Source organism: Nocardia sp. NPDC059195 (assembly GCF_042754695.1).
In the GTDB taxonomy this organism is placed as follows: domain Bacteria; phylum Actinomycetota; class Actinomycetes; order Mycobacteriales; family Mycobacteriaceae; genus Nocardia.
Window position 1 is genome coordinate 57,672 of record NZ_JBHZBG010000018.1, and the last position, 54,657, is coordinate 112,328.

Consider the following 54,657-nt stretch of genomic DNA (forward strand, 5'->3'; position numbering starts at 1 on the left):
AAGACGAGCTTGGCTCGCTCCTCCGGGTCGTCGGCGTCGACGGGCACATAGGCGGCGCCGCAGTAGAGCACGGCCAGAATCGTCACGTACAGCGCGGCGGAGCCCGACGGCATCCGTACGCCGACCCGGTCGCCCGGTCGCACGCCCGCCTCGACGAGCTCGGCCATCCTGGCCTCGATCGCGGCGATCAGTTCCATGTAGCCGAGCACGACGGTGCCGTCGTCGATGGCCGGTGCGTCCGGATGCGCGAGGGCGGTGCTGGTCAGGATGTCGACCAGGGTGCGCGGCGGCGCGGCGAGATCAGCGCGCAGCAGTGGGTCGCGAAGGACCGCCGGTACCTCAGTGTGTGGCTCGAGCATCGTGCTCAGTCCACCTCTCATCGGTTGACCCCCATCGGTGGTGTCTGTTGTTTCATGAGCGGGTTACCGGAGGGCAAACAGGATGGTCACCAGATGCCAACGGTACTCGGTGCGGGTGTTGCCGAGCGGCAGCGCGGGGCGTGCCGTCGGCGCTGTTCACGACGGCGATTCCGGCAATTCACCGAGGGCGATGACCGCCAGCCGGTGCAGCGTCCGTTGTTCGTCTTCGTCGAGGCGCCCGAGCACGCGCGCGGTGGCTTCGGCGATCAGCTTGTCGGTGCGCTTGCACTGCTTGCGGCCTGCCTCGGTGATCCGCAGCCGGTATTTGCGGCGATCCTTGCCGTCGCGGGTGCGTTCGACCAGGTCGGCGCGCTCCAGCGCGTCGATCAGGCGGACGACTTCACTGCGGTCGATGCCGAGCGCGTCGCCCACTTTCTTCTGCGTCAGGTCGGCGTTTTCGGAGATGAAGGTGAGCACCCAGTGATCACGCAACGGGACGTCGATCTCGGCGTGTAGCGCCTTGGTGAGCCGGCCGAGCGCGTACACCGGATAGCGCGGCAGGCCGCGGACGGAGTTCGTGTTCGTGGACATGAGCGGGAACTATAGCAAATAGTGGAGGAGCCCAATCATTTGGATGCTCCATCATGGGGTGCATAGATGGTTGAGGAATGGGCGTGACCGGGCAACTCGCGGCAATCTTGTCAGGGTAAATCGCACGCGGACAGCCGATTTCCCGCTGCGGTCGAAACGGCCCGGCCGTCGTGCTGAACCGGGAGATGTCGTGCGGCGTCGGCGCGGACTCGGGGCGCAGTCGGTGGTGGGTGGTTGACAGGTCCGGCTGCCGTCTGTCACTCTCGTTGCAGGTCACGAGTACCAGCGTTCAGCCCCGGCTTGCTGGTCGGCAACCCTCCTCCGCGGTGGGGTGCTCCGGGTGACGACCAGGCCGACGTCCGAATTGGACGCGGCAAGCGCGGACCTCACCTCTTCTGGAGCGGGTCCCTGAGCCGACGGGATTTCGTCATGACCGCTGTAATCGACCCCACCTGTGCCATCGCCGCCGTTTCCGGTGCTGACCTGCGGGTTCCGCTCGTTCAAGGCGGCACCAGCTCCTACGCGAACTTCGACTACGCGGCGAGTGCGCCGGCGTTGAAGCAGGTTACCGACCGGATTTCGCAGTTGCTGCCGTTCTACGCCAGCGTGCATCGGGGCGCGGGGTACGCCTCGCGGATCTCGACCGAGTGCTACGAGGCTTCTCGTGGCGCGGTCGCCCGGTTCCTCGACGCCGACGCCGACCAGGTCGTCGTGTTCACCCGCAACACCACCGATTCGCTGAACCTGCTGGCCGGGTGCGTGCCGGGGGAGACCGTGGTCCTCGATATCGAGCACCACGCCAACTTCCTGCCGTGGACCGCGCACGGTCGCCGGGTCGTGCGGGCCGCCGACACCGTCGAGGAGACGATTCAGCGGATCGTCGCCGAGCTGTGCAGCAAGCCTGCCGCGTTGCTCGCGGTGACCGGGGCATCCAATGTCACCGGTGAGGTGCTGCCGCTGGAACGGCTCGCGACCATCGCCCACCTGTGTGGTGCCCGCATCCTCGTCGATGCGGCGCAGTTGGCGCCGCATCGGCGGATCTCCTTGCGCGAGAGCGGGATCGACTACCTCGCGTTCTCCGGGCACAAGCTGTACGCGCCGTTCGGTTCGGGCGTGCTCGTTGGCAGGCGGGACTGGCTGGACCAGGGCGAGCCGTACCTGGCAGGCGGCGGTGCGGTGCGCAATGTCGGTGTGTCAGAGGTCGAATGGGCTTGCGCGCCGCAGCGGCACGAGGCCGGTTCGCCGAACGTGCTCGGCGCGGCCGCTATCGCCGCCGCCTGCGACGCGCTCGCCGCGATCGACCCCACCGAACTCGTTGCCCACGAACGCTTCCTGGCCGACCGTCTCCGCGATGGCCTGTCCGCGGTCCCCGGCGTGAACCTGGTCAATATCTGGTCCGACAGCCCCGACTGTGTCGGCATCGTCGCCTTCACCATCGCCGACTACGCCCCCGGCAAGGTCGCCGCCTACCTCTCCGCCGAACACGCCATCGGCATCCGCGACGGCCGTTTCTGCGCCCACCCGCTGCTCACCAGCCTCGGCCTCGACGCCGCGCTCCGAGCCAGCATCGGCCTCGGCACCACCGCCGCCGACGTAGACCGCCTGATCGAAGCGGTCTCCACTTTGGTCACCAACGGCCCCACCTGGACCTACGCCGCCACCGACGGCCACTGGAACCCCACCCCCGAAACCCGCCCCCTCACCGCCTCTTCCCCCGAAGGCGCGGCCCCCTGTTTGATCGGGTAGGGGCGAACTACTCGTCGTAGTGGCCGCCGACACCGATGACGACTATTTCGGAATCGGTGACGTAGTAGACCATTCGGTGTTCTCTGGTAATTCGACGGGACCAGTTCCCCGCAAGATGATGCTTCAGTGGTTCGGGCTTGCCGATGCCCTCGAAAGGGTTCGCCAGAGCCGCGGCGATGACCTTATTGGCAGCCTTGAGGACGGTGCGATCTCTCATGAGCCACGAGGTGTACGTCTCCCACCCGAAGGCGCTGAACGCTAGCTTGCGGTCAGGCATCTGGATCAATCAGCTCATGGGCCTCGAACTTCCCATCGCGCGCGTCTCGTGCCGACTCGAGGAGTCGGACGCCGCCGTGTGTGGCAAGGACGTACAGAGTCTCTTGGATGGAGTTCCAATCGGCCTCGGAGACCAGCACGGCGTTCTCGCCTGACTTGGTTACGACAGTGACTGTGTCGTGGTCGTCATTGACCTGCTGAACGAGCTTGAACAAGTTCTGGCGGGCGGTCGAGATCGGTAGTGCAGTCATCGAAGCCTCACTCTGTAGTCGTACGAAATATAGTACGACTATGAGGTTGGTCTGTCGAACGCGATCACGGCGGGGCGTCTCAGGTGTCGAGGGCGGTGGGGCGGTGGTATTTGCCCTTGTAGTAGAGCAGCGGGGCCGCTGAGGGGGATTCTTCGGTTTGGTCGTGGACTCGGGTTACCAGGCCTACCGCGAGGGTGTGGTCGCCCAGGTCGATGAGTTTGTGGACGGTGGTGCGGAGCCAGATGGGGGTGCCGTGCAGGACCGGTTCGCCGGTGTCGAGGGTGGTCCAGAGGGCGCGGTCGGTGAAGCGGTCGGCGGCGGTGCGGGAGAAGCGGTGGGCCAGGTGTTGTTGGTGTTCGCCCAGGAAATGGATCACCACCGAGTCCGCGGCTCGCAGCGCGTCGATGCTCGATGAGGTGTGCGCGATATTGAACGACACCAGGGGTGGTTCCAGGGACAGGGAGGCGAACGAGGTCGCGGTGAAGCCCACCGGGCCGGTCGCCGAACCGATCGTCACCACGGTGACTCCGGCGGGATAGTGCCGCATCGAGCCCCGGTACTGCTCGGCCGTGATCGGACTCAGATCATCGGGAACCGTGAAGCCGGTCCGGGAAGGTTGCGCATCGCCCACCGCCCCAAACTACGCCCGGGTTTCGCTGGGGTCGCAGCCTTATCCGGTCGGGTTGTTTCAAATCACGGTAATAAAGATTGATTTAATCATGGCGTCATGACATCATTTCGTCATGATCTATCCGACCCCCACTCTGTCTTCTATCGACCTCGAAGTGCTGGCTGAGGTCGATCAGATGCGCGCGGACTTGCGGTTCGAGCTTCGGAGCCTGCCCGCGGTTTGGGTGGGCGGGCTTCGCAAGTTCCTCACCGCAGACGCCGTGTCGGCCTCGAACTCGATCGAAGGATTCAAGGTCTCGACCGTTGATGTGGAAGATGTGCTCGCGGGCGAGCGTGACGTCGACGTGTCGGAGGAGAACCGCGCCGAGACGGCCGCCTATGCGCGGATGATGACCTACATCCAGACGCTGCACGATGTCGAGGGCTTCGCCTACAGCGCGGGCTTTCTCAATGCGCTGCACTGGATGCTGCAAGGGCATCGACATTCGATGCGCAAACCGGCTGGGCAGTGGCGCCGCGGACCGGTGTACGTGACCAGTGCTCGAAATCCGCAGGTCGCCGCGTATACCGCGCCGCCCGCCGAAGAGGTTCCCGCGCTGATCGCGGAGCTGATCGACTGGCTCAACGAACCGGCGACGTCCCATCCGCTTGTGCGTGCAGCAATGGCGCACCTGCACTTGGTATCTATTCACCCGTGGGCGGACGGCAACGGGCGTATGTCTCGGTCACTGCAGACGCTGATGATTGCGCGCGAGGGGGTGCTCGCGCCGGAGTTCTCCTCGATCGAGGCATGGTTGGGAGAGCCCGGAAACACCTGGGAGTACTACCAGGTTCTGAATCGTCGAGGTAGCGAATTCCGGCCGAACCAGGATGTTGGCGAATGGCTTCGGTTCAATCTGACCGCGTACCACCAGCAGGCGCAGACGGTACGGATCCGAGCTGAGAGCTCGCGTCGGGTGTGGGACGTGGCTTCGGACTACCTGCGCGAGACCAACTCGGAAGAGCGGATCGTTTCGGCTCTGCATGACGTGGCCATGGCGGGCCGTGTTCGCCGCACCCGCTACGAGCAGGCGGAGGGGTTGAGTATGCAGCAAGCGCAACGCGACCTTCGTGATCTGGTGAAGCGGGAGGTTCTGGCCCCCGTCGGTCGCACGAGGGCTCGCTACTACGTTGCAGGTGAACGGTTTCCGGGGCGGATGCTCGAAATAGCGCGAACGCCTACCGCGCTGATCGACCCGTATCGTGACCGCGACTGACTCAGTCGATCTCGATCGGTAAGCCCGCGGTGATGCGGACCAGTTCGCGGAAGTTGGTGCGGAACACCGTGTTCGGGTGACCTCCCGCTGCCCAGACTTCGGGGTGGGCAGCCAGGGCGGTATCTACCCAGGTGGGGAGGTTGGTGGGGTGGCCGAGGGGGGCCGTGCCGTCGATGGGCTGGCCGGTGACGCGTTCGGCCAGGGCGGTGGGGGCGTGGGTGAGGGTGCCGTCGAGGCGTTTGCCGGTGCGGGCGAGGTCCACGTGGTGGTGGTCGGCGACCAGGAGCAGGACCGGGTCGTTGTCGAGAAGGAAGACCTGGGCGGTGAGGATCGCGGTGGGCTGGGCGCCCATGGCGCGGGCCGCATCGGCCGCGGTGGGGGCAGGCGTGTCGGGGCAGACGATGACGCCGTGGTGCCCTCGGGCGATCAGAGTTTCCGCGACCCGGCATGCGACCGGCGGTAATGACGACCTGCGCATGTCATCCAGAGTAGGTCGATTGCGGGAAATATGCTGTGTAACTGGAGCACTGGCGTGCTCGAGTTCGCGGCCCCGACGGTCGGTGCCGCCGCCCCCTCCTCGAGGTCGGGGGTGCGGGGCCCAGTGGTTGGCACGGTGGCAATAATCAGGGCATGAGCGAATGGAAAGCCTTTACCGTCGAGATCGCCGACAACGTTGCCCAGGTCACGCTGACCGGGCCGGGCAAGGGCAATGCGATGGGACCCGATTTCTGGCGCGAGCTGCCGGAAGTCTTCGCCGAGCTCGACGCGGACCCGCAGGTGCGGGCCGTGGTCCTCACCGGGTCGGGCAAGCACTTCTCGTTCGGCCTCGACCTGCCCGCGACCGGGGAATTGCTGGCTCCGGTGCTGGCCGACGACGCCAAGGCGGCGCCGCGCACGGAGTTCCTCAAGGAGATCCGCCGGATGCAGGACTCGATCACGGCGCTGGCCGAGTGCACCAAGCCGGTGATCGCGGCGGTGTCGGGCTGGTGCATCGGCGGTGGCCTCGACCTGATCACGGCTGCCGATATCCGTCTGGCCAGCGCGGACGCCAAGTTCAGCCTGCGCGAGGCGAAGGTCGCGATCGTTGCCGACATGGGTTCGCTGCAGCGGCTGCCCGGCATCATCGGCGAGGGCAATCTGCGTGAGCTGGCCTTCACCGCCAAGGACATCGACGCGGTGCGCGCCGAGCGGATGGGTCTGGTGAACGAGGTGTTCGCCGATCAGGAGGCCGTGCTGGCCGCAGCGCACGCGATGGCGCGCGAGATCGCGGCCAACCCGCCGCTGGTGGTGCAGGGCATCAAGGACGTGCTCGAGCAGCGGACCAGCCCGGCGGTGGCCGACGGCCTGCGTTATGTGTCGACGTGGAACGCGGCGTTCCTGCCGTCGAAGGATCTGCCCGAGGCGATCGCGGCGGTGTTCCAGAAGCGCGCGCCGGAGTTCAAGGGCGAGTAAAGGCAGGTCAAACGGTTGCCCCGGTGACCGTTCTGTCTACATACTTGCATCACACAACTAATTGTATGATGCAAGCAAAGGGGAGAGATGAGCGAGCCCGACCAGGCGATCGAGACGATCGCCTCCCAGCTCGTCCGGCTGCACCGCCTCCGCGACCGATCATTGGCCCAGATAAAAGACCGCTCGGGTGTCGACCCGGCCGGATTCGTCGTGCTGTTCCGGCTGGTGTGTGACGGCGCGATGCGCTCGGGGGCACTGGCCGACGCGGTGCATTCGGACGCGTCGACGGTGAGCAGGCAGGTCGCGCAGCTGGTCGAACGAGGACTGGTGGTGCGCACCGCCGACCCCGACGACGGCCGCGCGACCGTGCTACTCGCCACCGACGAAGGCCACGAAGTCGCCGCGCGCATCCGGGCGCGCAGTCAAGACAACATCGCGTTCATCACCGACGACTGGTCATCCGCCGACCGCGCGAGTTTCGCCGGCCTGCTCACCCGCTTCGTGAACGACTACGACCACGCCCGCGCGACCCTGCTCGCCCGGCCACATGCCATGAGCATCACCCCGACGGAGAACGATTCGTGACAACCACAGCCGCGCCAACGGTGGACTCGCCCGCCGGCTTCACCCATCGCCAGATCCTCACCATCCTGTCCGGCTTGATGCTCGGCATGCTGCTGGCATCACTCGATCAGACGATCGTGTCGACCTCCATCCGCACCATCGCCGACGACCTGGACGGCTACTCGCTGCAGGCCTGGGCAACCACGGCCTACCTGATCACGGCGACGATCAGTACCCCGCTCTACGGCAAACTCTCGGATATGTTCGGCCGAAAGCCGTTCTTCCTGGCGGCGATCGGCCTGTTCATCGTCGGTTCGCTGCTGTGTACGTTGGCTACTTCGATGTATCAGCTGGCCGCGTTCCGCGCGTTCCAAGGGCTGGGTGCGGGCGGACTGATGTCGCTGGCGCTGGCCATCATGGGCGACATCATCGGACCCCGCGAACGCGCCCGCTATCAGGGCTATTTCCTCGCCGTGTTCGGCATTTCGAGTGTGCTCGGGCCGGTGCTCGGTGGCCTGCTGGCCGGGCAGGACACCATTCTCGGTATCACCGGCTGGCGCTGGGTGTTTCTGGTGAACGTGCCGCTGGGGCTGCTCGCGCTGGTGGTGGTGACCCGGGTGCTGAACCTGCCGCGCAAGCCGCACGCCACCCACCGCATCGACTTCGCGGGTGCGATCGTGCTCGCGGTCGGCCTGGTTCCGCTGCTGATCGTGGCCGAACAAGGACGCGAATGGGGCTGGAGCAGTATCTCTTCGTTGATCTGCTACGCGATCGGCGCGATCGGCCTCGTCGGCTTCGTCGCGATCGAGAAGTTCATGGGCGACGCGGCGTTGATCCCGTTGCGGATCTTCAGCAACGTGACCTTCGCGCTCGGCGTGGTGATCTCGTTCGTCGTCGGTGCGGCGATGTTCGGCGGCATGCTGCTGCTGCCGCAGTACCTGCAGGTGGTGCGCGGTGCCGGGCCGACCGAGGCCGGTCTGCAGATGCTTCCGATGGTGCTCGGGTTGATGACCGGTTCGATCCTCTCGGGTCGGCTGATCTCGAAAACCGGCCGCTACCGGGCCTTCCCGCTGATCGGCGCGATCATGCTGACGCTCGGGTTGTTCCTGCTGCATCTGCTCGGCGCCGACAGCCCGCTGTGGCTGGCGATGGTGTTCATGGCGGTCACCGGCTTCGGCCTCGGCAACCTCATGCAGCCGCTGACCCTGGCACTGCAGAACGCGTTGCCGCCCAAGGACATGGGTGTGTCCACCGCGTCGGCGACCTTCTTCCGCCAGATCGGTGGCACCCTCGGTGCGGCGGTGTTCCTGTCGATCCTGTTCTCGCTGCTCACGCCGAATATCACCGCCGAAATGCAGCAGGCGGCGGCGGATCCCGCCTACCAGCAGGCCGTGATCGAAGGTGCGCGGAGCACCAATCCGGCCGATGCCGCGCTGGCCAAGGGCCTGCTCGCACACGACACTTCGGCCGCGGGCAAGGTGCTGCAGGACAGCTCGATCATCCAGCAGCTCGACCCCGACCTGGCCAAGCCGTTCCAGGTGGGCTTCGCCGACTCGATGTCGACGGTGTTCCTCGTCGCGGCCGCCGTCGCGCTGATCGCGCTGTTGCTCGTGTTGTTCTGGAAGGAAGTCCCGCTGCGGATGTCGGGCGGGATCCAGGCCGCGGGCAACGCGAAGCCCGCCGAAGGGGTGGGCAAGGAAGTGACCTAGGGGATACGAAAGCGGGAAGTCCGAAAACTCTTCGGACTTCCCGCTTTTCGTAGGTCTATCGGCTCAGTGGCCGGATTCCTTCAGCCGGGCGAAGGACTCGTCGATGATCTTCTCGGCCTCGGCGCGGCCCAGCCACTCCGAACCCTCGACGTACTTGCCGGGCTCGAGATCCTTGTAGCGCTCGAAGAAGTGCTTGATCGCCGACAGTTCGAACTCCGAGACGTCGCCCAGGTCCTGGATGTGGTCCCAGCGCGGGTCGCCCGCGGGGACACACAGCACCTTGTCGTCGCCACCGGCCTCGTCGGTCATGCGGTAGACGCCGACCGGGCGGGCCTCGACGATCACGCCAGGGAACACCGACTCGGGCAGCAGCACCAGCGCGTCGAGCGGGTCGCCGTCCTCGCCGAGGGTGTTCTCGATGAAGCCGTAATCGGCCGGGTAGCCCATGGAGGTGTACAGGTACCGGTCGAGCTTGACCCGGCCGCTCTCGTGATCGACCTCGTACTTGTTCCGAGAACCCTTGGGAATCTCGATGGTGACGTCGAACTCCACGCCATCTCCTTGCTCGTTCGAGTGCTGGTCTGTGCCGAATCGCCAGATCGTTCTGGGGAACCGTTGCGCAACGAGGATAGTGTGGTGTGCTGGTACACCGGTGCGGCAGGCGGCTGTAGTCGCGCAGTCGAGGCGTGTCGGACGGCGTTGAGGGAGACACGAGTCGTGGTCGATACAGGCGGCAGCAATCCGGGATCACCGGTGCAGGGGCGCCGCGGGTCCCGCTGGATCTGGTTGTCGGCGGTGGTCGTCGCGCTACTGGTGATCGCGGGCGGTTTCGCGGCGATCGCCCAGCCCTGGACGCCGGAATTCCGGCACGGCGGGCTCACCGTGGCGCCGCCGCCGGATACGGGCCAGGTGTTTCCCGAGGTGGCGCCTGCCCGCTCGGACGCGCCAGCGCCGACGATGGCGGGGATCGCCGCGGCACTCGCTCCGGTGGTCGGTAACCCTGATCTCGGTGCGTTCGCCGGGCAGGTCACCGATCCGAGCAGTGGGGCGGTGTTGTGGGGTCAGGATCAGGCCAAGGCCATGATTCCGTCGTCGACGGCGAAGATCATGCTGGTCGCGGCCGCATTGCTGACCTTGCCCGATGATCAGCGGGTGGTCACGAAGGTGCTCGCCGGTGCGCCCGGCGAGCTGGTGCTGGTCGCGGGCGGGGATCCGACGCTGACCACGCAGGCCGCAGGCGGCTACTACACCGACGGCGCGCGGATCTCGGATCTGGCCGCGCAGGTGCGGGCCGCGGGCAGGCAGGCGAACGCGATCGTGGTCGACACATCCGCCTACTCCGGGCCGACCATGGCTTCGGGCTGGGATCCGATCGACATTCCGGAAGGGTCGATCGCGCCGATCGAACCGATCATGCTCGATGGGGGCCGGTTCGATCCGTCGGCCGACTATTCCCCGCGCACCGCGAACCCAGCGCTCGACGCGGGTCGGGCGCTGGCTGCCGAGCTGGGTATCGACCCGGCCGCCGTGCGGGTCGGTCCGGCCGCGCAGAACGGAGCTCAGATCGCGAAGGTCGAGTCGGCACCTCTGCGAGTTCGCCTGCACGACATGATGATTCATTCCGACAATGTGCTGGCCGAGACCATCGGACGTGAGCTGGCGGTAGCGTCGGGACAGCCTGCCTCCTTCGCCGGAGCGGTCGCGGCTACCTCGGCGGCCCTGTCGGCGGCCGGATTCGATATCACCGGCCTGCATCTGGCCGACAGCAGCGGGCTTTCCGTCGATGACCGGGTGTCGCCGAAGCTGCTCGATTCGATCGTCGCGACCGCGGCCGAGCCGACCGGCACCGCGGCAGTGGTGCCCGCCGGAACCCAGGCCAGGCCCGAAAACGACCCGCGCGCAGCGGCTCTCGCGCCGATGCTGGATTACCTGCCCGTCGCGGGCGGCACCGGCACGCTCGCGCCGCGCTTCGTCACACAGAACCGGCAGGGCGCGGGATGGGTGCGGGCCAAGACCGGAACTCTGAGCGTGGCCAGCGCGTTGGTCGGATATGTACTCGACCGCGATGGGCGGGTGCTCACCTTCGCGCTCATGTCGAACGACCGGTTGCCGGAGCAGAGCAGGCCGGCGCTCGACGCGGTGGCGGGTGCCCTGCGCAACTGCGGATGCTCGTAGAGAACAGGTGGCGATGACCGACAAGACCGAACGCAAGAGTTCCGGATTCAGCGGAACGGTGGATTGGCGGCTGGCCGCGCGGACCGGGGCGCTGCTGGCGCCCTCCGGGCCGCGCGTGTCCAGGGCGACGGCGGAGCAGGTCGTCGCCGAGTTGGCGTCGGCCTCGGTGCTGGCCGAACTGCCGGTGCGTGAGGTCAGCGGGTTGCTCGACGATCGGCCGGTGCCGGAGGCACGGATCGTCGACCGGCCGGGGTGGATCTCCGCGGCCGCCGATTCGATGGCTGTGCTCACCGGCATCGATTCCGCCGACGGCGGCAAGCTCGTCGGGAAACCCGCGGGCGTCCAGGCCGGGACGATGCTGGCGTTCCTGTCCACCGCGATTCTCGGGCAGTACGACCCGTTCACCGGCGAGGACGGCACCTTGCTGCTGGTCGCGCCCAATATTCTCGGTGTCGAACGGGCGCTCGGCGTCGATCCGAGCGACTTCCGGTTGTGGGTGTGCCTGCACGAGGTGACCCACCGGGTGCAGTTCTCGTCGGCGCCCTGGCTGGCCGGGTATATGCGCACCAATGTGGACATCATGAGCGAGGTCGGCGAGGAGCCGATGAGCGAGATGCTCACCCGGTTGGTCGGTGAGGTGCGGGCTCGGCGCAATGGTGACAACGCCGACGATCCGAACAGCCGTGGCGTGGTCGGGCTGTTGCGTGCGGCCCAGGCGCCCCCGCAGCGAGAGGCGCTCGATCGGCTGTTGATGCTCGGCACGCTGCTCGAGGGGCACGCCGATCATGTGATGGACGCGGTGGGACCGGCCGTGGTGCCGACTGTCGCCGATATCCGGGCGGCCTTCGATCGGCGCAGGCAGCGGCCGTCGAATCCGATTCAGCGGTTACTCAGGGCGCTGCTCGGGGTGGATGCGAAGGTCGCGCAGTACGTCCGAGGCAAGAAGTTCGTGGACGCGGTGGTCGAGCGGGTGGGGGTCGCGGAGTTCAACACGGTGTGGACGAACGCGGACACGCTGCCGTTGCTGGACGAGGTCGACGATCCGGAGCGATGGATTCGCCGGGTACTCGGGTAGGCGTTTCCGCCTCCCAGCGTTGTACGCCGGACTCGGCTGCGTCAGTGTTCGTCGCGGTGAGTCAGCCCCTGCCCGGTGAGCGGCCCATGTACTCACGGTGGTCCGTCGTCGGCCTCGGTAGCCTGCACAGATGACTCACGCGGACGGGCGCGGTAGTGCCGGGCGATCTGGTGGTGGACCGCGGCTGCCGACATCGTCTCGTGAGATTCGCCTGCCGGAGACGCCTGCGGTGCTCGCTGTGCGGCGGGGTGTGCGGGAATGGGTTGCGGGGCAGGGCGGGCGTGGGCCGGTCGTCGTCGGGTTGTCCGGTGGGGCTGATTCGCTGGCTTTGGTGGCTGCCGCTGTTGTCGAGGCGGGTGAGGTGACCGTGGTGGTCGTCGATCACCGGTTGCAGGAGGGGTCTGGCGAGGTGGCCGCTCGGGCGGCTGAGCAAGCGATGGGGCTCGGGTGTGTTGGGGCGATGGTTGTGCCCGTCGAGGTGGGGCGCGAGGGGGGTGTGGAGGCGGCGGCTCGGACGGCTCGGTATGCGGCGTTGGCGTCGGTGCGCGACGGGCGGCCGGTGTTGCTCGGGCACACGCTCGATGATCAGGCCGAGACGGTGTTGCTCGGATTGGCTCGCGGGTCCGGTAGTCGGTCTATTCAGGGGATGGTGGCGTGGAATTCGCCCTGGGGGCGTCCGTTGCTCGGGGTGCGGCGGGCGCAGACGGTGCAGATGTGCGCGGATCTCGGGATCGAACCGTGGGACGACCCACACAACGCGGACCTCAGGTACACCCGGGTGCGCGTGCGTAATGAAGTGCTGCCGCTGCTCGAGGAGGTGCTGGGTGGCGGCGTGGCCAAGGCGCTGGTTCGCACCGCCGATCAGCTCCGTGCGGATGGGGCGGTCCTCGATGCCTACGCCGACGAGCTGTTTCGCGCGGCACGCAGGTACGGCCGGTCGCCCGACTCCGCTGCTGTGCCCAGACCAGGCGCGAGCGGCGATCGGTCCGACGACACGGTGGCGCGCGGACCCGGCACGGGCGACCGGTCCGGCTCAGCGACGCGCAGTGGCGTCGACGACAACGATCGACCCACTCTCTCGACCGAGATCCTTGCCACTGCACCCGCAGCACTGCGTCGCCGGGCCGTACGACTCTGGCTCGCCGATCAGGGGATCGCCGGGCTCATGAATGGCCATTTACAGGCGATCGATGAGCTGGTGAGTAATTGGCGTGGACAGGGCGGGGTGGCCGTGGGAGGCGGATCGAGGGACCACAGGTTGGTCGTGACGCGTGAACATGGCACGCTGGCGGTGCGAGCACAGCCGCGCATTTGATGCCACGAAGGGACACCCACTTCCGTGTACGGAGACGACATCGCATCGGTGCTGATCACCGAAGACGAGATCAAAGCCAAGATCGAGGAACTGGCCGAGCTCGTCGCCAAGCGATACCCGCCCGATTCCCCCGAAGGCGACCTCCTGCTGATCTGTGTCCTCAAGGGCGCGATCTTCTTCATGACCGACTTCGCCAGGGCGCTGCCGATTCCCACCCAGCTCGAGTTCATGGCCGTGTCGTCCTACGGGTCGTCCACCTCGTCCTCGGGCGTGGTGCGGATCATGAAGGACCTGGACAAGGACATCGCGGGCCGCAACGTCCTGATCGTCGAGGACATCATCGACTCGGGTCTGACCCTGTCCTGGCTCAAGCGCAACCTGTCCACCCGCAACCCGGCCTCGCTGGAAGTAGTCACCCTGCTCCGCAAGCCCGATGCCTTGCGCACCCCCGTCGACGTCGCCCTTGTCGGCTTCGACATCCCCAACGAATTCGTCGTCGGCTACGGCCTCGACTACGCCGAGCGCTACCGCGACCTGCCGTTCATCGGGACTTTGGACCCGAAGGTCTATTCCTGACCCACTCGCCGCGAACCGACCACCTTGCCAGGGCACCGAGGTCGGCCTCGATGATCCGGAACAACACGTAGGACGCGACGAACCCGATCGCCCCGCCCACACAGATCGTGCGGAGCGGGGTGAGCGTCCTCAGTAGGTCCGGCATCGGCAGAAAGGTCGCGCTGGCCACCACCAACAGCGGGATCGATGCGGCGATGACGAGATAGCGCCGGCAGCGCCTGGCCAGCGTCGCCAGCAACCGCCGGTCATCGCGGAAGTAGCGACCGTGCCGCAGTAACGCCGGATACACGCAGCGCACCAGATACATGGTGATCAGGAAGAACGGGTACGTCATCGCCATGGCCGCGCAGATCACCCCGACCAGCAGTAGGTGCAACGCGGTGTGCACGGGCAGTGCCCCGTCGACTATTCGAAGGGTGATCGCGTAGAGCGCGGCGGCGGCGAGCCACAGCGCCGACACCACCACGACGGCCTGATGGCCCAGCCGCAGACAATCTTGGCGGGCCCGGTCGAGGGTGGCGGGGTCGCAGCGGCTTCCGGTGCGTATTCGGCGCGGGATGGTCAGCAGCCGACGCCCCTGGTAGATCAGGACCACGGCGCCGGCGGAGAAGAAGACCAGATTCGCGATATTGGAGACGGCCCGCTGGGTCGCCCCGGTCTCGGGGGCGAGTCCGCTATGGATCAGCGCCGTATTCAGCTGGCGCTGGTAGTAGGCGGCGATCAGATTCGGGAGCGCGATCGACAGCGCCAGAAGCGGAAACAGATACGGCTGCAAGCGGATTCGCCAGCTGCGGGGTGGTGGATCGGTCAGGTCGCGAGCGTGCGGGTCGAGGCAGAGGTCGAGCTGGGCCGCCAGCATGTCGCCGTCGTCCCAACGGTCCGCACGATCGGCGGCCAGACAGGTGAGAAGCACTCGCTGTAACGCAGCCGGGCAGTCAGCGGGCATCAGGTCGAGGGCTGCCGGAGCGATACCCGCTGCCCGCCGCTCCAGCGCGGCGTCCAGTCCGAGCTCGGTGTGCCGGTCGCTGTCGGTGACGGTCGTGTCGTCGAACGGTTTCACGCCGGTCAGCAGTTCCCACAGCAGTACGCCGAGAGAGTAGATGTCGGCGCGCGTGTCGAGGTCGGCGGCGGTGCGGTCGTTTCGAGGGTGACCGGCTTCGAGCTGCTCGGGTGACATGTATGCCAGTGACCCACCGAAGTACGACGTCGGGCTCGCGTCGGGTACCGAGCGGCTGAAGCTGATGTTGAAGTCGGCCAGTTTCGGCACGCCCTCGGCGGTGAGCAGTACATTGGCCGGTTTCACGTCCCGATGAAGTACGCCGTTGTCGGCCGCGTGATGCAGGGCGGCGGCCAGTCTGCTGCCCAGCCACGCGACCGTCTCCGGCCAGCTCAGCCGCGCGATCTCGGCGCGCACGGCGGAGTCGGCCGGGCGGATCTCGCCCTTCTCCTCCATCGCCGCGTCGACGGCGTCGAGCAGGAGCTCGCCCGTGCGCTCGGTCGGCGGGCTCGCGCGGACCCAGCGCAGCAGGCCCAGCAGCGTGCCCCCCGGGACGAGCTCCATGTACAGCATCCGCAGCCGGGGTGACCCGTCGGTGGGCTGGTCGAGCAGTTGCTGGTCGAATACGCGCACGATGAAGTCGTGGTCGAGTTGGGCCAGCGTTTGTGGTTCGGTGCCGGTATCCGCCGAGATCTTGACCGCGACAAGCCGCTGCATCGACCGCTGGCGGGCCAGGAAAACCCGGGCGAACGCGCCCGCCCCCAGCTCTGTGAGCAGCTCGAAGTCCCCGATCCGCAGACCGACCTCGATCCGGTCCAGACCGCGCCGATCCTCCGGATGCGCGGCGTCGGTCCGATCGAGCGCGGGCCGGGTCACCTCGCTGAGACGTGTTGAGCTCACGCTCGGTGGTACGGACGCGCCCGGCCGATAGTTCATCACGATCTGCTGACCGCCTGCCGACGCACGGAAGTTCATCCGCGCCGGTATCAGTCAGCTGACTACGCGTTCCAGGGCTTTCAAGTCGGCTTCGAGTGCCCGGAACAGCAGGTAGGAGGCGATGAAGGCGAAGATGCCGCCGACGCAGAGGACCCGAACGGCGACGATCACGGCCGGGATATCGCCGGGCGGGAGGAAGGTGACACCCGCGACGGCGAGCAGGGGCACCGAGGCCGCTACCGCGAGGTACCAGGTGCAGCGGCGGCTCAGCCCGCGCAGCCAGGTGCTGTCGTCGGTGCTGATCTCACCGTGCCGAAGGAAGATCGGGTAGATGCAGCGGACCAGGTAGTACGTCACGAGGAAGAACGGGTACGCGACGGCTATCGCGCCGCAGACCAGCAGGGATGCGAGGAAGTGGACCACGGCGCGGACGGGGACGTCACCGGCGGCCAATTGCAGTGCGATCGGGAAGGTGAGTCCTGAGACCGCCCACAGCGAGAACACGACGATCACGACCCGGTCGCCGATGCGCAGGGTGTCGTGCCTGGTGCGGCGCAGGATTTCTGGGTCGTAGCGGCGGCCGTGGCGAAGCCCGCGCGGCACGGAGAGCACGAAACGGGCGAGGTAGATGAGCACCGCGGCACCGAGTGGGAAGAAGACCACGTTCACGCCGGCGGTGATCACGACGAACGATTGCTGGGCGGTCTCACTGAGCCGGCTCACCACCAGATTCTGATTGTGCGCAATGTTGTACCAGGATGCCAGTGCGTTGGGAACGCCGATCGCCAGGATCATCACCAGCAACGGCCACTTGCGCCACTGCATCCGCCAGCTCTTCGGCGGCGGGTCGACGAGGTCGCGGGCGCGGGCGTCCAGGCACAGGTCGAACTGTTTGGTCAGTACGCCACCGTCGGCCCAGCGACGCGACCTGTCCGGGTCGAGGCAGGTCAGCAGAACGCGGCGCAGGGCAGTGGGACAGTTCGCCGGAACCCGCTCGAGCGCGGCCGGGTCGACGCCGAGTGTTCGTCGTTCGAGCATCGCCTCGAGAGTGGTTTCGTCGCCACGACCCTCGGCTTCGGCGGTGCTGTCGTCGAACGGCTTCGCGCCGGTCAGCAGTTCCCACAGGACGACGCCGAGGGAGAAGATATCGCTGCGGGTATCGAGGTCGGCGGCGGTGCGGCCGAGGCCGGGGTGACAGGCCTCCAGCTGTTCGGGCGACATGTAGGACAGCGATCCGCCGAAGTAGGCCACCGGGCTGGTGCCTGCGACGGTGCGGCTGAAACTGATGTTGAAGTCGGCGAGCTTGGGCACGCCCTCAGCGGTGAGCAGCACATTCGCCGGTTTCACATCGCGGTGCAAGACCCCGTGCGCGGCCGCGTAATCCAGCGCCTCGGCCAGCCGCCTGCCCAGCCAGGCGACCGTTTCCGGCCAGCTCAGTGCGGCGATTTCGGACCGCACGCTCGAATCGGTCGGGCGGATCTCGCCCTTCTCCGCCATGGCCGCGTCCACCGCGTCGAGCAGCAGTTTGCCGCTGCGCTCGGCGGGTGGGGTCTCGCGGACCCAGCGCAGCAGGCCGAGCAGGGTGCCGCCGGGCAGGAACTGCATGTAGAGCAGGCGAAGGCGACGCGAACCCGAGGGGGCCGAGTCGGTGTCGAGCAGCCGTTGGTCGAACACGCGCACGATGTAGTCGTGGTCGAGCTGGGCCAGGGTCTGGGGTTCGGTGCCGCGGTCGGCGGAGATCTTCACCGCGACCAGACGCTGCATCGAGGTCTGCCGGGCCAGGAAGACGCGCGCGAACGCACCGGCACCGAGCCCGGTGAGCAGTTCGAAATCACCGATGCGCTGGCCGACTTCGATGCGGTCGAGCGGCTCGAACTCTCCCGGCCCGGAGTGCGCGACCGTCGCGGCCGACGTGGCGGTCGCGGTGAGGTCGAGCTGCGGGCTGGTCACGTGGGTACTACGAGTCGAGTCCGGCGTTGGGTTCATCGTCGCGTCGGGATCGTCGGACCGATGGGTGCTCTGGTCGAGCTCGTCGGTATTGAGCAGGCCGCGCAAACTGACCGCTTGCTCGGGGTATTCGCGCAGACAATCGCGCGGATCGACGCGTTCGCCGCTGTGTCTGCGGATGACGAATTCCTCGAACACCAGCCCGGCGGGCAGCGTCGCGCGATCGAGTTCGGGGAACTCGGCGCAGTAGTGGATCAGCCGCTTGCGTGCGATGTCGGTGCCGGTGTGATGCAGCCAGCGCTGGCGCAGGTCGACCCGGATCAGTTCGTGCAGCGCCTGCGCGCGCAAGGTGGCGGCGTCGGGGAGGAACTCGGCGATCTCGGGCGGGCGCTCGGCGGCCGTGCCCCACGCGGCGGCGAACGCCTCGACCATGTCGACGCGCACATTCGTGGCCCGACCAGGTGTCTCGTCGGGTTGTTCCCCGCTTCCGGTGCTATCGCTCATCAACCGACCTAAGTGTTCGCGCGGATCGGTGCGAAATTCATTCCGCCACACCCGCCGCCATCGCCGGAGAGCTGTACTAGAAATGATAACTTGCGCCTCTAGAGCTGATCACCCGAATTTCGACGACCATGCGACGGGGGCGAATCCGCAGATGAACGAAGACCTCACAGCGGTAGCATGGGAGTCCGTCGACGACGACGGCGTAACGGACGCTGAGGTGACGATGGACTCGTCCCGCCCTCCTGGCGACGAATACCCCATCGGCGGCCCCGCCGCGGCACTGGCTGCCCGGGTTCGCGCGGGCACCATCACGCCCGCCGACGTCACCGCCGACGCGCTCGCCCGCATCGCCTCGGAGAATCGCAAGATCAACGCGTTCACGGTGGTGCGAGCCGAGCGGGCCAGAGCCGAAGCGCGCGAACTCGCCGCCCGACAAGACCTCGACGAGCTGCCGCTGGCCGGTGTGCCGGTGGCGGTGAAGCAGAACATCGCGGTGACAGGGGAGCCGACCCGCGCGGGTTCGGCGGCCACCTCCGCCGAGCCGGCCGGCGTCGATCACCCGGTGGTGGCCAGGTTGCGGGCCGCGGGCGCGATCGTTGTCGGGTTGACGGCCATGCCCGAACTCGGCATGTGGGCGAGTACCGACTCCGCAGGATGCGTCACGCGCAATCCACGCGATGTCGGCCGGTCATCGGGTGGATCCTCGGGTGGCGCGGCCGCGGCGGTGGCCGCCGGACTCGTCCCGATCGCGCACGGCAACGACGGCCTCGGCTCGATCCGGGTGCCCGCGGCGGCGTGCGGAGTTTTCGGAATCAAGCCGGGTAGACACGTCGTGCCCTCGCAGATCGGCGCTGACTCCTGGGCGGGACTGGCCGAGAACGGCGTCCTCGCGACGACGGTGTCGGACGCGGCACTGGCGCTTTCGGTGCTGGCGGGCCGCTCCGACCTGGCCGAACTACGCAAGCCACAGCGACTACGCATCGGACTGGCCGTGGCTCCGCCGTCGCGACTGGTCCGCATGGATCGGCATTGGACGGCGGCGGCGCGCACCGCGGGTGCGCGCGCGGCAGTGGCCGGGCACGAGGTGCAACCGGTCGAGCTGCCCTACGGCGACGCGGCGCTGTTGATGCTGCTGCGCTGGCCGAGCGCGGGTCTGGCCGACGCCGACACGCTCGCGAACCCCGAACTACTCCAGCAACGCACCCGGCGTCATCTGGCGCTCGGCCGGGTGATCCGGCGTCTCGGCCTGGTCCGCCCCAGCCAGGTCGACCGGACCGAAGCCAGACTGCTCGAATTCTTCGAAGACTTCGACGTGGTGATCACTCCGACGCTCGCCGCGCCGCCGCCGAAGGCCAGGCAGTGGAGCGGGCGCGGTTGGCTCGCGAATGTCGTGTCCTCGGCGCGCTACGCGCCGTTCACCGGGCTGTGGAATCTGCTCGGCTGGCCCGCTGCGTCACTGCCGATGGGCACGCACCCCGAGGCGCACACCCCGTTGGCCGCGCAACTGGTGGGTCCGCCGGGGAGCGAGGCCACTTTGCTCGGCCTCGCCGCCCAATTGGAACTGTCGAACTAGGCGTACTTCGCTCCGGCCATGGTCAGTCGAGGAGCGCCTGTGTCCTTTAGACCGCGATCGGCTGCGGCTGCGGCGTCGGCTCGGAGAAGCCGCCGTCGACGGCGCGAGCGGCGAATTCCAGGATGGTCGGGCGCGTGTCATCGGCCCGCCACGCCACCGCCAGCTCACACGGGGTGAGACCGGCGACCGGACGCGCGGTCAGCCCGGGCCAGCGGTACATCGGCACATTGTTCTCGGCCAGCAGACACACGCCGAGGCCGAGACTCACGGCCTCGAGCTTGTCCTCGGGGGTGGCCGCCTCGGCGCCGATCTTGGCCGCCTTGCCGCCACGGGCATCGTTGCCGAGCCAGAAGTCGCGGACCGCGCCCGCCTCGGTGGGCAGGGCGACGAAGGGCTCGTCGAGCAGATCGGCGAAGTCGATGCTGTCCTGCTCGGCCAGCGGGTGCGACTCGGGCAGCAGCACCCAGCGCGGCTCGGTGCGCAGCACCTGCCAGCGATAACGGTTGGGGTCGGGCAAGGGCAGCCACACCAGCGACAGATCGGCCTGTCGACCGGCCAGGCCACTGGACGGGTCGTTCCAGGACGCGGCGTGCAGGGCGAGGCGGTGACCGCTCGCGCTCTCGAGGTCGTTGAGCAGACCGCGGCCGAGCGCGGACTGGATCCCGACGCGCAGCACCTCGCCTGCTTCCTGGAGGGACACGTTGGTCACCTCCCACAGCTCGAGGATCTTGCGTGCGCCTTCGAGGAGTTCCTTACCGGCGACAGTCAGGGCGACACTGCGCTGGTTGCGGTCGAAAAGGACCACGTCGAGCTGGCGTTCGAGCTGGCGGATCTGGCGTGACAACGTCGGCTGAGCGATGTGCAACCGCTGTGCGGCGTTGGTGAAATGCAGTTCCTCGGCGACGGCGACGAAATACCGCAGATCGCGCAAATGCGGGTCCATAGCACCTTGCTATCAGAATCGGTCGGGAAAATCCAGCCGAAACGGGCAAGGAAGTTCGCGGAGGTGGATCAAAACAGTCACCAGGTTGGTAATGCACAGCATATGGCCTGGCATGGTGAGCTGCACCATCGGATTGTCTTTTGTTCACGGCGATCGGTCGTTGGGCGGTTCGGCAGTGAAGCTGGGCGGCTGACCAGCGAAAATGCGTCGACGTTCACACTCGCCGCCCGGATGTGGGCCGCGCTGCCGCGCTGTCGTGCGCGCCGAAAGGTGCCGCTGACCACGGCGCTCGCCACGGGGAAGGTTAGGGGGTGACGTTGATCACAAACGAGTTTCGGAGCGACGAATCCGGCTGCGAGCGAATGCGCGTCGCAGCCGGAAAACAGCTACTCGCTCTTCTTGAGGCGCAGCACCGTCGGCAGGTCGATCCGGCGCATCCCACGCGCACCGGCGGCCCGCATCGCGGCGACCGCGACGACCAGCTTGTTCATGTCGTACGGGTACCAGAACAATTCCTTGCCCATGGTCGGCAGCTTCGGCTTCGTCATCGCCTGCGCGCGACAGTATTTCCGCAGGCCCGAGGCGCCACCCCAGCGCGCGCCGACGCCGGATAGGCCCCAGCCGCCCATCGGCATCGCGGGATTGAACAGATTCGAGAACACGTCGTTGATGTTCACCGCGCCCGTGTTCAACTGCCTGGCCACGCGTTCGCCGCGTGCCTTGTCGCCCGTCCAGACCGATGCCGAGAGGCCGTAGATCGAATCGTTGGCCAGCCGGATCGCCTCGGCCTCATCGGCCACCTTCATCACCGGCAGCGTGGGTCCGAAGGTCTCCTCGGCGACGCACGACATCGAATGGTCCACATCGACGAGCACGGTCGGCTCGAAGAAAGTACCGACACCGGTGCGTTTGCCGCCGGTGGTCACCCGGGCGCCCGCCGCCACCGCGTCGTCGACGTGGCGCTGCACGATCAGCACCTGGTTCTCGTTGGCCAGCGCGCCGACGTCGTGCTTCGATGCGCGACCGTCGGCGCCCTGGCGCAATGCGGCGACCGCCGCGGTCAGCTTCGTGACGAACTCGTCGTAGACCGGCGCCTCGACGTAGACCCGCTCGACCGAGATGCACACCTGCCCGGCGTTGAACATGCCGCCGAAGGCGATGCCGTGCGCGGCGCGGTCGATGTCGGCGTCGGCGAGCACGATCGCCGGATCCTTACCGCCGAGCTCGAGGCTGTAGGGCACCATCCGCTCCGCGCAGGTGGCCGCGATCTTGCGGCCGGTCGCGGTGGAACCGGTGAACTGGATGTAGTCGGCGTTGTCGACGACGGCCGCACCGGTCGCGCCCGCGCCGGTGACCACCTTGAACACCGGTGGGGCACCGATCTCGGCCCAGCCGCGGGCCAGCTCCACCGCGGACAGCGGCGTCACCTCCGACGGCTTGAGGATCACCGCGGCACCGGCCGCCAGCGCGGGGAACACATCGATCGCGGGCATCGCGAGCGGGAAGTTCCACGGCGTGATCACCCCGACCACGGGATAGGGCCGGTAGGCGACGGTCAGCGACTTCACCCGCGCGAGCGGGCTGTGCGGGGACGGGTGCTCGTCGGCGAGGAACTTGCCCGCCCGGCGCGCGTAGTAGCCGAGGATGTCGACCGCGAACGCCGGATCGATGATCGCGTCGACGCGCGGCTTGGCGGTCTCGGACTGCAGCACCGCGGCCAGGTGCTCGGTGTTGTCGATCAGCCAGTCCTGCATCTTCAGCAGCCACATCTTGCGGCCCGCCGGTCCGATCGCCTCCCATTCGGGCTGGTAAAGGCGCAGTTCCCGCACCGCGGCCGCCACGTCGTCCGGCGTGGTGACCGGTACGGTACCGGCGAGTTCGCCCGTCGCCGGATTGTGTACTTCGATCACCGAGGCGGTCTTGTCGAGTTCGCTCACCGGTCGCTCCTCACGCATTGTCAAGAATTCTGCTCACCGACTATCGCGCGCGCCCCAACCAACAGGAGACGGCGTTCCTACTCAAGAGTAATAAGTCGGTGCGATACCTATGTCGTTTCCTGAACCTCACTCTCGCGCGCCGCGATCCGGCGCAGTGGCGGCTCGGTGGGCGGCGGGACCCGGCGATCGGGGAGCTCGGCCAGCAGCGCTGTGGTGGCCGCGGCGATGGCCGCGACAGCTTTGTCGACGGCGGGTTTGGTGGCGCTACTCAGGCCGGAGATGCCGCCGACTTTGCGCACATATTGCAAGGCGGCAGCGTAGATCTCCTGCTCGGTGGCGGCAGGCTCCAGACCACGCAAGACGGTGATATTTCTACACATGTCAGAACCATAGACCTGTGAGGCATGACACGACAGGCGAAGAATAAGGGGATCTGAAAATCTCGTAACCCACGTGAGATTCGCAGGCCGCCCGTGATCGCGGTCACCGCACTAGACTCGGCCGCATGGCTGCCAGGGGAGTACCAGCGCTGACCACTTTTCCCTACCCGGAACTAGATGAGCGCGAAGAAGATCACTGGTCGGGCGCGGGGGTGAGCGACGACGAACTGCGCGCACTCGCCCTCGGTGCCTTCTACTCCACGCGCTGGGACGCCTTCCACGACGCGATGCTGCTCGGCCCCGAACGCGAGCACCCGCTCGGTGACCGCCGTGAACTCGCCATCGACACCCTCACCGGTGCCTGGGGTATCACCGACGGCACCGAGGCCCGCGCCTCGATGGAGCAGCTGTTAGAGGGCATGCACGCACCGCTGTATTCACTGGTGCATCCGCTGGTGATGGCCTCGGTCAATGCCAGCGAGCGCGACCGTTTCGGTGAGCGGGCCGACAAGCAGCGCGCGTTTCTCCGGCAGGTCGGTTCGTTTCGGGGGATGGACAACCCCGAGGCGCTGGTCCGCGACTACGACATCTGGGCCCAGGCCATCAAGATCGGCTTCACCGACCATCTATCGCGCCCACTACCCAACGACATCCACGCCTGGGACCTGGCCCGCGTCGTCGCGGTGGCCCGTATGGCATTCACCGCGGGTTACATCGACGCCGACGTGGCGTGGGAATACTGCATGCGCGCGCTGGTCCCCGCGCAGCGTCGCTACCGCAACTGGCGCCAGTTCGGCGACGCCTACCTCACCGGCTGGACCTACTGGCAGGCCACCGAGGACCTCGCGGAACTGAAGAACGGCGGCGTCGACCGGCGGATGGAACTGGTGCGCCTGTGGACCCGGCCCACCAGCCCGTGGCGCCGTATCGAGCTCAACGAGCCGGATCAGAAGGCGGAAACCGAAGCGACCGAACCGAATTGAGTATTCGGTTCGGCCGCCGGTGATTACAGGCTGCGCAGAATCCCGCGGCCGTAGCGCTGGAATTGCGTGTCGTCGACCATGCCGAGCGAATGCCGCTCGACCAGTAATTCCCACTCCGCGTAGAGCTGGTTGACACCCGGGTCGGCAGGGCCCGCCGCACCGTCGGCGGCCTGCCTGCGGACGGCGAAGTTCACCGCGCAGGTGACCCGCTCGGTGTCGGCGCGATCCACGCCCGCGAAATGCAGGGTGCGATTGCCGTCGTTGATGTCGATGCCCGATCCGCCGTGGCGCGTGTCGACCTCGCCCGGCGCCGAGCGCGCGCCCTCGACGGTGCGGGCGCCGAGAATCGCGGCCACCGATAGTTCGAAGGCGTAGCGGTCGCCGCTGCCGATGGAGATGAACAGCACCCGCGAGGTTGTCGCCGCGATCAGGCCGGTGCCCGATCCCGCGGGCGGGGTGGCCACGGCAATGGCCGTTTCCAGGACGTATTCGTCGGGGGTGACGTACCGGTTCAGCGCGGTGACGGCCGATCGGGCGTCCTTGCGCGGCGCCATGCGGCGCACGGCGCGCTCGACATCGGCGCGGGTCGGCCCCGACTTGCCCCACTCGGGAGCGGGCGGGGTGAGATCCGGCGCGGCCACGTCGATGCGCTGGGTCGTCATGATCTGGTCGTTGATCCGGTCGACGATGCCGAGGGCGGCAGGCACGTCGTGCTCGGCGATGAGCACCGGAAGGGGAGTGCGGTCGGCGGGCACCCCGGTGAGGACCGCCGTGGGATAACGCAGATAGATCTCGATCACCACCGCTTCATCGGCGCGCCGATTGAGGCGCACCTTGAGCAGGTCGGCAATGGGAACGTCGAGAACACGTTCGCCGTCGGTACCCGGTCGGAGGACGACGAGCCGTCCACCGCCGTGGCGCAGAATCGCTGTGGGTGTTCGTAGCTCGACGATCTCAATACCCCCATGCGCTGTAGTTGTGTCGTGGCCCACGATAAGGCGGGCATGACATGATTGTGGCCACTTGCCACAACCCGGTCGGAGCGTTCGGGAACCTCTTGCGTTCTCCGGCCGTTTATCAGTGCAACTGCACCAGCAGCCGAACTGCGCGATGTATCGAACTAGACCGTACGCGGTAACGTGGCATGTCCGCATCCGAAACCCGCCGATCTCGACGCTTCGCTAGCACACCCGGAGTAATAACCGGAAAGGACTGGGCCGTCCGGCCGACGCTCTATGAACCGCAAGACAGTGTTTCGCACCTTGGCGATCATCTCGGGCATCATGCTCATGATCTGGCTGTTCAGCTTTCTCAGCGATGACACGCGCGGCTGGGAGAGTGTCGACACTTCCGTGGCGCTGACCCAGCTCGAAGACAAAGCGAACGTCAAGAATGTGCAGATCGATGACAAGGAGCAACAGCTCCGCATCGAACTGAACAACGGCAACGAAGCCACGAGCAACAACGCCAAGATCGTCGCCAAGTACCCCAGTGGTGGGGAGAACTCCGCGCAGATCCTCGACGCCGTGCAGAAGTCCGGCGCGCCGTACGACACGGTGGTCAAGCAGGAGAGCTGGCTTTCCCAGCTGCTGCTTTTCATCGTGCCGATGGTGCTGTTGGTCGGCCTGTTCATCTTCGTGATGTCGCGCATGCAGGGCGGTGGCCGTGGCGGAATGATGGGCTTCGGTAAGTCCAAAGCCAAGCTGCTGACCAAGGACATGCCGAAGACCACGTTCCAGGACGTGGCCGGTGCCGACGAGGCCGTCGAAGAGCTCTACGAGATCAAGGACTTCCTCCAGAATCCGGCTCGTTACCAGGCACTCGGCGCGAAGATCCCCAAGGGCGTGCTGCTCTACGGGCCGCCGGGAACCGGTAAGACGCTGCTGGCCCGCGCGGTCGCGGGCGAGGCCGGGGTGCCGTTCTTCACCATCTCCGGTTCGGACTTCGTCGAGATGTTCGTCGGTGTCGGCGCCTCCCGTGTGCGCGACCTGTTCGAGCAGGCCAAGCAGAACAGCCCGTGCATCATCTTCGTCGACGAGATCGATGCGGTCGGCCGCCAGCGCGGTGCCGGCCTCGGCGGCGGTCACGACGAGCGCGAGCAGACGCTCAACCAGCTCCTGGTCGAGATGGACGGCTTCGGCGATCGCTCCAACATCATCCTGATCGCGGCCACCAACCGGCCCGACATCCTCGACCCCGCGCTGCTGCGCCCCGGCCGTTTCGACCGGCAGATCCCGGTCGGCAATCCCGACCTGGCCGGTCGTCGCGCGATCCTGCGCGTGCACTCGGCGGGTAAGCCGATCTCGCAGGAAGCCGACCTCGAGGGTCTGGCCAAGCGGACCGTCGGAATGTCGGGCGCCGACCTGGCCAACGTCATCAATGAGGCCGCGCTGCTCACCGCCCGCGAGAACGGTTCGGTCATCACCGGCGAATCGCTCGAGGAGTCGGTCGACCGGGTGATCGGTGGCCCGCGCCGCAAGAGTCGCATCATCAGCGAGCACGAGAAGAAGATCACGGCTTATCACGAGGGTGGCCACACCCTGGCGGCCTGGGCGATGCCCGATATCGAGCCCGTCTACAAGGTCACCATCCTGGCCCGCGGCCGCACCGGCGGTCACGCCATGACGGTGCCCGAGGACGACAAGGGCCTGATGACCCGCTCGGAGATGATCTCCCGGCTGGTCTTCGCGATGGGTGGCCGTGCCGCCGAGGAACTGGTGTTCCACGAGCCGACCACCGGCGCGTCCTCCGATATCGACCAGGCCACCAAGATCGCCCGCGGCATGGTCACCGAGTACGGCATGAGTGCCCGCCTCGGTGCCGTCCGCTACGGCCAGGAGCAGGGCGACCCGTTCCTCGGCCGCTCGATGGGCGTGCAGCCCGACTACTCGCACGAGGTCGCCCGCGAGATCGACGAGGAGGTGCGCAACCTCATCGAGGCCGCGCACACCGAGGCATGGTCGATCCTCAGCGAGTACCGCGAGCAGCTCGACGCGTTGGCCACCGCGCTGCTCGAGCGCGAGACGCTGCACCGCAAGGATCTCGAGACCGTCCTGGCCGGTGTCGAGAAGCGTCCGCGGATCACCGCGTTCAACGATTTCGGTGACCGCCACCCGTCGGACAAGCCGCCGGTGAAGACGCCGGGCGAGTTGGCCGTGGAGCGCGGCGAGCCGTGGCCGCCGGTGCAGCCCGCGCCGGTGCCGGTACCCAATGGGGCGCCGCCGGTCGAGCCCAACGGCTACCCGGGTCAGCCTTACGGCCAGCCGGCACCGCCCGCGGCTGGTTACCCGCTGCCCGCCGCACCGACCCAGGCGTTCCCCCGGCCGTCGGGAACGCACGGTTCGCGGCCCGACTACGGCGCACCGGCCGGTTGGTCGGCTCCCGGCTGGCCGCCGCGCGAGGAGCAGCAGCAGGCACCGCAACAGCAGCCGCCGCAGCAACAGCCGCAGCCGCCACAGGACCAGGGCAGTGCCTGGGGTCGACCCGAGCAGCAGCAGCCGCGGCACGCCAGCGACGGCTTCCAGCCGTGGGGTGCCCAGCCGCAGCCGCCGGTGCGTGACGCCGATCCGGAGAACAAGGACTGGGAAGGGCCGAACGGCCGCCAGTGACCGGTGGCCAACTACGCTCGAACGTCGAATGCCGGATAACTTCGGCATTCGGCACTGGTTCTCGGACTGACGCTCGGTCATTCGAATGTCGGGTGGTCACCGGCTTTTCGGCTCTGGTTCTCGGCCCGCCCGCCTCTGGACTGACCAGAGGGTGCGACGAAGGAGTACCCGGCGGGAGGGAAGAGGCGGGGAACAGGGCCGAGAACCTGCGGCGCCAGCCGCAAATGTTGCGGAACAGGGCCGAGAACCCGCGGCGCCAGCCGCAAATATCACGGAGGTGCGGAGAAGTTGTCGGCCAACAAGCAGGATCTCGATCCGGCAGGTGAGCTGGGTGCCACGAGTCCGTCGGTGCTGACGGCGCTGGCGACCGGTTTGCCGTTCGATCAGGCGCGCGCCGAGAACGCGGTGCGTGAGCTGCTGCTCGCCGTCGGTGAGGACCCGGACCGCCCCGGTCTGCTCGACACCCCCGCCCGGGTGGCGCGCGCCTACCGGGAGATGTTCGCCGGGCTCTACACCGAGCCCGACGCGGTGCTGGCGACCACGTTCGACGAGGGTCATCAGGAACTCGTGCTGGTGCGCGACATCCCGATGTTCTCCACCTGTGAGCATCACCTGGTCTCGTTCCACGGCGTCGCGCACGTCGGCTACATCCCCGGCTCGCACGGCCGGGTGACGGGCCTGTCGAAGCTGGCCCGCGTCGTCGATCTCTACGCCAAACGCCCGCAGGTGCAGGAGCGGCTGACCAGCCAGATCGCCGACGCGGTGATGCGCAGGCTGGATCCGCGCGGCGCGATCGTGGTGATCGAGGCCGAGCACCTGTGCATGGCCATGCGGGGAATCCGCAAGCCCGGCGCCAGCACCACCACCTCGGCGGTGCGCGGCCAGCTGCAAACCGACTCCGCCTCGCGAGCCGAGGCGCTGGACCTGATCCTGCGCAAATGAGCGAGCCACTGGTGACCGCCCGTGACCACCGTTCGTGTGTGGTCATGGGAGTCGTCAATGTGACCGCTGATTCCTTCTCCGACGGCGGTCGCTACCTCGATCCAGAACTCGCGATCGCGCACGGTGTCGAGCTGTACGAGGCGGGCGCCGATATCGTCGATGTGGGTGGTGAATCCACCAGGCCGGGTGCCGACCGGGTCGATCCGGCCGCCGAGGCCGCTCGGGTCGCTCCGGTGATTCGCGGGCTGGTCGCCGCGGGTGTGCCGACCAGCGTCGACACCATGCGCGCCGAGGTCGCCGAGGCTGCGCTGGCGGCAGGCGTCTCAGTGGTCAACGATGTCTCCGGCGGCCGCGCCGACCCGAACATGGTGAAAGTCGTCGCCGAAGCCGGCGTGCCGTGGATCCTCATGCACTGGCGGGCCGACGCCGACTACCGGCACACCGGCCCCGCCGACCACTACGACGATGTGGTCGCCGAGGTCAGCGCCGAACTCACCGCCCAGGTCGACCTGGCTGTCGCCGCCGGCGTGACGCCGGACCGGCTGATCCTCGACCCCGGCCTGGGTTTCGCCAAGAACGCCGAACACAATTGGGAACTCCTGGCTGCCCTCCCGGAACTGGTGGCAGGCGGCTTCCCGATCCTGATCGGCGCCTCCCGCAAACGCTTCCTCGGCGCCCTCCTGGCCGATGAATCCGGCCCCCGGCCGCCGGACGGCCGCGAAACCGCCACCGCCACCCTGTCCGCCCTCGCGGCCACCCACGGCGCCTGGGGCGTGCGAGTCCACGACGTCCGCGCGTCACTCGACGCGATCACCGTCGTCGACGCCTGGCGCCGAGCCACCCAATCGCGAGCCGCTGCCACCCGAGGAGCCACTCGGTGACCGCCGCTGCCGCCCGTTCCGACCAGCCGACTGCCGACGGGGTTCACCTCGTCCGAGGAGCTATCCGATGAACTCGCCTTTGCTGCCGCCGCCCGCGGGCAGGCCCGCGTCGTCGCGGATCGAGTTGCGCGGGCTGACCGCGTTCGGCAGGCACGGCGTGTTCGATTTCGAGCGTCGTGACGGCCAGGAGTTCGTCGTCGATCTGACGGTGTGGGTCGATTTCGCCGCGGCCGCCGCATCCGACGACCTCGCCGACACCGTCGACTACGGCGCGCTCGCCGAGCGGGCCGTGCGCATCGTGACCGGTCCGCCGCGCGATCTGATCGAAACGGTGGTCTCCGAGATCGCCGACGACGTGATGGCCGATCCGAGGATCGAGGCGGTGGAGGTGGTCGTGCACAAGCCGTCGGCGCCGATCCCGCACACGTTCGCCGACGTGCGCGTGGTGGCGACCCGGAATCGCACGCTGGCCCCGGAGCCGCGGCGATGACTCGCGCGGTGCTCTCGATCGGCTCGAATCTGGGCGATCGGCTCGCGCATCTGCGCAGCGTGCTCGACGCGCTGGGGGAGCGGGTTGTGGCGGTCTCGCCGGTCTACACGACCGCGCCGTGGGGCGGCGTCGACCAAGACGATTACCTCAATGCTGTTGTCATCGCAGAAGATCCGGCCTTCGACGACTACGCCTGGCTGCGTTTCGGTCAGGAGCTCGAGCAGGCGGCGGGCCGCGTGCGCGAGATCCGCTGGGGTGCGCGCACCCTCGACGTCGACGTGGTCCAGTGCGCCGACAACACCGGAACGGCGATCGCCCGCGACACCGACCCCGCACTGATCCTCCCGCACCCGCAGGCCCACAACCGGGCCTTCGTACTCATCCCGTGGCTGGCCGTCGAACCGTCCGCGCACCTGCTCGTCGACGGTGTCGCCCGCCCGATCGCGGAACTGCTCGCCGGATTCGACCCGTCCGAAAAGGACGGCGTGGTTCGCACCGATCTGGTGCTCCGCGACGAAAGCGCCCGCTCGTGCTGAAACCCACCCGGGTACTCGACCTCGCGCTGAACGTGGTGATGGCCGCCGCGGTTGCCTGGGTCGCCACCCGGTTCGCCTATTCCAGCTTCCCGTCGATCTCGGTGGCCGCCGGTGCCTCGCTGCTGCCGGTCGCCGCGATCGAGGCGGCGCTCGGTTTCGCGATCAAGGCCAAGATCGCCGATGAGCAGATCGGCGACGGCTCGGGGCAGATGCATCCGATCAACGTCGCCAGGGGTGTGGCACTGGCGAAGGCGTCGCTGCAGGTGGGTTCGCTGGCTGCCGGTGTGTGGCTGGGATTTCTGCTGTGGGTTTTCCCACAGCGCGGGACGGTGACCGCGGCTGCTGCCGATTCGCCGGGTGCGGTAGTTGGTCTGTTGGCCGGTTCAGCCCTGGTTGCTGCGGCTTTGTGGCTGGAGTATTGCTGTCGGGCACCCGAGGACCCGCACGAGGATCCCGCTACTACATAGCAATTTTCGAATGGAATCACCGCGGACTTTGGTGGGCCGACCAGCCGATTCCGGCTACCCTGGCCCTCATGGTTTCACCCTCCCGCAGCACGGCGCCCCGACGACGGCGGGACGACGCGGGAAAATTCTTCGTCGGTTTCCTCATTCTGCTCGGTCTGACGGCCAGTGTTTTCCTGATCTTCAGCGAAAACGTCCAGTACGTTCGGATCGGCCTGGTAGCGGCCCTGTGGGCAGCGGTGATCGGCGCGCTCGCGGCAACCCGTTACCGCAAGGACGCGGCCGTCGACAAGGCGAAGGTGCGCGATCTTCAGACGGTGTACGAGTTGCAGCTAGAGCGCGAGATCAACGCCCGTCGTGAGTACGAGATGGGTGTCGAGGCGCGGGTGCGGGCCGAAGTCGGCGCCGACTCCTCCGAGATCGCCGCACTGCGCGCCGAGCTGACCCTGCTGCGCCAGAATTTGCAGGTCCTCTTCGAGGGCGCGCTACCCGACGAACAACCGGCGCTGCAGGCCGATGCTGTGCGGATCGACGCGTTGCCGGCCGGTGGCTTCAACGCCTTCGACGAGCCAGACCACGATTTCGACGTTAGCCCCGAGGATGCCACCGCCGCCTGGTTCGGTCCGTGGCAGCAACCGCCCAGCGCACTGAAACCCGTCTTCATGCAACCGGTTTCGGCCAATTTCGCCGACCCCTACGACGACCCGGTCACCGCCGAAACCTCGGCCATCCAGCTCGACGAGTACGCCGAAACCCAGCAGGCGACCACCACACCGCAGCCCGCCGCGCCGACCACCCCGTCGGGAAAGACACCCCCGCCGCGCCTGTCCTCGCCGAACACCCGCCAGGTAACGGACACGGTCCTCCCGACCGAGCCCACCACCAACGGCAATTCGTCGACCCCCGCTCCGGCCGAGCCCACTGCCACCGAGCCGACCCCGGTCCCGGTCGCCACCGCCGAACCCACCCCGGCACCCGCAGCCGAACCCACCCAGACGCCCGCAGCCACGGCCGACCCGGAGCCCGCCCAACCCCCGGCCACCCGCCCCGAAAAGGCCCCGTCGGTCGGCACCAGCTCCCGCCGACGCCGCCGCGCCGAAACCGAAGGCACCACCCGCCTATCGGTGGCCGACATCATGGCCAACCTGGAATCAGAATCCACCCGCTGACCCAACAACTGATTTCGCAAGAACATCGGTAACTCCCCGGGCACGAGCAAACGCACCACACCACCTGCCCGCCGGCCGCCAACACCCCAGTTCACACCTCCTAGATCTGGCCTGAAGACGCGGAGAGGCGGGGAGGGCGTGCGCTAGATCACGGTGGGGGGTGATGGCGTCTCGCCCACAAACCCCTCTATCCTCGACCCGTAACGTCTGGTACCCGCATCGCGGGACTGGAACGCAATCGAGAGGACAACGTTGACCTCGAGAAGTGTCAACTCTGATGGCGCGAATACGAGTGTTGACCCAGCGCCCGCACGACTGACGGTAGGAATCGTCTCGGCGGGACGAGTGGGTTCCGCACTCGGCGTAGCGCTCGAGCGAACCGGCCATGTGGTCTTCGGTGTCGCCGCGATCTCCGACGCCTCGGTGCATCGCGCCCGTATCCGACTGCCCGAGGCCCAGGTTCTGCCCATCGAGCAGATCGCTCAGCGCAGTGAACTACTCCTGCTCGCGGTTCCCGACGCCGAACTGGCCGGTCTGGTCCGCGGCCTCGCCGGTGCGAACGTGGTCCGCCCCGGCACCATCGTCGTGCACACCTCCGGTGCGAACGGCGTCGCGATTCTCGAGCCGCTGACGAAACAGGGTGCGCTCGGCCTCGCGATCCACCCCGCCATGACCTTCACCGGCCACGACGAGGACATCGCGCGCCTGGCCAACGCCTGTTTCGGCGTCACCGCCGCCGACGAGGTCGGTTACGCCATCGCGCAGGCGCTGGTGATCGAGATGGGTGGCGAACCGGTCCGCGTCGAGGAAGACCAGCGTTCGCTCTATCACGCGGCTCTCGCCCACGGCAGCAATCACCTGGTCACGGTCATCGTCGACGCCGTCGCGGCCCTGCGCGAATCCCTCTCCGGCCCCGGCCTGCTCGGCCAGCCGCTGGTCGACGATCAGCCCGGCGGTCTCCCCGCACGTCTGCTCGCCCCCCTCGCCTCGGCCGCCCTCGACAACGCCCTGCGCCGCGGTCAGGCGGCGCTGACCGGCCCGGTTGCCCGCGGCGATGTCGCTGCCGTGGCCGCCCACCTCGCCGCGCTCGCGCAGGTCGACGACCGCCTGGCCGAGGCCTACCGCGCCAACTCGCTGCGCACCGCCGAACTCGCACAAACCGATCCGGCACTGCTGGAGCTCCTCGCCAAGGAAGGCCACTGATGGAACCCCGAGAAGTGCATCACCACCAGGGCGGCGCGCGCGCCACCGGCGCCTTCAAGGCGGGCGTCCTGACCGTGCACCACAACCCCGAGGTGCTCGACACCGTCGCCAAGGCACTGCGCGGTGCCGGGCGCACGGTCGGTTTCGTGCCGACCATGGGCGCGCTGCACGAGGGTCATCTGGCGCTCATCCGCCAGGCCAAGCTCGCCAACCAGGTCGTGATCGTCTCGATCTTCGTCAACCCACTGCAGTTCGGCGCGAACGAGAACCTCGACGCCTATCCGCGCACCCTCGACGCCGACCTCGAACTGCTCCGGACCGAGGGCGTCGACCTGGTCTTCGCGCCGACCGTCTCCGACATGTACCCGGAGGGCATGCGCACCACGATCCAGCCCGGCCCGCTCGGTGCCGAGCTCGAAGGCGGCAGCAGGCCGACGCATTTCGCGGGCATGCTCACCGTTGTCGCGAAGCTGCTCAACATCACCCACGCCTCCGAGGCGTATTTCGGTGAGAAGGACTACCAGCAGCTCACCTTGATCCGGCAGATGGTGCGCGACCTGAACATGGACGCCACGATCGTCGCCTACCCGACGGTCCGCGAGCCCGACGGCCTCGCCCTCTCCTCGCGCAACCGCTTCCTCGACGCCACCCAGCGCGAGTCGGCACTTGCCCTGTCGGCCGCACTCGCCGCGGGCCGCCATGCCGCCGGTCTCGGCCCGGACGCGGTTGTCCAGACCGCCCGCTCGGTCCTCGACGCGGTCGACGGCCTCGATGTCGACTACCTCGAACTGCGCGACTCGAACCTGGGTCCGGCTCCCACCGCGGGCAACGCCCGCCTGCTCGTCGCCGCCAAACTCGGCGACACCCGCCTGATCGACAACGCTCCCGTTGTACTCGGCGCCCAGATCGATGGGCACCCCGACGCGAACTCCCTACCTGCCTCGCAGGCGCACTGAAAGGCGACGACGATGTTGCGCACCATGATGAAGTCGAAGATCCACCGTGCCACCGTGACCCATGCCGACCTGCACTATGTCGGCTCGGTGACCGTCGACCAGGACCTGCTCGACGCCGCCGATCTGCTCGAGGGTGAGCAGGTCTGCATCGTCGACATCGACAACGGCGCCCGCCTCGAGACCTATGTGATCGCCGGCGAGCGCGGTTCGGGCGTGATCGGCATCAACGGTGCCGCCGCCCACCTCGTGCACCCCGGTGACCTGGTCATCCTCATCGCCTACGGCCAGATGGACGAGGCCGAGGTCCGCGACTACGACCCCAAGGTGGTCTTCGTCGACGACCACAACCGTCCGGTGGAGCTGGGCAGCGACCCCGCGCACGCACCCGAGGGCTCCGGCCTCACCTCACCGCGTTCACTGTCGTTCGTCTGAGCCGGGCGGGGGAGCCAGGACAATGCTGCTGACGATCGACGTCCGCAACACGGGGATCGAGCTCGGCCTGTTCTCCGGCAGCGGTGAACACGCGACACTGGTGCGGCACTGGCGGATTCACACGAATCCGCTGATCACCGCCGACGAGTTCGCGATGCAGGTGCGCGGCCTGGTCGGTGACGACCTCGACCAGATCGTCGGCGTCTCGGCGCTGTCGACCGTGCCGCCGGTGCTGCGCGAACTGCGCGCCATGCTCGCGCGCTACTGGTCTCATGTGCCGCACGTGCTGGTGGAACCCGGTGTGCGAACCGGCATTCCGCTGCTGGTCGACAATCCGAAGGAAGTCGGCGCCGACCGTATCGTCAATTGCCTCGCCGCCTTCCGTAGCTTCGGCGGGCCCGCGATCGTCGTCGATTTCGGCACCGCGATCTGCGTCGACCTGGTTTCGGCCAAGGGCGAATTCCTCGGCGGCGTGATCGCGCCCGGTGTGGAGATCTCCGCCGAGGCGCTGGTGGAACGCAGTGCGATGCGCCGCGTCGAGCTGGCGCGGCCGCGTTCGGTGGTGGGCAAGAACAGCATGGAGTGCATTCAGTCCGGCGCGATTTTCGGCTTCGCCGGGCTGGTCGACGGGCTGGTCGACCGCATCCGCGACGAATTCGACGCGTTCGCGGGCACCGATGTCACCGTCGTCGCCACGGGGGCGGGCGCACCGCTGATCGTGCCGGAGTCGGAAACGATCGACCAGCACGTACCGCACCTCACGCTGACCGGCCTGCGCCATGTCTACGAGCGCAACAAAAAGTAGTGTCTGCTAAACTATCGCTCGTGATCTTTCGTGTGAGCACCCAGGAGTGTTGTCGAGGCTAATCTGCCTCGACCGTTCGAGGCTGACGTTTTCCCTCGACCGATTCTCACCTCCTGGAGATGCGCTCATGCGTTCTTCTGTCCTTTCCCTTCCGTCCGCACGGGACGAGTACTCCGCGACGCCCCCGCTCGACCGGGCGATCGCCTCGGCATTGCCGACCCGGTTGCGTCCCGCTGACCTGCTGCGACTCACCGACGAAGGCGCCGAAGACGTGCTCTCCGGCCGCTTCGACCACCTCCTGCCCGCCGACGGCATCTGGCCGGCCGACGAACGCTGGGCGGTCCGCCTTTCCCACGACGACGAGGTCGATGTCTGGCTGATCAGCTGGACGCCGGGCAAATTCACCGATTTGCACGATCACGCCGGCTCGCTCGGCGCGTTGACCGTGCTCAGCGGCGCCCTCTCGGAATACCGCTGGAATGGTTCGGAGTTACGCAGGCGCACGCTCGCCGCGGGTGATCAGGCATCGTTCCCGATCGGCTGGGTGCACGACGTGGTGCGCGCCCCCGCCGCCGCCGAATCCGTCGGCCCGCTGGATCCCACCTTGAGCGTGCACGCCTATTCCCCGCCGTTGTCGGCGATGTCGTATTACGAAGTGACCGGCCACGGCACGCTGCGCCGAACCAAAACCGTCCTCACCGACCAGCCCGAAGGTGATCTGTGATGAGCCGTTTGTCGATTGATCAGATGCTCGAGAACGCGCGCGCGCGATTGGATCGGGTGTACGTGTACGACGTGGCCGCCGCGCTGGAGCGTGGCGCGATTCTGGTCGACATCCGGCCCGCCGCCCAGCGGGTGCGCGAAGGCTCCCTGCCCGGCGCGCTGGTGATCGAGCGGAATGTCCTGGAATGGCGGCTGGATCCAACCTCGTCGGCACGGTTGTCCCTCGCCGTAGATCACGATGTGGAGTGGATCATTTTCTGCTCGGAGGGGTACACGTCGAGTTTGGCCGCGGCCGCCTTGCAGGAGTTGGGGTTGCACCGGGCCAGCGATGTGATCGGCGGGTACCAGGCGCTGAAGTCGGCGGGGTTGTTGACGGTCGGCACCGGCGTCCCGCATTTCGCCCGTGAGGTCGACGCGCTGGCTTCGCTGTAAGCACAGAGCACGAATTGTGAAGTGCCTCACTGATTTCGCGAGGACATGGGTAACTCCCCAGCCACCTCAGAGCTGACGCGGGCATAAAGGTGAGACCGAAAGTTGACCGCAGTGCTTCCGGACGGCCCGCTGAATGCTCGGAGAGGCGGGGGAGCGGTATATCCATTTCCGGGTGCCGCTAATGTTGTCGGACGTGAGCACTCCTAACCCCGCCGCACCCGGCCGCGCCGCCACTTCCGCTGTGGACATCGATGTTCCCGAGCAGATGCGGATTCGCCGGGACAAGCGCGAACGGCTGCTCACCAACGGTGGTGAGGCCTATCCGGTGGTGGTGCCGCGCACCCACACGCTGGCCGAAATCCGTGCCGCCTACCCGGATCTGGAAGCCGACACCCAGACCGGTCTGCAGGCAGGAATCGCGGGACGCGTCATTTTTGTTCGTAATACCGGCAAGCTGTGCTTTGCCACGCTGCAGGAAGGCGACGGCACCAAGCTGCAGGCCATGATCAGCCTCAACGGTGTCGGTGCCGACGCGCTGGCGGCCTGGAAGGCCGATGTCGACCTCGGTGACTTCGTTTTCGTGCAGGGCGAGGTCATCTCCTCGCGCACCGGTGAATTGAGCGTAATGGCCGATTCCTGGTCGATGGCGGCCAAGTCGCTTCGCCCGCTGCCGGTGGCGCACAAGGAGATGAACGAGGAGTCGCGCGTCCGTGCGCGCTATGTCGACCTGATCGTGCGTCCCGAGGCCAGGGAAATGGCACGTACCCGGGTGAATGTGGTCCGTGCGCTGCGCACCGCGCTCGAGCGCCGCGGCTTCCTCGAGGTCGAGACCCCGATGCTGCAGACCATCCACGGTGGCGCCGCCGCGCGCCCGTTCGTCACCCATTCCAACGCGCTGGACATGGACCTTTTCCTGCGTATCGCGCCGGAGCTGTTCCTCAAGCGTTGCGTGGTCGGCGGCCTGGAGAAGGTCTTCGAGATCAACCGGAACTTCCGCAACGAAGGCGCCGACTCGACCCATTCGCCCGAGTTCGCGATGCTGGAAACCTACGAGGCCTACGGCACCTATGACGACTCGGCGACGATGACGCGTGAATTGATCCAGGAAGTCGCGCAAGAGGCATTCGGCACCCTCCTTGTGACACTTGCCGACGGCACTGAATATGATCTCGGTGGCGAGTGGACGACCGTCGAGATGTATCCCTCGCTGTCGGAGTCGATCGGTGTCGAGGTCACTCCGGAAACCACTGTCGAGGAATTGCTCGCACTCGCCGATCGGGTGGGTCTGGAAATTCCCACCGGCAAGGGCTACGGTCACGGGAAACTGGTCGAAGAACTATGGGAGCACGCGTATGGCGACAAGCTCTACGCGCCGACTTTCGTTCGCGACTTCCCGGTCGAGACTTCACCGCTGACGCGTCAGCATCGCAGCAAGTCCGGTGTCACCGAGAAGTGGGACCTCTATGTTCGCGGCTTCGAGTTGGCAACGGGCTATTCGGAACTGGTGGACCCGGTGATCCAGCGGGAACGCTTCGTCGACCAGGCGCGGTTGGCCGCGGCAGGCGATGACGAGGCCATGGTGCTCGATGAAGACTTCCTCGCCGCGATGGAACACGGCATGCCGCCGACCACCGGAACCGGTATGGGAATCGATCGCTTGTTGATGGCACTCACGGGTTCGGGAATCCGGGAAACGATCCTGTTCCCGATTGTGCGACCCACTAGTCGCTGACCAGTGAATTCATGGGGTGAAGACCCCATGTTGGAAATTTCGCATTTCGGGGTATTCTTGCCTCGGGTATTCGGCCTGGAGGCAGGCTTGACGATTTCGAGAGGACGTTCATCTCATGGCAAAGAAGGTCACCGTTAGCCTGATCGACGATGTCGACGGTGAGTCCATCGCGGACGAGACCATCGAGTTCGCTATCGATGGGGTGTCGTACGAGATCGATCTGTCGGACGCAAATGCGGCGCGCCTGCGTGAAGGCCTGGACGAGTGGGTCGCCAACGCCCGCCGTGTGAGTGGCCGTCGCCGGGTGAAGGCTGCCGGTGCACCCGCGCCGCAGGGCAAGAGCCGCGTTTCCATGGACCGTGAACAGAGCGCCGCAATTCGCGAATGGGCTCGCCGTAAGGGCCACAAGGTCTCGGCTCGCGGTCGTATCTCGGCGGAAATCACCGACGCGTACAACAAAGAGGTCGGCAAGAGCTGAATTTTTGGCGGCGCGGGCGCCGCGTGGTTCGCGGCCCCGCCGGTCCCGTCGTTGCGACCTCGAGACTAACGCCTTCGGCGTAGCGCTTTCGAGGCCGCAACGACGGGACGGCCGCGAACGGCAGGCTGCGCCTGCCTGCCCCTCCTCAGGGTCGGGGCGTGCGGGGCCGGGTTTGTGGGGTTGGGTCTCGAGTCCGGATCGTGTGGGGTTGGGGTCGTAGGGAAGTAGACTGTTGGCCGTGCACAAGGTGTTTCGAGTATCCGGCGGTGGTGCGCGGTGAGCTCTTTCCTGCGGTACACCGACGACACCGGTAAGCAGCATGAATTGGCCTTGGAGGCCGGGCAGCAGCGCGTCACCATCGGGCGCAATGTGCAGGCCGACCTCGTGCTCGCGTGGGACGCCGAGGTTTCGCGTCTGCACGCGGCCGTCGAGCATCTAGGTGCGCACTGGACCATCATCGATGACGGACTTTCCCGTAACGGCACCTTCGTCAACGGTGAGCGGCTGGTCGGGCGGCGCAGGTTGAGTCCTGGCGACCGGATTCGGGTCGGGACCACGCTCGTGCATTTCTTCGATTTCGGCGGTGTGGTGGACGACGCGACGCATACCGCGTCCGGATCCATCCCCACGATGCGCTCACTGACCGAGACCCAGCGCGCGGTGCTGGTCGCGCTGTGCCGGCCGTACAAACACGGCACCGGATTCGCGACGCCCGCGTCGAATCAGCAGATCGCCGAGGAATTGTTCCTCTCCATCGACGCCATCAAAACCCACCTGCGCGCGTTGTTCGCGAAGTTCGGGGTGGAAAACCTGCCGCAGAACCAGAAGCGGACCCGGCTGGCCGCGCTGGCCATGCAGAGCGGCCTGATCTCCGACCACGATTTGTGACCGTGACGCTCGCGTAGGTCGATGAGCGTTTGAACTATGTCGTGGACGGGCGCTGGACGGTTGACTTACTCGTATCACCGGAGTGCGGGATCTCGAGCTCCGGACCACGAGTCAGGAGACGTCACATGTTCGCAGTTCGTATGGCCACCATGGTGCTCGCCGTGCTCAGTACGGGGCTCATCGCTGGGGTGTTCTACGCCTACGCGATCTCGGTGATGCCCGCGCTCGCCCGCGCCGACGACCGCACGCTCATCGACGTGATGCAGAAGATCAACGTCGTGATCATCAACCCCTGGTTCATGTTGGGCTTCATGGGCACGGTCGGCTTCACCGCGCTGGCAGCCGCTCTGCACCTGGGCAGCGACCAGCGCACGACCCTGATCTGGCTCGGAATCGCGTTGGTGCTCAACGTGATCGCGTTCGGCGTCACCGTCGGACTCAATGTGCCGCTCAACGATGCGCTCGCCGCGGCGGGTGACCCGGCGTCGATCGCCGACACCGCTGCTGTCCGTGCCGATTTCGAGGCCACGTGGGTTCGCTGGAACATCGTCCGTGCGGTGCTGCACACCGCCGCGTTCCTGGTGCTGTGTGGCGCGTTGTTCGCCGCGGGCGTGCAGCAGGGCAAGTCGAATTCGACCACCGACGCGGTTGCCGGCCAGCCGTTCGCCCAGGTCAGTGGGCAGGCGGTCGCTCAGGCCGGCGGTCCGGTCGCCGGACAGCGGTTTTCGCAGCAGCCCGGCAGCCCGGCAGCCGGTGCGCCGTACGGCCAGCAGCACCAGCGTCGATGAATTCCGGTCGGTAGTGCCACGCGATCACTAGAACGTGTTCCATGATCAGTGGAACACGTTCTAGTGAGGAGTCGTTCATGCGACGTAGTTCGCTTCTGGTGATGGCCGCGGCGGCCCTGATCGCCTGCCTGCCCGCCACCGCGTCAGCCCAGCCGCTCCCGGTCGACTACAACTTCTTCGCCGGCATCCCGAATGAGCTCGCCGATCCCGGTGGCTCGCTGCCCGGTTCCAACGACTGGTCCTGCCGCCCGAGCGCTGTGCATCCGAATCCCGTCGTGCTCATTCACGGCACGGCAGGTGGCGCACAGACCAATTGGGGCGCGTACGTTCCGCTGCTCGCGAATGAGGGCTACTGCGTCTTCGCCCTCAACTATGGCGCGCTGGATGTGCCGTGGCCGCTGTCGGCCATGGGCGGAATGCGTCCGATCGCCGAGAGCGGCGCGCAGTTGGCCGCTTTCGTTGAGCGCGTGCGGTCGGCCACTGGCGCGCGACAGGTGGACTTCCTCAGTCACTCGCAGGGGAGTCTGGTGGGGAGCTACTACCTGAAGCGTCTCGACGGTGCTGAGACGGTGGACAAGTTCGTTTCCCTGGCGGGACCGTGGCTGGGTGTGTACGGCGATCAGATGAACGTGTGGCGGACCGTCGGGCAGCGGCTCGGCGTGGCCGCCGACGATCTGGACCGCATGGTCTCCGCCGGCGTGTGCTCGCCGTGCTCGGAGTTGATGGGGGGATCGGCGTTCATGCGGGCGCTGAACGCCGACGGCGTCTATGTCCCTGGCGTCGCGTACACCAACATCGCTACGGTCTACGACGAGATAGCCACCCCTTACACCAGCGGCCTGGTGGCCGGGCCCAACGCGGTGAATATCGTGGTGCAGGACGGATGCCCGGCCGACTTCTCCGAGCACCTGGCAATCGCGGGCAGCCAACGCGCGGCCGGTTACGTCCTCAATGCTCTCGATCCCGCCAGGCAGGCCGCGGTGCCCTGCGAGTTCGTGCCGCCCTTCACCGGATAACACCCCCGGCGCGATTTCGCTGTAGGCAAAACTGAACCTGAAACGAATGCCGCGACGTGCGCGTTGTGTGTAAATGACCATGTTGTCGCCGGTCTTCAATAGGGTGGACCGGCGGCGGCGGAATCCTCTGCCAACTAGAGTGGATGGCGGGGGCCGCAACCCCCGGGCTTCATGGCAGGCTGACGGCGAAAGTTGTCGGTCCGACGCCCTAGGTTGTATCGAGCATACTGCGGCGTCTGTTGCCAGAATGTCGGAGCAGGAGAGTGAGGGAGCGATGTTCGAGAGGTTCACCGACCGCGCGAGGCGTGTCGTTGTCCTGGCCCAAGAAGAGGCCCGGATGCTCAACCACAACTACATCGGCACCGAGCACATCCTGCTTGGGTTGATCCACGAGGGCGAGGGTGTGGCGGCGAAGTCGCTGGAGTCCCTTGGTATCTCGCTGGAGGGTGTGCGTAGCCAGGTCGAGGAGATCATCGGGCAGGGCCAGCAGGCGCCGTCCGGTCACATCCCCTTCACCCCGCGTGCCAAAAAGGTGCTGGAGCTGAGCCTGCGCGAGGCGCTGCAGCTCGGCCACAACTACATCGGTACCGAGCACATCCTGCTCGGCCTCATCCGCGAGGGCGAGGGCGTTGCGGCCCAGGTACTGGTCAAGCTTGGTGCCGACCTCAACCGTGTCCGTCAGCAGGTCATCCAGCTGCTGTCCGGGTACCAGGGCAAGGAGCCCGTCGAGGGCGCCGGTCCGCGCGGCGAGGCGGGCACTCCGTCCACATCGCTGGTGCTCGACCAGTTCGGCCGCAACCTCACTCAGGCCGCGCTCGAGGGCAAGCTCGACCCGGTCATCGGCCGCTCGAAGGAAATCGAGCGCGTCATGCAGGTGCTGAGCCGCCGCACCAAGAACAACCCGGTGCTGATCGGCGAGCCCGGCGTCGGTAAGACCGCGGTCGTCGAGGGCCTCGCACAGGCCATCGTCAACGGCGAGGTCCCCGAGACCCTCAAGGACAAGCAGCTCTACACCCTCGACCTGGGCTCCCTGGTCGCGGGCAGCCGCTACCGCGGTGACTTCGAAGAGCGCCTCAAGAAGGTGCTCAAGGAGATCAACACCCGCGGCGACATCATCCTGTTCATCGACGAGCTGCACACGCTCGTCGGCGCGGGTGCTGCCGAAGGCGCCATCGACGCGGCCTCGATCCTGAAGCCGAAGCTGGCCCGTGGCGAGCTGCAGACCATCGGTGCCACCACGCTCGACGAGTACCGCAAGTACATCGAGAAGGACGCCGCCCTGGAACGCCGTTTCCAGCCGGTCCAGGTGGGCGAGCCGACCGTCGAGCACACCATCGACATCCTCAAGGGTCTGCGCGATCGCTACGAGGCGCACCACCGGGTCTCCATCACCGATAGTGCGCTCGTCGCCGCCGCCACCCTGGCCGATCGCTACATCAACGACCGGTTCCTGCCGGACAAGGCGATCGACCTGATCGACGAAGCGGGCGCGCGCATGCGCATCCGCCGGATGACCGCTCCGCCGGACCTGCGCGACTTCGACGACAAGATCGCCGATGCTCGCCGGGAGAAGGAAAGCGCTATCGATGCGCAGGACTTCGAGAAGGCCGCGCGTCTGCGCGACAAGGAGAAGCAGCTCGTCGCCAAGCGTGCCGAGCGCGAAAAGCAGTGGCGCTCAGGTGATCTGGACGTCGTGGCTGAGGTCGACGATGAGCAGATCGCGGAGGTGCTCGCCAACTGGACCGGCATCCCCGTCTTCAAGCTCACCGAGGAGGAGACCACCCGTCTGCTCCGCATGGAGGACGAGATCCACAAGCGGATCATCGGCCAGGAGGATGCCGTCAAGGCCGTCTCCAAGGCGATCCGCCGCACTCGCGCAGGTCTGAAGGACCCCAAGCGTCCGTCGGGCTCGTTCATCTTCGCCGGCCCCTCGGGTGTCGGTAAGACCGAGCTCGCCAAGTCGCTGGCGAACTTCCTGTTCGGCGACGACGACGCGCTCATCCAGATCGACATGGGCGAGTTCCACGACCGCTTCACCGCTTCTCGTCTGTTCGGTGCCCCTCCCGGGTACGTGGGCTACGAGGAGGGCGGCCAGCTCACCGAGAAGGTGCGTCGCAAGCCGTTCTCGGTGGTGCTGTTCGACGAGATCGAGAAGGCGCACCAGGAGATCTACAACACCCTCCTGCAGGTGCTCGAGGACGGCCGTCTCACCGACGGTCAGGGTCGTACGGTCGACTTCAAGAACACCGTGCTGATCTTCACCTCGAACCTGGGCACCTCCGACATCTCCAAGGCTGTCGGCCTCGGCTTCACCCAGTCCAACGCCGAGGGCTCGAACTACGAGCGGATGAAGCTCAAGGTCAACGACGAGCTGAAGAAGCACTTCCGCCCCGAGTTCCTCAACCGCATCGACGACGTGATCGTCTTCCACCAGCTCACGAGCGAACAGATCGTGCAGATGGTTGACCTGATGATCGCCCGCGTCTCGAAGCAGCTGAAGAACAAGGACATGGCGATGGAGCTGACCGATCAGGCCAAGAGCCTGCTCGCCAAGCGCGGTTTCGACCCGGTCCTCGGTGCGCGTCCGCTGCGTCGCACGATCCAGCGCGAGATCGAAGACCAGCTGTCGGAGAAGATCCTCTTCGGCGAGATCGGCGCGGGCCAGACCATCGTGGTCGACGTCGAAGGCTGGAACGGCGAGGGTCTCGGCGAGGACGCCAAGTTCACCTTCACCGGCAAGACGAAGCTGACCAAGGCTTCCGCGGGCGACGACAAGCCCGAGGTGGTCCTCACCGGCGCAGCCGACGGCACCGCGCCCGACGCCGCGGCCTCCGGCGAGTAACCAGCTGAACCGAAAGCCCGCCCCCGACATACGGGGGCGGGCTTTTCGTTTGCGGTATCGGCGCGGTCAACGCGCCCGAGTGATCAGTGGTCTGTGCCAGAGATGCGGCGGTGGTAGGCGGCCCGCTGTTCCGGGTCCGCGCCGGTCATCGTCGTGTCGAAATGTAGGGCGTGTTGGACAGCGTGCCGGGCGCGTGCCGGGAGCAGCGACATTGTCTTGATGAGAATGCCGAGTGACGCGGGGATTGTCGCGCGCGAGGAATCCGCTCGGACCGCTGCCACGATGCCTGCCGCCACATCCTCGGGTTCTCGGCAGGCGAGGGCGTGCGCCCAGCGCGGAACGACTGTCCCCTCGGAGAGTTCGGTGTTGATGAAACCCGGCAGAACTACCGTGACACCGACGCCGTGCGGGTGCAGTTCGCGGCGCAGCGCGTCGGTGAATCCGAGGACGAAATGCTTTGTGCCCGTGTAGGTCGCGAGGCCGGGCTCGGCGGTGATGGCGGCCACCGAGGCGATATTGACGATGTGGCCTTTCCCGCGATTCACGAATCGGGTCGCGGCTAGGTGGGATCCGTTCGTCACCCCGCGGACATTGATGTCGATCTGGCGATCGGTGAGTTCGGGTGATTCGTCGACGAAGTATCCCGTCGGCATGATGCCCGCGTTGTTGATTAGGATGTCGGCCGCGCCGACGAGTGCCTCGGCCTCGGCGAAGAAAGCGGCGAAGGATTCGCGGTCGGTGACATCCACCCGCAAGCCGATCACTTTCGCGGAGGATCGCGCGGCCAGCGCGGCGGCGCTGCTTTTCGAGAGGTCGCCATCGATGTCGCCGATGGTGACTGTCGCGCCCGCCGCGGCAAAAGCCTCGGCCGTGGCGAGGCCGATACCGCGGGCGGCGCCGGTTATCAGCACGACTCGGCCTTGCAGAGATGAGGTGGTCATGGGAAGTCTCCGGCTTCTGCGGCTAGCGTGCCGCGATATCGTCGGCGAGTTCGACGGGGACCGCCGCCCTCGGTACCTGGGTGTAGTTCTCGATATCGAAGCGGGACAGCGTCTTTCGCAACCGCGTCGTCGACCAGGGCCACGCCGTGAAGTTGCGGCCGTTCTCGTCGAGGTAGTAGCTGGCGCAACCACCTTGGTTGAAGACGGTGCGGGTGAGCGCTTGCTGGACCTTGTCGTTGAAATCGCGAGTCGTTGCCTCGGGGATCTCGACTGTCTCGATATCGCGCTCGCGAGCCACGGTGAGCGCGCCGATCACATAGTTGAGCTGGCGCTCGGCCAGATCGAGGAACGAGTTGTAGACCAGGATGTTGGGGCCGAGCAGGATGAACAAGTTCGGTACACCCGGTGCGGTAGTGGCCAAATAGGCCTCCGGGCTCTTCGCCCAGCGCTCCGACAACAGTCGGCCGTCGGCGCCGCGAATGCGCCCGGCGATCGGGGGATGGCTGACATCGAATCCGGTGCCGAAGATGATGACGTCGACCGGGCGCTCATTGCCGTCGGCGGCGATAACACCGTGTTCGGTGACGCGGGTCAGGGCGTGCGGGACGAGCTCGACATTGTCACGCGCCAGCGCGGGGAAGTAGGTGTTGGAGAGCAGTAGCCGCTTGCAGCCCATGGTGAACTTCGGCGTCAACGCGGTGCGCAGCTTCCGATCACGCACCTGGGCAAACAGCTGCGCCCGGCCGATCGGATTCAGCAATCGGGCGGCCCGTTCGTGCTGCATCGCGGCACTGAGGCCACGCAGGATGGCGTCCAGGACCGAGCGGAAGGCGCGCTGCGAGCCGGGCGCCCGCCGGAACAGCGCACGCGCGTGCCCCGGGAAGGGGATGTCCAAGCGGGGTACCACCCAGGACGCGGTGCGCTGCAGCACGTGCAACTGCGCCACCTTGGGCGCGATCTCGGGGATGAACTGGACCGCCGACGCCCCGGTGCCGATGACCGCGACCCGCTTGCCGGTCAGGTCGATATCGTGGTTCCACCGAGCTGAGTGGAACACCTCGCCAGTGAACCGGTCCAGTCCCTCGACGTCTGGAAGCTGCGGTTCGGTGATCGGGCCCGCGGCCCCGATCAGGAACTGGGCCACATAGCGGCCGTTCGTGGTGTTCAGCAGCCATCGGCGTCGCTCGGTGGACCAGATCGCCTCGATGGCCTCGGTGCCGAAACGAATGTAGCGGTGCAGGCCGAACTCGGCGACGGTCTGCTCGATGTAGCTCAGGATCTCGGGCTGACGGGCGAAGTTGTGTTCCCAGTCCGGATTCGGATGGAAGGAGAACGAGTAGACCGGTGACGGAATGTCGACTCCGCAGCCGGGATAGGTGTTATCGCGCCAGGTGCCGCCGACCCGATCGGCCTTTTCCAGCACGACGAAGTCGGTGAAACCTGCCTGTTCGAGCTTGTATGCCGCGGCCAAGCCTGCGAGCCCGGCTCCGATCACGATCGTGTGGTGGACCCGCTCGAGTGTCTCGGGGATCTGATCCGTCGTGCGTGGTGTCACGGGGGGTTCCTCCAGATATTCGCGCCATTGCGATAATGGGATTATCCAGAAAATGGCCGGAGTCCGCAAGGCTACGATGTCGTCGTGGTCCGTGTATCCCGCGCCGAGAGCAAGCAGCGCACCCGCCGCAGCGTGCTCGACGCCGCGGTCACCATGTTCCTCGAGCACGGCTATAACGCCTGCTCGCTCGAGCAGATCGCCGATGCGGCCGGCTTTTCGACCGGTGCGGTGTATTCCAATTTCGGCGGGAAGCCCGAACTCGCGATCGCCGCCATCGAGGAGCTCTACGAACGCGAGACCGTGCGGGTGCTCGGTGTGCTGGCAGAAGCTGGTCCATCCGTGCAGGCGTGGGTGCCGGTGATGCGTGACTGGGTTCAGCACACCATCGGGGAGCGACGGTGGGCCCGCTTCGAACTCGAACTGTCCGTTGTCATGGCCACCCGGGACGAGTTACGTCCGCTGCTGTCGCAACGCTATGCGCGCATGCGCGACCAGCTCGCCGCGGCGGTGCGGGTCGCGGCCGAGCAGGGCACGTTCACCGACGACGCCGACTGGGACGCTACCGCGACGCTGTTGCTCGGACTGATCCTCGGTGTCGCCATGCAACGCGTGGTCGACCCGCTCCTGCCGACAGACAACCTCATTCATGGGCTGGAAACGCTGGTCAGCGCTCCGCTGCCCGCCGAACCAGGCCACGGCTGACCGATTTCCGGGCTTGTCGCCTCCAGAATCAGCCGAAACTCTGCAGGATTCCAGACTGATGATGAGCGGCATGTTCGAATACCGCGATCAGTCGGGCGTAGTTTCCCGGAGATAACCGAGGCCGTCGTTTCCGTCCCGGATCCAGATCCGGGGATAAACACCCATCGTGTCCATTGCGGCGGGGTCGTTCAGCCCCGCCTTATCGGTCGGCGCCTTCGTGAAACCGTGCGAGAACCGGCGCGAAGGCGGCGGCGAGTTCGCCCGGGACGATCAGTTCGTCGATTCCGTAGCGCTCGCTGCGAGTTTCGAGGATTTCCACAGCGGCTTGTGGATCGCTGGGGAGAAGTCCGGCGGCTCCGGCGGCGCGGAGTTCTTCGTGGGTGTGGCCGAGGCGGGTGCGCAGCCAGCTCGAATCGGCTATTCGAAAGTAGTTGCAGTGCGGATGTTTCCCGGACGGTGGTGGCGGCTGATCGGAAGGGCGCCGCCAGCACATTGGGTCGCAATCGCAGGTTGTCCGTCACTGCGGCGGCCGCGGCCAGCGCGATGAGCGGCGACGGCGTATACAGCGTGTCCGGCAGCATCAGCGTGCGGTACCCCTGCGACTCCGCCTCGGTCACCGTCCGCGTCCACTCCACCCCGGACTGCGGCATGAGGACGATTCCGAATCTCATCGCTACTTCTTCCCGCGCGGTTCGTTCAGGATCGCGAGCCGGGTGCGGTAGTCGTCCTCGGTGATCTCGCCGCGTGCGAAGCCTTCGCGCAGCGCGCCCACCGCGCCGCCGCGTCCCGCGCATCGTCGCCGGGCGAAGAAGACCAGTGCGATCACGGTGATCCAGAAGATCGCGGGGAAGATCCAGAAGAACGGCCATGGGTGCCAGCCGCCGTCGTAGTGGTCGGCCAGCAGTGTCAGTGTCGTCGTGCTATCGAAAATGTTCATGTCTCGAGCCTGCTCGTCCGAACGCTCCGCAACATCGGCCGCGAGACCCGATCCGGCCTACGTCCCCACGCGTACAGCCGACCTGGAAATGCGCATCAACAGCCTGGACATCCCGCGACTACGCGAATCGACCGATCACCGCGGAATTCGTCGAAAACGCGTAGGCGAAGAATGCCCGCAGGCAGGCATAGCCGTCACCCAGGTAGTCGAGCGCTTCGTCGCGGTCGTCCCAGATCTCCGGGCGCGCGGCCTCTTCGTCCATCAACTCAGGGGAGAAATGCTCGGCGAGCCGGTCGAAAGGCGTCGAGGTGAGGACCTTCGCTGCCGCGGCGACCTCTTTCGGTGTCCATACACTGAGGCCATCCTCTCGATCAGTCGGCTGGTCTTCGCGCAAAAGGTCGAAGTCGACGGCGGCCGCGGGGAACAGCAGGCGCAGGCCGTCCCATGCTTGGTCGAGGTCGCCGGACGGTTCCCCCTCGGCCAGGGTCGGTGCGTCGAGGAATTCGTTGGGACATCGGATGACCCGGTGATGCGGTCGGCGTCGGCGGGGGAGATGCGGGTGAAGATGAAAATGATGCTCATGGCGTGACGCTCATTTCGGACGCGGTGGCGGGATCGTGGTGACGGTAGAAATCGCGCCTTGGCGATAGCTTGGCGTCTGCTTTTCGTCGGCTCGACAGCGCAATTGCGCGGCGTACCGTGGGAATTGCTCTATCCAACCGACACGGGGGTGTTCGCACACATGACTGATACCGACCGCACTCTGATTGCCGTTCTGCTCGATCGTTCCGGGTCGATGCAGACGATCAAGGCCGATACCGAAGGTGGGTTGGCCGCCTATTTCGAGCAGCAGCGGGCGGTGCCGAAACGGATCGAGGTCACGCTCGCTCAGTTCGACACCACCTACGACGTCGTCTACTCGAACGTGCCGCTGGCCCAGGTGCCAGCGCCGAGTCTGCATCCGCGGGGCGGGACCGCGCTCTACGACGCACTCGGCAAGCTCGTCACCAGCGTGGGCGCCGAACTGGCCGAGCGCCCCGAGCACGAACGTCCCGGCACCGTGATCATCGTCGTCCTCACCGACGGTCACGAGAACTCCAGCCGCGAATGGACGCACGCCGCCGTGAAGTCGCTGATCACCCAGCAGCAGGACGTCTACAACTGGACCTTCGTCTTCCTCGGCGCCAACATGGATGCCGTCGAAGTAGGCTCCAACCTCGGCTTCGACCCCGGCTCGGCCATCACCTACGCCCCGGTCGCAGGCGGCGTCCGAGGCGCCTTCGACGCCCTCTCCGCCTACTCCGCCCGAGCCCAAGCCGCCCCCGCGGGCGCCGCCCGCCGCGCCCGCTTCTCCGCCTCCGAACGTCGACAAGCAGACCAGGGCAAGTAGCCCTACGCCGCGTCGACCTTCTCGAACCGGGCGACGAATCGAACTTCGAGCGCGTACGCCAAACGTTCGAGCATGCCGATAGTCGGTGTCCCGCCTCCGGATTCGAGCCGCGAGACCTCAGGTTGACGTAGTCCGGCCCGCTCGGCCAGCTGTGTCTGCGTCAGCCCGAGTTCCAGCCGCCGTTCGCGAATGGCTTCGGCCAGCTCGATCGCCAGAATCGCCTCGGCTCGCCCAGCCGCGTACTCGCCCGCGTCGAACCCGGGGCTACTCATCCGCTCACGGCGCAGGTCGTCCATCGATGGGTGCTCAGTCATGATCGGTTACCTCCTGTCGAAATCTGTGTGGGCACAACCATGTTCCGATTCGCATACCTTGCGTAGTGCCTTGGCTCGTGTCACTTGGTCGGTCTCCCGCATGCGAGTCTTGCGGAAAACTGTCAGCAGCACGATGCGACGACCCGGAGCGAGCCAGTAGGTGATTCGCATTTCTCGGGGGTGCAGGTGAAAGCGGAGTTCACGCACCCCATCACCAAGATTGCGCGACCACGGTTCACCCAGGGTGGTTGCTCGTTCGGCGAGCATGCCCACATACACGTCAACCTGGGAGAACTCGCGCGTAGTCAAAGTGCGCAGCCATCGGGCTACCTCGGGTTCGAGTTCCACCAGATACAGGTGCATAGGATTGATCCTATATAGGTTAGATCCTATATAGCAATGGTGGCGTCAATGCCAACCCGGGCGGACCAGGCCTGATTCGTAGGCGAGGACTACGAGTTGGGTGCGGTCTCGGGCGTCGAGTTTGGTGAGGATTCGGCTCACGTGGGTGCGGGCGGTGGCGGGGGACATGTGGAGGCGGGCGCCTATTTCGGCGTTGGTGAGGCCCTCGGCCACCAGGGTCATCACCTCGCGTTCGCGGTCGGTGAGCTCGGCGAAGGCGGCGGGGGGTGGTTGTTTGGCGTGGGTGGAGAACTCGGCGAGGAGGCGACGGGTGACGCCGGGGGAGAGGAGGGCGTCGCCCGCGGCTACGGCGCGGACGGCGCGGAGCAGGTCGGCGGGTTCGGTGTGCTTGACCAGGAAGCCCGCGGCGCCGGCGCGGATCGCTTCGAAGACGTATTCGTCGAGTTCGAAGGTGGTGAGGACGACGACGCGGACCGGCGCGAGCTGGGGGTCATCGGCGATCATCCGGGTGGCGGCGAGGCCGTCGAGGATCGGCATGCGGATGTCCATCAGCACCACATCGGGGACCAGAGCGCGGGTCATCCGGACGGCCTGCTCGCCGTTTTCGGCCTCGCCGATCACCTCGATGTCGTCCTGGGCGTCGAGCAGGGCGACGAATCCGCCGCGCACCAGCGCTTGATCGTCGGCGACGAGGAGACGGATCTTCGCAGGTCCCACACCGATCGGCGGCACGTCGGCACCTGAGAAGCCGGGACTGTGCGGGGTGTTCATGCTTGGTCCGTTCGGCGGGCTGGGTCCGGGCGTCGGCCGCTCATGCGCTGGCCTCCTTACCGTTGGTCGACGTCGGGCTGGCATCGGTAGCCGCTGGTCGAGCGGGCAATCTGGCCGCCACTCGGAACCCGCCCGAGGGTCGCGGTCCCGCGGTGAGCGCCCCACCCAAAGCGTGTGCCCGTTCCCGCATCCCGATGATCCCGTTGCCGCCGATCCCGGTTCGGACAGCGGTCTCGGTCGGCCGGGTGTTGTCGACGGTGATGTCCACTGATTCCGGTGTGTACCGCAGGGTGATCAGCGCTGTCGCGCCGGGCGCGTGCCGCACCACGTTGGTCAGCGATTCCTGAACGATTCTGGCCGCCGCCACATCGATAACGCTGGGCAGTTTCTTGGGCGTACCGATGATCTTGGTGTCGACGTCGAGCCCGGTCGCCCGGGTGCGTTCGAGCAGGGTGTCGAGGTCGTCGAGGGTTGGTGCGGGAGCACGCGGCGCGGGGCGTGGCGGAACGGGCACGTCATCGGACACGCCAACATGTTCGGGGTACTCCGGCACCACCGCGGTCCCGCTGCGAATCGCGTGCAGCAGCGTATGTACCTCGGTCAGCGCCTCTTTCGACGTTGTCTTGATGGTCGCCAACGCCGCGGCCGCCTGCTGCGGCTTGCGATCGAACAGCTCCAGCGCCACCGACGACTGCACATTGATCAGCGAAAGACTGTGCGCGAGAACATCGTGCAGCTCCCTGGCAATGGCCAGCCGCTCCTCGGATGCCGCCCTGGCCTGCTGTGCCTGTTCGTCGCGCTGGGCCGCCTCGGCCCGCTGCTTGCGCGCGAGCACCACCGCGCGCCGCTGCCGTACCCCCTCCGCGATCGCGACCAGCACGCCCATCCAGGCCAGCAGCCCGAAGATCTGCCACGCGTCGGAGTGCCGTCCGAGCAGGGCGGGCAACGGCCACACCATCGTCAGGTAGCCGATCGCGACCACCGGGTATGTGCGCCATCGTGATCCGGCAATGGCTGCCGACAGGAAGGCGATCAGCAGCGAAAGGAAAATCGGCCCGTACCCGTAGTCGCGCAACACATACGTCACCGCGGCGACCAACGCCACCAGCAGCACCGGTTCGGGCACCAGCCGCCGGAAACCGAGCGCGATCGGCCCCGCGAGCAGCAGCAGATACGCGAAAGCGTCCAGCGACCGCACTCCGGTTTGATGCGAATTCGCACCCGAACTACCGGCCAGCTGGATCAGCGCGACCACCACTGCCAGGCCCCAGTCCGCAACGACTGAGCCACGCTCCCACTTCGCAGACGTTCCCACGTGTCCAACCCTATTGCGTACCCGTGCCAGCCGCGTCGGCCTGCGCGCGTATTTCCCGCGAGAGGCGCACTGGGCCACTGCTTCGGCCGGTCAGCAGGCCCTTCTCGCCGGATACTCGCCGACGCTGTCGACCTGCCGTAGTCCGCGCGGCGTAGCACGATGCACGCCGCAGGACGGATGCCCCGGCACCCACTGAGCGCGGATTCTGAGTCCCATGAACGAATCGATCGTGGTCACCACCGAGCTGACCAAACGCTATGGCGAGCACCTCGCCGTGGACGCGGTGAGCATGCGGGTCGCGGCCGGGGAGATCTACGGATTCCTCGGACCCAACGGCGCGGGCAAGACCACCACGCTGCGAATGCTGGCCGGCCTCATCCGGCCCAGCGCGGGCACCGCGACCGTCCAGGGCCTGTCGCCAGGCGACCCGGAGGTGCTGCGCCGGATCGGCGTACTCATCGAAGGCCCCGGCTTCTACCCCTACCTCTCCGGTCGCGACAACCTGCGGGTACTGGCCCGTTATCGCGGCCACGGCAGTGCCGAGGTCGAGACGGCGCTGGAACGCGTCGGCCTGGCCGACCGGGCAGGCGACCGCTTCCGCACCTATTCGCTCGGCATGAAACAGCGCCTCGGCGTCGGCGCGGCCATGCTCGGCGACCCGGACCTGCTGATCCTCGACGAACCGACCAACGGCCTCGATCCAGCGGGCTTGGCCGAAATGCGCACGCTCATCACCGATCTCGCGGCTGACGGCCACACCGTGCTGCTGTCGAGCCACCAGCTCACCGAGGTGCAGGAGATCTGCCACCGCGTCGGCGTGATCTCCGGTGGCCGCTTGCTCGCGGAATCTACGGTGGCCGAATTGCGCGGAACCGCAACGCTTCTAGTTCGCGCAGAGCCCGTGGACGTGGCTCTCGACGCGGTGCGGGCGGTCACCGATGCGCCCGCACGGGCGGGCGCGGACGGCATCAGAGTGGAAACGAGCGCCGCGATGGCGCCGGATGTCGCGCGAGCTGTCGTATCGGCAGGCGCGGACCTGCTCGAACTGCGGGTGGACGAGAAATCCCTGGAAGAAGTGTTCTTCGAGATGACGGCTGTGGAGGTAGCGAAATGAACACCATGACAAGGGATCTCACCGCAAGCGTGCGCGCGGAAGCGGTACGCCTGAGCCGCTGGCCCGCCTTCTGGATCGTCCTCGGCACCTGGATCCTGCTCAACCTGACCTTCGCCTACCTCTTCAACTACCTCGCCTACACCTCGGGCGAAAACGGTGCGATGTCGGACGGGCTACCCCGCGACGTCCTCCTCGGGCAACTCATGCCCGCCGCCGTCCCCGAGGTGTTCACCCAGGGCATGTCGATGTTCGGCGGGGCGCTGGTGCTGATCCTCGGCGCCCTCGCTGTCGGCAGCGGATATGGCTGGGGCACTTGGAAAACCGTGTTCACCCAGGGGCCGAGCCGGGCCGCGGCGGTGGCGGGACTCCTGTTGACCCTGCTGGGGGTGGTCATCGCCCTCGTCCTGGTCGCCTTCGCCGTCGACGTCGGGATCGCCACCGTGATCGCGGCCAGCGAATCCCAGCCGATCACGATGCCTTCGCTCGACGATTCACTCGTCGGAATCATCACCGGTACAGCCATTCTCGGTATGTGGACCCTCGCCGGTGCCCTCATCGGTGCGATCGCCCGCGGCCCCGCCCTGGCCGTCGGCCTCGGGCTGGTGTGGGTTCTGGTAGTGGAAAACCTCCTCCGCGGCGTGGCGGGCATCTTCGGTCCGATCGAAGCCGTCACCAACGTGCTTCCCGGCACCGCC

General features: G+C 67.0%; 56 protein-coding genes and 1 riboswitch (2 of these 57 running past the window's edge). Of the genes, 34 read left to right on the forward strand and 22 right to left on the reverse strand.

The window, feature by feature from the left end; genetic code table 11:
- Positions 1 to 359 carry the 5' end (the start) of a Pls/PosA family non-ribosomal peptide synthetase gene (locus ACFXKN_RS22110; RefSeq protein WP_379433725.1) on the reverse strand. Its footprint begins 3,553 nt before the window's first position, so 359 of the gene's 3,912 nt are visible here — the first part of the coding sequence; the start codon lies at positions 357 to 359; the stop codon falls past the left edge of the window.
- A 156-nt stretch (positions 360 to 515) separates the two neighbouring features.
- A complete protein-coding gene (locus tag ACFXKN_RS22115) occupies positions 516 to 950 on the reverse strand; it encodes a MarR family winged helix-turn-helix transcriptional regulator (RefSeq protein WP_378962221.1) in 435 nt (144 codons plus the stop codon).
- A gap of 271 nt (positions 951 to 1,221) precedes the next feature.
- Positions 1,222 to 1,336: riboswitch (SAM riboswitch) on the forward strand.
- A 43-nt stretch (positions 1,337 to 1,379) separates the two neighbouring features.
- On the opposite strand from ACFXKN_RS22115, the gene ACFXKN_RS22120 reads away from it, so the two are divergent.
- Positions 1,380 to 2,696 (forward strand): aminotransferase class V-fold PLP-dependent enzyme, encoded by a 1,317-nt coding sequence (locus ACFXKN_RS22120; protein WP_378962230.1) that lies wholly within the window; start codon positions 1,380 to 1,382, stop codon positions 2,694 to 2,696.
- A gap of 7 nt (positions 2,697 to 2,703) precedes the next feature.
- Here the strand turns inward: ACFXKN_RS22120 and ACFXKN_RS22125 are convergent, their stop codons facing one another.
- From ACFXKN_RS22125 to ACFXKN_RS22135, 3 genes are all read right to left on the reverse strand, one after another.
- Positions 2,704 to 2,973: a Txe/YoeB family addiction module toxin gene (locus ACFXKN_RS22125; RefSeq protein WP_378962242.1), complete on the reverse strand. Its 270-nt coding sequence runs from the start codon at positions 2,971 to 2,973 to the stop codon at positions 2,704 to 2,706.
- Positions 2,966 to 3,223, reverse strand: coding sequence for a type II toxin-antitoxin system Phd/YefM family antitoxin (locus tag ACFXKN_RS22130; protein ID WP_378962266.1), 258 nt, complete (start codon positions 3,221 to 3,223; stop codon positions 2,966 to 2,968). Before ACFXKN_RS22130 ends, ACFXKN_RS22125 begins: the two co-directional genes overlap by 8 nt.
- 79 nt (positions 3,224 to 3,302) lie before the next feature.
- Complete coding sequence (locus ACFXKN_RS22135) at positions 3,303 to 3,770, reverse strand: flavin reductase family protein (protein ID WP_378962759.1); 468 nt, start codon at positions 3,768 to 3,770, stop codon at positions 3,303 to 3,305.
- A 196-nt stretch (positions 3,771 to 3,966) separates the two neighbouring features.
- On the opposite strand from ACFXKN_RS22135, the gene ACFXKN_RS22140 reads away from it, so the two are divergent.
- Entirely contained in the window at positions 3,967 to 5,109 is a 1,143-nt protein-coding gene (locus ACFXKN_RS22140) for a Fic family protein (protein WP_378962273.1), read from the forward strand.
- Position 5,110: 1 nt separating this feature from the next.
- Here ACFXKN_RS22140 and ACFXKN_RS22145 read toward each other — a convergent pair whose 3' ends face one another.
- A complete protein-coding gene (locus ACFXKN_RS22145) occupies positions 5,111 to 5,587 on the reverse strand; it encodes a YbaK/EbsC family protein (protein WP_378962304.1) in 477 nt (158 codons plus the stop codon).
- A 152-nt stretch (positions 5,588 to 5,739) separates the two neighbouring features.
- Here ACFXKN_RS22145 and ACFXKN_RS22150 point away from each other — a divergent pair, with 152 nt between their 5' ends.
- The 3 genes from ACFXKN_RS22150 (at position 5,740) to ACFXKN_RS22160 (ending at position 8,834) form a co-directional block, all read left to right on the forward strand.
- Complete coding sequence (locus ACFXKN_RS22150; protein ID WP_378962315.1) at positions 5,740 to 6,561, forward strand: crotonase/enoyl-CoA hydratase family protein; 822 nt, start codon at positions 5,740 to 5,742, stop codon at positions 6,559 to 6,561.
- An 87-nt stretch (positions 6,562 to 6,648) separates the two neighbouring features.
- The gene (locus ACFXKN_RS22155) at positions 6,649 to 7,146 is read left to right on the forward strand and encodes a MarR family winged helix-turn-helix transcriptional regulator (protein ID WP_378962333.1); all 498 of its coding nucleotides are present in this window, start codon (positions 6,649 to 6,651) and stop codon (positions 7,144 to 7,146) included.
- Positions 7,143 to 8,834 (forward strand): MDR family MFS transporter, encoded by a 1,692-nt coding sequence (locus ACFXKN_RS22160; protein ID WP_378962348.1) that lies wholly within the window; start codon positions 7,143 to 7,145, stop codon positions 8,832 to 8,834. The genes ACFXKN_RS22155 and ACFXKN_RS22160 overlap by 4 nt, the downstream gene beginning before the upstream one ends.
- A 63-nt stretch (positions 8,835 to 8,897) precedes the next feature.
- Here ACFXKN_RS22160 and ACFXKN_RS22165 read toward each other — a convergent pair whose 3' ends face one another.
- Complete coding sequence (locus ACFXKN_RS22165) at positions 8,898 to 9,386, reverse strand: inorganic diphosphatase (RefSeq protein ID WP_266297542.1); 489 nt, start codon at positions 9,384 to 9,386, stop codon at positions 8,898 to 8,900.
- Between the two features lie 165 nt (positions 9,387 to 9,551).
- Here ACFXKN_RS22165 and dacB point away from each other — a divergent pair, with 165 nt between their 5' ends.
- The 4 genes from dacB (at position 9,552) to hpt (ending at position 13,975) form a co-directional block, all read left to right on the forward strand.
- Positions 9,552 to 11,009, forward strand: coding sequence for a D-alanyl-D-alanine carboxypeptidase/D-alanyl-D-alanine-endopeptidase (gene dacB, locus ACFXKN_RS22170; RefSeq protein ID WP_378962363.1), 1,458 nt, complete (start codon positions 9,552 to 9,554; stop codon positions 11,007 to 11,009).
- A 13-nt stretch (positions 11,010 to 11,022) separates the two neighbouring features.
- Positions 11,023 to 12,084, forward strand: a complete 1,062-nt coding sequence (locus ACFXKN_RS22175) for a zinc-dependent metalloprotease (protein WP_378962367.1) — start codon at positions 11,023 to 11,025, stop codon at positions 12,082 to 12,084.
- A 205-nt stretch (positions 12,085 to 12,289) separates the two neighbouring features.
- Complete coding sequence (gene tilS, locus ACFXKN_RS22180; RefSeq protein WP_379433767.1) at positions 12,290 to 13,399, forward strand: tRNA lysidine(34) synthetase TilS; 1,110 nt, start codon at positions 12,290 to 12,292, stop codon at positions 13,397 to 13,399.
- Between the two features lie 24 nt (positions 13,400 to 13,423).
- Entirely contained in the window at positions 13,424 to 13,975 is a 552-nt protein-coding gene (gene hpt, locus ACFXKN_RS22185; RefSeq protein ID WP_378962379.1) for a hypoxanthine phosphoribosyltransferase, read from the forward strand.
- On the opposite strand, the gene ACFXKN_RS22190 is transcribed toward hpt, so the two are convergent.
- Positions 13,941 to 15,872: a serine/threonine-protein kinase gene (locus ACFXKN_RS22190; protein WP_379433726.1), complete on the reverse strand. Its 1,932-nt coding sequence runs from the start codon at positions 15,870 to 15,872 to the stop codon at positions 13,941 to 13,943. The two genes, hpt and ACFXKN_RS22190, sit on opposite strands and share 35 nt — an antisense overlap.
- A gap of 90 nt (positions 15,873 to 15,962) precedes the next feature.
- Entirely contained in the window at positions 15,963 to 18,359 is a 2,397-nt protein-coding gene (locus ACFXKN_RS22195) for a protein kinase (protein WP_379433727.1), read from the reverse strand.
- Between the two features lie 223 nt (positions 18,360 to 18,582).
- On the opposite strand from ACFXKN_RS22195, the gene ACFXKN_RS22200 reads away from it, so the two are divergent.
- Positions 18,583 to 19,932 carry an amidase gene (locus tag ACFXKN_RS22200; protein ID WP_379433768.1) on the forward strand — a complete coding sequence of 450 codons (1,350 nt, stop codon included), beginning with the start codon at positions 18,583 to 18,585 and terminating at the stop codon, positions 19,930 to 19,932.
- Positions 19,933 to 19,978: 46 nt separating this feature from the next.
- Here ACFXKN_RS22200 and ACFXKN_RS22205 read toward each other — a convergent pair whose 3' ends face one another.
- The 3 genes from ACFXKN_RS22205 to ACFXKN_RS22215 form a co-directional block, all read right to left on the reverse strand.
- Complete coding sequence (locus ACFXKN_RS22205) at positions 19,979 to 20,875, reverse strand: LysR family transcriptional regulator (RefSeq protein WP_378962416.1); 897 nt, start codon at positions 20,873 to 20,875, stop codon at positions 19,979 to 19,981.
- A gap of 386 nt (positions 20,876 to 21,261) precedes the next feature.
- Positions 21,262 to 22,812, reverse strand: a complete 1,551-nt coding sequence (locus tag ACFXKN_RS22210; RefSeq protein WP_379433728.1) for an aldehyde dehydrogenase family protein — start codon at positions 22,810 to 22,812, stop codon at positions 21,262 to 21,264.
- Positions 22,813 to 22,919: 107 nt separating this feature from the next.
- Complete coding sequence (locus ACFXKN_RS22215) at positions 22,920 to 23,192, reverse strand: DUF2277 domain-containing protein (protein WP_378962427.1); 273 nt, start codon at positions 23,190 to 23,192, stop codon at positions 22,920 to 22,922.
- A 125-nt stretch (positions 23,193 to 23,317) separates the two neighbouring features.
- Here ACFXKN_RS22215 and ACFXKN_RS22220 point away from each other — a divergent pair, with 125 nt between their 5' ends.
- Positions 23,318 to 24,175, forward strand: a complete 858-nt coding sequence (locus ACFXKN_RS22220; protein WP_379433729.1) for a DUF1266 domain-containing protein — start codon at positions 23,318 to 23,320, stop codon at positions 24,173 to 24,175.
- 23 nt (positions 24,176 to 24,198) lie between these two features.
- On the opposite strand, the gene ACFXKN_RS22225 is transcribed toward ACFXKN_RS22220, so the two are convergent.
- The gene (locus tag ACFXKN_RS22225) at positions 24,199 to 25,167 is read right to left on the reverse strand and encodes a hypothetical protein (protein WP_378962435.1); all 969 of its coding nucleotides are present in this window, start codon (positions 25,165 to 25,167) and stop codon (positions 24,199 to 24,201) included.
- A 243-nt stretch (positions 25,168 to 25,410) separates the two neighbouring features.
- Here ACFXKN_RS22225 and ftsH point away from each other — a divergent pair, with 243 nt between their 5' ends.
- The 19 genes from ftsH to ACFXKN_RS22320 all read left to right on the forward strand — a co-directional run bounded on the left by ftsH (position 25,411) and on the right by ACFXKN_RS22320 (position 44,560).
- Complete coding sequence (gene ftsH / locus ACFXKN_RS22230) at positions 25,411 to 27,783, forward strand: ATP-dependent zinc metalloprotease FtsH (protein WP_379433730.1); 2,373 nt, start codon at positions 25,411 to 25,413, stop codon at positions 27,781 to 27,783.
- A gap of 327 nt (positions 27,784 to 28,110) precedes the next feature.
- Positions 28,111 to 28,725, forward strand: coding sequence for a GTP cyclohydrolase I FolE (gene folE, locus ACFXKN_RS22235; protein ID WP_378962794.1), 615 nt, complete (start codon positions 28,111 to 28,113; stop codon positions 28,723 to 28,725).
- Complete coding sequence (gene folP / locus ACFXKN_RS22240) at positions 28,722 to 29,606, forward strand: dihydropteroate synthase (RefSeq protein ID WP_379433731.1); 885 nt, start codon at positions 28,722 to 28,724, stop codon at positions 29,604 to 29,606. Before folE ends, folP begins: the two co-directional genes overlap by 4 nt.
- Before the next feature lie 67 nt (positions 29,607 to 29,673).
- A complete protein-coding gene (gene folB / locus ACFXKN_RS22245; protein WP_379433732.1) occupies positions 29,674 to 30,096 on the forward strand; it encodes a dihydroneopterin aldolase in 423 nt (140 codons plus the stop codon).
- A complete protein-coding gene (folK, locus tag ACFXKN_RS22250; protein ID WP_379433733.1) occupies positions 30,093 to 30,632 on the forward strand; it encodes a 2-amino-4-hydroxy-6-hydroxymethyldihydropteridine diphosphokinase in 540 nt (179 codons plus the stop codon). The genes folB and folK overlap by 4 nt, the downstream gene beginning before the upstream one ends.
- Positions 30,626 to 31,099, forward strand: coding sequence for a DUF3180 domain-containing protein (locus tag ACFXKN_RS22255; protein WP_379433734.1), 474 nt, complete (start codon positions 30,626 to 30,628; stop codon positions 31,097 to 31,099). The genes folK and ACFXKN_RS22255 overlap by 7 nt, the downstream gene beginning before the upstream one ends.
- Positions 31,100 to 31,167: 68 nt before the next feature.
- The gene (locus tag ACFXKN_RS22260) at positions 31,168 to 32,265 is read left to right on the forward strand and encodes a DUF6779 domain-containing protein (RefSeq protein ID WP_379433735.1); all 1,098 of its coding nucleotides are present in this window, start codon (positions 31,168 to 31,170) and stop codon (positions 32,263 to 32,265) included.
- 252 nt (positions 32,266 to 32,517) lie between these two features.
- Positions 32,518 to 33,468, forward strand: a complete 951-nt coding sequence (locus ACFXKN_RS22265; protein ID WP_379433736.1) for a Rossmann-like and DUF2520 domain-containing protein — start codon at positions 32,518 to 32,520, stop codon at positions 33,466 to 33,468.
- Entirely contained in the window at positions 33,468 to 34,424 is a 957-nt protein-coding gene (gene panC, locus ACFXKN_RS22270; protein ID WP_378962505.1) for a pantoate--beta-alanine ligase, read from the forward strand. Before ACFXKN_RS22265 ends, panC begins: the two co-directional genes overlap by 1 nt.
- Before the next feature lie 12 nt (positions 34,425 to 34,436).
- Positions 34,437 to 34,856, forward strand: coding sequence for an aspartate 1-decarboxylase (panD, locus tag ACFXKN_RS22275; protein WP_056819033.1), 420 nt, complete (start codon positions 34,437 to 34,439; stop codon positions 34,854 to 34,856).
- A gap of 22 nt (positions 34,857 to 34,878) precedes the next feature.
- Positions 34,879 to 35,661 carry a type III pantothenate kinase gene (locus ACFXKN_RS22280; RefSeq protein ID WP_378962517.1) on the forward strand — a complete coding sequence of 261 codons (783 nt, stop codon included), beginning with the start codon at positions 34,879 to 34,881 and terminating at the stop codon, positions 35,659 to 35,661.
- A 127-nt stretch (positions 35,662 to 35,788) separates the two neighbouring features.
- Positions 35,789 to 36,385: a cysteine dioxygenase gene (locus ACFXKN_RS22285; protein WP_378962521.1), complete on the forward strand. Its 597-nt coding sequence runs from the start codon at positions 35,789 to 35,791 to the stop codon at positions 36,383 to 36,385.
- 8 nt (positions 36,386 to 36,393) lie between these two features.
- Positions 36,394 to 36,816 carry a rhodanese-like domain-containing protein gene (locus tag ACFXKN_RS22290; protein ID WP_378962798.1) on the forward strand — a complete coding sequence of 141 codons (423 nt, stop codon included), beginning with the start codon at positions 36,394 to 36,396 and terminating at the stop codon, positions 36,814 to 36,816.
- 265 nt (positions 36,817 to 37,081) lie between these two features.
- Positions 37,082 to 38,548, forward strand: coding sequence for a lysine--tRNA ligase (gene lysS, locus ACFXKN_RS22295; RefSeq protein ID WP_378962801.1), 1,467 nt, complete (start codon positions 37,082 to 37,084; stop codon positions 38,546 to 38,548).
- Between the two features lie 115 nt (positions 38,549 to 38,663).
- The gene (locus ACFXKN_RS22300) at positions 38,664 to 39,026 is read left to right on the forward strand and encodes an Lsr2 family protein (RefSeq protein WP_266297504.1); all 363 of its coding nucleotides are present in this window, start codon (positions 38,664 to 38,666) and stop codon (positions 39,024 to 39,026) included.
- A 276-nt stretch (positions 39,027 to 39,302) separates the two neighbouring features.
- Positions 39,303 to 39,914 carry an FHA domain-containing protein gene (locus tag ACFXKN_RS22305; protein WP_101464728.1) on the forward strand — a complete coding sequence of 204 codons (612 nt, stop codon included), beginning with the start codon at positions 39,303 to 39,305 and terminating at the stop codon, positions 39,912 to 39,914.
- A gap of 125 nt (positions 39,915 to 40,039) precedes the next feature.
- Positions 40,040 to 40,702, forward strand: a complete 663-nt coding sequence (locus ACFXKN_RS22310) for a DUF1772 domain-containing protein (protein WP_379433737.1) — start codon at positions 40,040 to 40,042, stop codon at positions 40,700 to 40,702.
- A 77-nt stretch (positions 40,703 to 40,779) separates the two neighbouring features.
- Entirely contained in the window at positions 40,780 to 41,718 is a 939-nt protein-coding gene (locus ACFXKN_RS22315) for an esterase/lipase family protein (protein WP_379433738.1), read from the forward strand.
- Positions 41,719 to 41,992: 274 nt separating this feature from the next.
- Positions 41,993 to 44,560, forward strand: a complete 2,568-nt coding sequence (locus ACFXKN_RS22320; RefSeq protein ID WP_379433739.1) for an ATP-dependent Clp protease ATP-binding subunit — start codon at positions 41,993 to 41,995, stop codon at positions 44,558 to 44,560.
- Between the two features lie 83 nt (positions 44,561 to 44,643).
- Here ACFXKN_RS22320 and ACFXKN_RS22325 read toward each other — a convergent pair whose 3' ends face one another.
- Positions 44,644 to 45,501, reverse strand: a complete 858-nt coding sequence (locus ACFXKN_RS22325) for an SDR family NAD(P)-dependent oxidoreductase (protein ID WP_379433740.1) — start codon at positions 45,499 to 45,501, stop codon at positions 44,644 to 44,646.
- 22 nt (positions 45,502 to 45,523) lie between these two features.
- Positions 45,524 to 47,056 carry a flavin-containing monooxygenase gene (locus ACFXKN_RS22330; protein WP_379433741.1) on the reverse strand — a complete coding sequence of 511 codons (1,533 nt, stop codon included), beginning with the start codon at positions 47,054 to 47,056 and terminating at the stop codon, positions 45,524 to 45,526.
- A gap of 84 nt (positions 47,057 to 47,140) precedes the next feature.
- On the opposite strand from ACFXKN_RS22330, the gene ACFXKN_RS22335 reads away from it, so the two are divergent.
- Positions 47,141 to 47,758, forward strand: coding sequence for a TetR/AcrR family transcriptional regulator (locus tag ACFXKN_RS22335; protein WP_379433742.1), 618 nt, complete (start codon positions 47,141 to 47,143; stop codon positions 47,756 to 47,758).
- 188 nt (positions 47,759 to 47,946) lie between these two features.
- On the opposite strand, the gene ACFXKN_RS22340 is transcribed toward ACFXKN_RS22335, so the two are convergent.
- The 3 genes from ACFXKN_RS22340 to ACFXKN_RS22350 all read right to left on the reverse strand — a co-directional run bounded on the left by ACFXKN_RS22340 (position 47,947) and on the right by ACFXKN_RS22350 (position 49,215).
- A complete protein-coding gene (locus tag ACFXKN_RS22340; RefSeq protein WP_379433743.1) occupies positions 47,947 to 48,429 on the reverse strand; it encodes an LLM class flavin-dependent oxidoreductase in 483 nt (160 codons plus the stop codon).
- Between the two features lie 2 nt (positions 48,430 to 48,431).
- A complete protein-coding gene (locus ACFXKN_RS22345; protein ID WP_379433744.1) occupies positions 48,432 to 48,695 on the reverse strand; it encodes a hypothetical protein in 264 nt (87 codons plus the stop codon).
- A gap of 118 nt (positions 48,696 to 48,813) precedes the next feature.
- Positions 48,814 to 49,215, reverse strand: coding sequence for a DUF1877 family protein (locus ACFXKN_RS22350; RefSeq protein ID WP_379433769.1), 402 nt, complete (start codon positions 49,213 to 49,215; stop codon positions 48,814 to 48,816).
- 222 nt (positions 49,216 to 49,437) lie between these two features.
- Between ACFXKN_RS22350 and ACFXKN_RS22355 the strand changes: the two genes are divergently transcribed.
- Entirely contained in the window at positions 49,438 to 50,085 is a 648-nt protein-coding gene (locus tag ACFXKN_RS22355) for a VWA domain-containing protein (RefSeq protein ID WP_379433745.1), read from the forward strand.
- A 2-nt stretch (positions 50,086 to 50,087) separates the two neighbouring features.
- Here the strand turns inward: ACFXKN_RS22355 and ACFXKN_RS22360 are convergent, their stop codons facing one another.
- From ACFXKN_RS22360 to ACFXKN_RS22375, 4 genes are read right to left on the reverse strand one after another with little or no spacing between them, the layout of a single operon-like run.
- Entirely contained in the window at positions 50,088 to 50,399 is a 312-nt protein-coding gene (locus ACFXKN_RS22360) for a helix-turn-helix domain-containing protein (protein ID WP_379433746.1), read from the reverse strand.
- Positions 50,400 to 50,405: 6 nt separating this feature from the next.
- Positions 50,406 to 50,762 carry a type II toxin-antitoxin system RelE/ParE family toxin gene (locus ACFXKN_RS22365; RefSeq protein ID WP_379433747.1) on the reverse strand — a complete coding sequence of 119 codons (357 nt, stop codon included), beginning with the start codon at positions 50,760 to 50,762 and terminating at the stop codon, positions 50,406 to 50,408.
- A gap of 45 nt (positions 50,763 to 50,807) precedes the next feature.
- On the reverse strand, positions 50,808 to 51,533 hold the full coding sequence (locus ACFXKN_RS22370; RefSeq protein ID WP_379433748.1) for a response regulator: 726 nt from the start codon (positions 51,531 to 51,533) through the stop codon (positions 50,808 to 50,810).
- A 40-nt stretch (positions 51,534 to 51,573) separates the two neighbouring features.
- Positions 51,574 to 52,848: a sensor histidine kinase gene (locus tag ACFXKN_RS22375; protein WP_379433749.1), complete on the reverse strand. Its 1,275-nt coding sequence runs from the start codon at positions 52,846 to 52,848 to the stop codon at positions 51,574 to 51,576.
- Positions 52,849 to 53,062: 214 nt separating this feature from the next.
- Here ACFXKN_RS22375 and ACFXKN_RS22380 point away from each other — a divergent pair, with 214 nt between their 5' ends.
- Positions 53,063 to 53,962, forward strand: coding sequence for an ABC transporter ATP-binding protein (locus ACFXKN_RS22380; RefSeq protein ID WP_379433750.1), 900 nt, complete (start codon positions 53,063 to 53,065; stop codon positions 53,960 to 53,962).
- Positions 53,959 to 54,657, forward strand: partial view of an ABC transporter permease gene (locus ACFXKN_RS22385; RefSeq protein ID WP_379433751.1) — the 5' portion only. Its footprint extends 162 nt past the window's final position; 699 of the gene's 861 nt are visible here — the first part of the coding sequence; it begins with the start codon at positions 53,959 to 53,961; the stop codon falls past the right edge of the window. Before ACFXKN_RS22380 ends, ACFXKN_RS22385 begins: the two co-directional genes overlap by 4 nt.

Excerpts from the sequence above, each read along its gene's own strand:
- folK (WP_379433733.1), top strand. The coding sequence starts at position 30,093 with ATGACTCGCGCGGTGCTCTCGATCGGCTCGAATCTGGGCGATCGGCTC.
- ACFXKN_RS22220 (WP_379433729.1), top strand. The coding sequence starts at position 23,318 with ATGGCTGCCAGGGGAGTACCAGCGCTGACCACTTTTCCCTACCCGGAA.
- panC (WP_378962505.1), top strand. The coding sequence starts at position 33,468 with ATGGAACCCCGAGAAGTGCATCACCACCAGGGCGGCGCGCGCGCCACC.
- ACFXKN_RS22325 (WP_379433740.1), bottom strand. The coding sequence starts at position 45,501 with ATGACCACCTCATCTCTGCAAGGCCGAGTCGTGCTGATAACCGGCGCC.
- ACFXKN_RS22340 (WP_379433743.1), bottom strand. The coding sequence starts at position 48,429 with ATGAGATTCGGAATCGTCCTCATGCCGCAGTCCGGGGTGGAGTGGACG.
- ACFXKN_RS22135 (WP_378962759.1), bottom strand. The coding sequence starts at position 3,770 with ATGCGGCACTATCCCGCCGGAGTCACCGTGGTGACGATCGGTTCGGCG.
- ACFXKN_RS22370 (WP_379433748.1), bottom strand. The coding sequence starts at position 51,533 with ATGAACACCCCGCACAGTCCCGGCTTCTCAGGTGCCGACGTGCCGCCG.
- ACFXKN_RS22140 (WP_378962273.1), top strand. The coding sequence starts at position 3,967 with ATGATCTATCCGACCCCCACTCTGTCTTCTATCGACCTCGAAGTGCTG.
- ACFXKN_RS22260 (WP_379433735.1), top strand. The coding sequence starts at position 31,168 with ATGGTTTCACCCTCCCGCAGCACGGCGCCCCGACGACGGCGGGACGAC.
- ACFXKN_RS22315 (WP_379433738.1), top strand. The coding sequence starts at position 40,780 with ATGCGACGTAGTTCGCTTCTGGTGATGGCCGCGGCGGCCCTGATCGCC.
- ACFXKN_RS22360 (WP_379433746.1), bottom strand. The coding sequence starts at position 50,399 with ATGACTGAGCACCCATCGATGGACGACCTGCGCCGTGAGCGGATGAGT.
- ACFXKN_RS22380 (WP_379433750.1), top strand. The coding sequence starts at position 53,063 with ATGAACGAATCGATCGTGGTCACCACCGAGCTGACCAAACGCTATGGC.
- panD (WP_056819033.1), top strand. The coding sequence starts at position 34,437 with ATGTTGCGCACCATGATGAAGTCGAAGATCCACCGTGCCACCGTGACC.
- ACFXKN_RS22205 (WP_378962416.1), bottom strand. The coding sequence starts at position 20,875 with ATGGACCCGCATTTGCGCGATCTGCGGTATTTCGTCGCCGTCGCCGAG.
- ACFXKN_RS22285 (WP_378962521.1), top strand. The coding sequence starts at position 35,789 with ATGCGTTCTTCTGTCCTTTCCCTTCCGTCCGCACGGGACGAGTACTCC.
- ACFXKN_RS22345 (WP_379433744.1), bottom strand. The coding sequence starts at position 48,695 with ATGAACATTTTCGATAGCACGACGACACTGACACTGCTGGCCGACCAC.
- ACFXKN_RS22115 (WP_378962221.1), bottom strand. The coding sequence starts at position 950 with ATGTCCACGAACACGAACTCCGTCCGCGGCCTGCCGCGCTATCCGGTG.
- ACFXKN_RS22195 (WP_379433727.1), bottom strand. The coding sequence starts at position 18,359 with ATGAGCGATAGCACCGGAAGCGGGGAACAACCCGACGAGACACCTGGT.
- ACFXKN_RS22175 (WP_378962367.1), top strand. The coding sequence starts at position 11,023 with ATGACCGACAAGACCGAACGCAAGAGTTCCGGATTCAGCGGAACGGTG.
- ACFXKN_RS22355 (WP_379433745.1), top strand. The coding sequence starts at position 49,438 with ATGACTGATACCGACCGCACTCTGATTGCCGTTCTGCTCGATCGTTCC.
- folB (WP_379433732.1), top strand. The coding sequence starts at position 29,674 with ATGAACTCGCCTTTGCTGCCGCCGCCCGCGGGCAGGCCCGCGTCGTCG.
- ACFXKN_RS22150 (WP_378962315.1), top strand. The coding sequence starts at position 5,740 with ATGAGCGAATGGAAAGCCTTTACCGTCGAGATCGCCGACAACGTTGCC.
- ACFXKN_RS22310 (WP_379433737.1), top strand. The coding sequence starts at position 40,040 with ATGTTCGCAGTTCGTATGGCCACCATGGTGCTCGCCGTGCTCAGTACG.
- ACFXKN_RS22215 (WP_378962427.1), bottom strand. The coding sequence starts at position 23,192 with ATGTGTAGAAATATCACCGTCTTGCGTGGTCTGGAGCCTGCCGCCACC.
- ACFXKN_RS22130 (WP_378962266.1), bottom strand. The coding sequence starts at position 3,223 with ATGACTGCACTACCGATCTCGACCGCCCGCCAGAACTTGTTCAAGCTC.
- ACFXKN_RS22120 (WP_378962230.1), top strand. The coding sequence starts at position 1,380 with ATGACCGCTGTAATCGACCCCACCTGTGCCATCGCCGCCGTTTCCGGT.
- ACFXKN_RS22155 (WP_378962333.1), top strand. The coding sequence starts at position 6,649 with ATGAGCGAGCCCGACCAGGCGATCGAGACGATCGCCTCCCAGCTCGTC.
- ACFXKN_RS22145 (WP_378962304.1), bottom strand. The coding sequence starts at position 5,587 with ATGCGCAGGTCGTCATTACCGCCGGTCGCATGCCGGGTCGCGGAAACT.
- ACFXKN_RS22280 (WP_378962517.1), top strand. The coding sequence starts at position 34,879 with ATGCTGCTGACGATCGACGTCCGCAACACGGGGATCGAGCTCGGCCTG.
- ACFXKN_RS22125 (WP_378962242.1), bottom strand. The coding sequence starts at position 2,973 with ATGCCTGACCGCAAGCTAGCGTTCAGCGCCTTCGGGTGGGAGACGTAC.
- lysS (WP_378962801.1), top strand. The coding sequence starts at position 37,082 with ATGCGGATTCGCCGGGACAAGCGCGAACGGCTGCTCACCAACGGTGGT.
- ACFXKN_RS22320 (WP_379433739.1), top strand. The coding sequence starts at position 41,993 with ATGTTCGAGAGGTTCACCGACCGCGCGAGGCGTGTCGTTGTCCTGGCC.
- ftsH (WP_379433730.1), top strand. The coding sequence starts at position 25,411 with ATGAACCGCAAGACAGTGTTTCGCACCTTGGCGATCATCTCGGGCATC.
- ACFXKN_RS22200 (WP_379433768.1), top strand. The coding sequence starts at position 18,583 with ATGGACTCGTCCCGCCCTCCTGGCGACGAATACCCCATCGGCGGCCCC.
- ACFXKN_RS22365 (WP_379433747.1), bottom strand. The coding sequence starts at position 50,762 with ATGCACCTGTATCTGGTGGAACTCGAACCCGAGGTAGCCCGATGGCTG.
- folP (WP_379433731.1), top strand. The coding sequence starts at position 28,722 with ATGAGCGAGCCACTGGTGACCGCCCGTGACCACCGTTCGTGTGTGGTC.
- ACFXKN_RS22300 (WP_266297504.1), top strand. The coding sequence starts at position 38,664 with ATGGCAAAGAAGGTCACCGTTAGCCTGATCGACGATGTCGACGGTGAG.